Below are 57,155 nucleotides of genomic sequence, written 5' to 3'. Positions count from 1 at the left end.
TGGCCTGTCGGTGGTGAGCGATTCGAGCGGAACGGCGTTCCCCGATAGCGGCGCTACTTGCCGTGACGAAACCCTTGCCCACGAACTGGGCCATAACATGGGCCTTGCCCATGATCGCCAGATGGCGGCGGGCAACGACGACACCAATGGCGATGGCAATCTGCTCGATCCTGAAGAGTACGGTCACTTCGCGAATTCATTCGGTTACAGCACGGGGGTGGGGGCTGGCAACTTCTACACGATCATGTCCGTGCCGGCGAGCGGCCAGACCGGCTATCGCCTCTTCTCCAACCCCAGGATCACGTCTTGCGGGGGCGCTGCGTGTGGTGTCGCCGGCCAAGCCGACAACGCCGGTTCGCTGGGACAGACGATGCCGATCGTGGCGGCCTTCCGCTCTGCGATGACTCCCTCCGCCACTTGGTTTCGCGGAGACTTCAATGGAGACGGCAAGTCCGACATCCTGTGGCATAACGCCAGCACAAGTGCCAATTCCATCTGGCGGTCAGCAAGTTTGTCGACGGTGCAGGCCGTCGCCACCGTGACCGATCGCTCGTGGGCGATCATGGGTGCTGCCGATTTCGACGGTGATGGAAAGTCGGACATCCTGTGGCGGAATATCGCGTCGGGGGCCAATTCCATATGGAAGTCGGCCAACGCCTCGACTCTTCAGGTGCTCAAGCCCATCACAGACCAGGCGTGGGCAGTGGCAGGCGCGGGGGATTTCAACGGTGACGGCAAGGCGGACATCCTGTGGCGGAACGCACAGACTGGAGCCAATTCAATCTGGCGTTCGGCGGACGGGAATACACCGCAATCGCTGACGAGGATCGGCGATCTCTCCTGGACGATCGCGGGCGTTGGCGACTTCGATGGCGACCACAAGGCTGACATCCTATGGCGCAATACGCGGACCGGAGCAAATTCCATCTGGAAGGCCGGCAGTTCGACAAATGTCCAGGTGCTGACGGCCGTCACCAATCAATCCTGGGTCATTGTCGGCGTCGGCGACTTCAATGGAGATGGCCAGGCCGACATCCTGTGGCGCAACAGCAGCACCGGGGCCAATTCGATCTGGAAGTCCGGCAATCTTGCGACGGTTCAATCCGTCCAATCCGTGCCGAGCCAGGCGTGGGTCGTCGTGGGCATCGGCGACTTCGATGGTGATGGCAAGTCGGACATCCTGTGGCGCAACAGCAGCACAGGTGCCAACTCGATCTGGAAGTCTGGAAATCTGTCCACGCCGCAATCGGTCACCACCGTGTCGAGCCAATCTTGGGTGGTCGCCGGTTAAGAAGTGCCAACTCGCTCGCGGCCCCCTTGGGGGGCCGCGAATCGATCGCATTTGTAGGCGGGCCTGGTCGACTGTCTCTTCGTCGCAGACGATCTCGCCATGCCGGCGGCGATACGCAGCACGTTGCTGTACGTGATGGGCTAACGAGCACGTTCTGGTCTTCGTAGGTCGCGATCAAAGGGGGCGGTCGGAACGACCTTGACCCTTGGGTTCACTCGCTCAAGGGCCGTCAGAAACGCTCCGAGTCGTCGATGCCGTCCTGGATTCGTGGTTGACGAACGCATGCAGTGCCGGGTCCATGTGACCACCGGACACGCCGGTGCCAACGGCGTAAAGGTCGGCACCGTCCACACGGCGGGGCAACGTTCGCCAGCCCGATCACCTGGCGCTATGGCCGAGCTGCCAGCGCTGCCGAGCCGCCGGCCCCACGTGTGCAGGCATTCGCGATTGCATCTCGGTCGACTCGTCAGAGGTTGAGGTAATTCGGCCCCGATCCGCCTTCAGGCGTGACCCAGGTGATGATCTCGTAGGGATCCTTGATGTCGCAGGTCTTGCAGTGCACGCAGTTGGCGGCATTGATCTGCAGGCGTTTGCCGGCATGGCCGTCTGCTGAAGGAGCATCGACGATTTCGTAGACGTTTGCGGGGCAGAAGCGGGTGCAGGGGTTGCCGTATTCCACCGTGCATCGATCGATGCAGATGCTGGTGTCGTGGACGACCAGGTGCACCGGCTGGTCCTCGTCGTGTTCGGTCGCGGCGAAGTACACGCCCTGCAAGCGATCGCGCGGCGGCAGCGAACGCTGCACGTACTCGCGCTTGGGCAGTTCATGCTCGCCGAGCTTGTCGAGCGCGCTCCAGTCGGGCTTGTTGCGCAGCGTCCATGGGGACAGTCCGCCAGTGAGCGTTTCCCACGCGGCGTTGAACATTCCGAACCACAGCCCGCGCTTGAAGCCGGGCTTGATGTTGCGGACCTTGCGCAACTCGTCCATGGCCGCGGATGCGCGCAGCTTCGCGTCAAACCCGCTGGGATCCAGCGATTGCGCCAGGTGTTCGGCGGCGAGCATGCCGCTGCGGATCGCCTGGTGGGTGCCCTTGATCTTGGGGACGTTGAGCAGGCCGGCGCCATCGCCGATCAGCAGCGCGCCGGGCATTTCAACCTTGGGCAGCGACTGCCAGCCGCCGGTGACGATGGCGCGCGCGCCTGCGGACAGGATGCTGCCGCCTTCGAGGAACGGTGCGACGGTGGGATGATTCTTCCATTGCTGGAAGGCTTCCCACGGCTGGTACTGCGGATCGCTGTAATCCAGGCCGCTGACATAACCCAGCGCGACGCGGTCCTTGTCCAGGTGGTAGAGGAAGCTGCCACCGTAGATGCGGTTGTCCGCGGGCCAGCCGAGCGTGTGCACGATCCTGCCCGGCGTCACCCGACCGGCCGGCAACTGCCACAGCTCCTTGATGCCGATCGAGTACGCCTGCGGATCGCTGTCGGCATCCAGCGCAAAGCGCTTCACCAGCTGCTTGGTGAGGCTGCCGCGCGCGCCTTCGGCCAGCACCGTGACCTTGGCCCGGATGTCGATGCCGGCGGTGAAGCCAGCCTTGTGCGTGCCGTCCTTCGCCACGCCCATGTCGCCGATGCGCACGCCGACGACACGGCCGTCGTCATCGTGCAACGCGGCTGCCGCGGCGAAGCCCGGATAGATCTCCACGCCCAGCGCCTCGGCCTGCGGTGCCAGCCAGGCGCATAGCGCACCGAGGCTGACGATGAAATTGCCGTGGTTCTTCATGCCCGGCGGCACCGGCAGCTTGCGGCCGCCGGTCCTGCTGAGCAGCCAGAATTCGTCGTCGCCGGCCGGCACGCAGATCGGCGGTGGGTTGTCGCGCCAGGTCGGCAGCAACGCATCCAGCGGTCCGGGCTCGATGACGGCGCCCGACAGGATGTGCGCGCCGACGGTCGCGCCTTTCTCGATGACGCAGACCGACAGGTCCGGTTTGAGCTGCTTCAAGCGGATGGCGAACGACAATCCGGCCGGCCCCGCGCCCACGGTGACCACGTCGTATTCCATGACGTCGCGTTCGACTTCGCTCATGCCTGGGTTCATCCGCGCTGCAGCAGGACGTTCAATTCTCGGGGTTTGCGCCGGGGGCGGCAAATCGGCAGCATCCGGCGCATGGCGCTTGTCCCGATCGCGTTGCCCGGAGCCGAGGTGGCCATGGACCCGGCGTGGCTGTCGGTCAGCGCAGCCGATGCGCTGCTGGCGGCCCTGGAAGCACGGGTGCCATGGGAGGTGCATCGCATCCGGCTGTTCGGCCGGCTCGTCGATTCACCGCGCCTGAGTTGCTGGATCGGCGATCCCGGCGCGGCCTACACCTATTCGGGCGCGCGCTTCCAGCCGCATCCATGGCCGGCGGCGTTGCTGCCGGTGCGCGAACGCCTGCGGGATGAGACCGGTGTCGACTTCAACAGCGTGCTCGCCAACCGTTATCGCGACGGACGCGATTACATGGGCTGGCACAGCGACAACGAACGCGCACTCGGACCGCAACCGGCGATTGCCTCGCTGAGCCTGGGTGGATCGCGGCGATTCGTGTTCCGAAACAGGCAGGACGCATCGCGCAGGCATGCACTGGCGCTGCCGCACGGAAGCCTGTTGCTGATGGCAGGCGATACGCAATCGCTTTACCAGCATTCGCTGCCGGCGACGGCCAGACCCGTTGCGGCACGCATCAACCTGACATTCCGCAGGATCGTGGCGTAACGGCGCTGGCGGATCGTGCTGCGTCCGGCGTGCCGTCCCCCACGTGGATGGCTACTTCGTCTTGTGTGCGACGCGGGCGCGCTGGCCGGTGGTCAGCGTCCATCCAACGATGTCGTGGGCGATGGCGCCAAGCGCCGTGTCGAATGCCTGCGCCACGGCCGCGGTGCCGGTGCTGCTGGCGGGCACGACCTGCAGGAAGGTGTGCGAGGCGACGACGTCCTGGTCGGTTGCCTGCAGCAACTTCACGTTGACCTCGATCGTCGCCGACGGCAGCGCCGCGCCGGCGTAGTCGGCTTCGAAGCGGCGGACTTCGCTGAGCAGGGTGAAGTCGGCGGCGATGCCGCTGCCCTGGCGCGCAACGGCCGGGATCCTGCCGGAGTCCTCCAGTGCCTGCAGCACCGTGTCCTGCAGTTGTTCGCTCGGCGACTTCGCCCAGCTCGCGCCCTTGTAGACCTCGAGTTCACCTGGCGTCGGACGCACGGCGATACGCAGGGTGTCGACCATGCGCGGCGCTTCCGGATGGCTGATCGCCAGTTGCCAGTCGACGTTGGGCCAAGCGGGATCGATCGTCACCACGGGCTGCGGCGCGTAGATCGTCGAGGGTGTCTTGTTGCCGCCCAGCACCGAGCATCCGGCCAGCAGCGACACCAGCACCAGGCTGGCGCAGGCGCCTGCGTTTGAACGACGTGCGTTTGAACGACGGGCGTTTGAACGACGGGCGTTGGAAATGATCATTTCGGTTCGAATTCCTTCGGGGCGTCGCGACCGAGCAGGTAGCGCGCCGGGTTGCCTTCGAGGCGGTCACTGAGATGCCGCAGGTCGCGCACCAGTCCGCGCAATTCGCCCAGCGTCGGTCCGAGTTGCGACAGGCCGTCATTGGCGAAGCTGTGGATGGCGGCGCGGTTTTCGCTGAGGATGGTATCGGCGCCACCGGCGGCCGAATCGAGCCTGGTCAGCGTGCCGTCCAGTTTCGCCACCAACCCCGGGAGTTTCTGCACCAGGTCGCGGTCGATGTCATTGACCGCGTGGTCGGTGGTTTTCAGCGTGATCGCCAACTGCTCGCTCGACTGGCGTGCACTGATGATGAGCTGACGCAGGTCCTCGCGCTGGTCGGCAACGGCGCCGGTCATGACCTGCAGGTTGTCGAGCGTCTTCGCGATCCGCTTGACGTTCTCCTCGCTGAGCACCTCGTCCATGCGCGCGACCAGTCGATTGGCGGTGTCGGCGATGTTCTGCAGTGCCGACGCCTCGGTCTGGATGACGGGGATTTCGCGATGGTCGACCGACACCAGCGTCGGTGCGTTCGGCGAGCCGCCGGTGAGCTGGATGAAGGGACTGCCGGTGAGGCCGGTGATCGACATCTTGGCCTTGGTATCGACCTTGATCGGCGTATCGGCCTGCAGCTTCAGCCGCGCCAGCACCTGGCGTGGGTCGTTGGGGGCGAGCTTGAGCGATTCGACCGTGCCCACCGAGATGCCGTTGTACTGGACCGAGCTGCCTTCGGTGAGGCCGGTCACCGGCTCGTTGAAGATGACCGAATACTCCTGCCAACCCTGCTCGGACGAATACTTGGCCGCCCACAGGCCGAATGCCAGCAACAGCACCGCCGTGAGGATGGTGAAGGCGCCGATCAGGACGTAATTGGCCTTGGTTTCCATCGTCACGCTTCCTCGCGGGTCGAACCGGGATTGACGGCGGACATCCGCCGATCGGATGCGCCGCTGCGGGCGGCACGGCCGCGCGGACCATTGAAATACTCCTGCACCCAGGGGTGGTCGAGCTGTTCGAGCTCGGCCAGCGTCGCCACCGCGATCACTTTCCTGTCCGCGATGACGGCGACGCGGTCGCAGATAGCGTACAGGGTGTCGAGGTCATGGGTGATCAGGAACACGGTCAGTCCGAGCGCCTGCTGCAGGGTGCGCGTCAGTTTGTCGAACGCCGCCGCGCCGATCGGATCCAGTCCGGCGGTGGGTTCATCCAGGAACAGCAGCGGCGGGTCCAGCGCCAGCGCCCGCGCAAGCCCCGCGCGCTTGCGCATGCCGCCGGAGAGTTGCGATGGCAACTTGTTCAGGGCATCGGCTTCGAGGCCAGCGAGCTTGACCTTCAGCAGCGCCAGCTCATAGCGCAGCGAGTCGGGCAGGTCGGGATGGTGTTCGCGCAACGGCACCTGCACGTTTTCGCCGACGGTGAGCGAAGAGAACAACGCGCCGTCCTGGAACAGCACGCCGGTGTTGCGTTCGATGTGCAGGCGATCGTCCGGCGCCTGGCTGCGCGCGTCGACGCCGAGCACCTCGATCTCACCGGCATCGGGTGTGCGCAGTCCGATGATCGAGCGCATCAGCACAGATTTACCGGTGCCCGAGCCACCGACCACGCCGAGGATCTCGCCGGGAAGCACGTCGAGGTCCAGGCCATCGTGCACGACCTGCTCGCCGAATCGATTGACCAGCCCGCGCACCCGGATGATGGGCTGCACGGATCCGGATTCGCTGTCCTGCGACTGCGCGGGAGTGGCGAAAGCCGGTGTCGATGCCGCCGTCATCACCAGCCCACCTGCATGAACCAGATCGCGGCGATGGCGTCGAGAACGATCACCAACGAGATGGCCTGCACCACGCTGGACGTCGTGCGCTCGCCGACCGATTGCGCGGTGCCCTTCACCTGCAGTCCTTCCAGGCAACCGATGAGGCCGATCACCAGGGCGAAGACCGGCGCCTTCGACAGCCCCACCAGGAAGTGGCGCAGGTGCATGGTTTCCTGCATGCGCGCGAGATACGCCTGCGGCGGGATGCCCAGGCTGAAGGCGCCAACCGACATGCCGCCAAGCAGGCCCGCGATGTCGGCAATGAAACTGAGCAGCGGCAAGGTGACGACCAGCGCAAGCAGGCGCGGGATCACCAGCACGTCGACCGGGTCCAGTCCCAGCGTGCGCATCGCGTCGACTTCCTCGCGGCTGACCATCGCGCCGATCTGCGCGGTGAACGCGCTGGCGGTGCGGCCGGCAAGCAGGATCGCCGTCAGCAGCACGCCGAATTCGCGCAGGAACGCGACATTGACCAGTTCGACGACATAGATGGTGGCGCCGAAGTCCTGCAGGATGTTGGCGCCGAGGAACGCGATCACCGCGCCCACCAGGTAGGACAGCAGGAACACCAGCGGGACCGCATCCAGCCCGACCTGCTCCATGTGGCTGACGGTCGCGGTCAGCCGGAAGCGCCGGGGTTGCTTGACCATCCGCAGCATCTTGGCGAGGTTTTCGCCCAGGAAACTGATCAGCGCGACGATCTCGATCCAGTTGTCGTGGACCGCGAATCCCAGGCGTCCCAGCGCGGCGGCGAAGCCGTATTCGTGTCTCTTCTTCGGCCGATCGTCGGCCACGTCCTCGATCGCCGCCACCAATGCGTGGTGGTCGGCGCGGAACTCGAACGTATCGAAGTCCAGGTCGTGGCGATGGGCGAATCGCAGCAGTTGCAGCACGCCCGCGGAATCCAGCCGGTCGACTGCCGTGGCATCGACGATGCCAGCCTTCGCGGGCGCGGCGGCAAGCGCGGCGCCGACGCCGCTGGCGTGTTGCAGGGTCCAGCGACCGCGCAGGCGCAGGCGTGGAGCGCCGCCTGCAGGACCCTCCTGGTCGATATCGATGCTCGGTGCGGTGTCGCGGGCACCCATGACGTCATCCGGGAAAAGGGTTGCCGGGGCGAGGATACAGACTCGCCCCGGCAGCGCCACTTCACGCCAATGCATCACCGCCTGGCCTGCCCATGCGATGCTGGCGCGATGGCAGCATCGACTCCGCTACCGCCTTCCAGCTACGCCGCGCGCCTGGCCTTCGTGGTGGAGCTGGCCGAGCACCTGCATGCATACGGCACCACCGCGCAACGCCTGGAAGGCGCGCTGGATTCGGTTGCGACCAGCCTGCAGATGGAATGCGAGCCCTGGTCCAATCCCACCGGGATGATCCTGACGTTCAGCGATCCGGCCCGGCCGCCAGGCGAAAGCGATTCGACCCGCGTCATCCGGCTGCCGCCGGGCGACACCGACCTGGCGAAGTTGTGCGAAGCCGACCGCATCGCCGATGACGTCGTGGCCGGCCGCCTGGATCTCGCTGCCGGCCACGCCGCGTTGCGCGCCCTGTCGCAACCGCCCAGTACCCGCGCCAGGTGGATGCTCGTGTTCGCCTTCGGACTGGCCGCCGGCGCGGTGGCCGGCTTGTTGCGACTGCCGTGGCTGGACATCGCGACGGCTGGCGGTACCGGCCTGCTGATCGGGCTGCTGGATCTCGCCACCCGGCGCCGGCCGCAACTCAAGGAAGCCGGCGATGCGCTGGCGGCGCTGCTTGCTGGATTCATCGCGATCGCGGTCGCCAGCTTCATCGCGCCACTCAACCTCAACACCGTGATCGTCGCCTCGCTGATCGTGCTCGTGCCCGGCATGAGCCTGACCAATGCCGTGAACGAACTGACCAGCCAGCACCTGGTGTCCGGCACGGCGCGCTTTGCCGGCGCGCTGACCACGGTGATGAAGCTGTCGGTCGGTACCGTGATCGCGTTGACGCTCGCCAACCTTGTCGGCATCACGCCGCAGGTCAGGGCATGGCGGCCGCAGCCCGACTGGGTCGAATGGCTCGCGCTGGCGCTGGCGGCTTATGCCTTCGCGCTGCTGTTCCGCACCGCGCGTCGCGACTATCCAATCGTGATGCTGTCGGCGGTGGCGGGTTACCTGATCTCGCGGCTGGCCGGGGAGGCCTGGGGCAGCCCGGCAGGGATCTTCCTGTCGGCAATGCTGCTGACCGCGGCCGGCAACGGCTATGCGCGCTGGATGCAGCGGCCCGGCGCGCTGGTGCGCGTGCCCGGCATCCTGATGCTGGTGCCGGGAAGCGCCAGCCTGCGCGGGATGTTGAACCTGGTGCAGCAGCAGGACGTCGCCGCCGGCCAGGCCGCGGCGCTGACGGTGCTGAATGTCCTGCTGGCACTGATCGCGGGATTGCTGTTCGGCAACCTGTTGCTGCCGACACGGCGCAACCTCTAGCTGATCCCGCCGCGCCGCCGCGCCGCCAGGGAACTCGTACGGCGACACATTCCAACGCGCCGCCGCGCGCCTCGTTACCCGCCTGCGTGCGGCGGCAGACGCATCATCCGGGTGTGGCTGGCTCGGTCATGCCGCGCCGCCAGGGAATTCGCACGGCGACACATTCCGACGCGCCGCCGCGCGCCGATTACCCGCCTGCGTTGTTCGGCAGGCGCAGCATCCTCGTATCACTGAAACGATCATGCCAAGTCAACCCATCCCGATCCCACCACACCCACCAGAAACCCAGTCCGCCCGCCAGCACCGAGAGCGTACCGACGGCATATCGCCGCATCAGTGCCCGTGTCGTCGCCGGTGAGCCGTCCGCCGCAACCACGCGCAGTCGCCATGGCCGCATGCCCAGGGTGCGGCCGCCGCGTCGCCAGCTCACCACCGCATAGGCGCCGGTCAGCAGCCAGCAGGCCAGCCACAGCAGCAACTGCAGCGGACTGAAGGGCGCGATGTTCTGGCGCGGGGGATGACCGCTCAGGTAATAGCCCAGCGTGAACAGCGCGGACGCCAGCATCCACAGCGCCAGCGCCGGGAAGAAGTCATACAGCAACGCCAGCAGGCGCCAGCCGATCAGCGCCGGGTTGCGGTTCGGTGGATTCATCGCGCCAGCATAGCGGGCCATTGCCGGCGCCGCTAAGCTGCCGGTGATGGCATCGATGACACCCGCCGAACGTCGCACGCGCGCCTGCGCATTGCCGCCGCTGCAGGACGACGACGCGCAGGCGATCGACGACTTCCTCGATGCGCTGTGGGCCGAGGCCGGCGTGGCGCGGCAGACGCTGTCCGCATACCGTCGCGACCTGGGCGGCCTGGCGCGCTGGCGCAATGGCAGTGGCGGCGGATTGGCCACGGCCGATCGCGCCACGCTGTTCGATTACCTGGCCCTGCGCACGCGCGACGACTACTCGCCGCGCAGCAACGCGCGGCTGCTGTCGGCATTGCGCGCGTTCTATGCGCACCGGGTGCGCAAGGGCGCACGCGCCGACGATCCGACCGCGCTGCTGGAGCCGCCGCGGCTGCCGCGCCTGTTGCCCAAGGCGCTGGCCGAAACCGAGATCGAGGCCCTGCTGTCCGCGCCGGATGCGACAACGGCGCTGGGCCTGCGCGATCGCGCCATGATGGAACTGATGTATGCGGCCGGATTGCGCGTGAGCGAGTTGACGACGCTGCCGACCGCCGCGATCAACCTGCGCCAGGGCGTGTTGCGCGTCGTGGGAAAGGGCGGCAAGGAGCGGCTGGTGCCGCTGGGCGAGGAAGCCCAGCACTGGCTGGAAACCTACCTCGCCAAGTCGCGTCCCGCGCTGGCCGGCAACCGGGTGTTGTCGTCGCTGTTCCTCGACACGCATGGCGAGGCGCCTTCACGCCAGCAGTTCTGGACGCTGGTCAAGCGGTATGCCGCGATTGCCGGCATCGATCCGCGGCGCATCAGTCCACATGGTTTGCGTCACAGTTTCGCCACCCACCTGCTGAACCATGGCGCCGACCTGCGCGCCCTGCAGATGCTGCTGGGGCACAGTTCCCTGTCGACGACGCAGATCTACACGCTGGTGGCGCGTGAACAGCTCAAGCGGCTGCACCAGCGGCACCATCCGCGGGGTTGACGACGGTCCGGCAGCGGGCTGCGTGCGACAATCGGCTGAACCCCTCGCGCCGCCGCCGGTCTCAACGACCGCGCGCCACGACAACGGCGCCTCCCGGAGATCCATCCTCGATGAAACGCCTGCTCCTGACCCTGCTCAGTGCCATCAGCCTGTCCGCCTGCGCGCAGACCAGCCCGCCGACGACGGCCGCCAAGCCGACGCAGCCAGCCAAGGCCGAATTGCCCGCCGCCATCGCTGCCGCCGGTACCCCGGAAGCGCGGGCACGGGCAGCCATCCTTGCGGTGAACCCACAGGTCCAGATCGACCAGGTGTCCGCGTCGCCGCTGCCGGGTTTCCAGCAGGTCATCGTCAATGGGGAAGTGATCTACGTCAGCGACGACGGGAAGTACCTGATGCAGGGCTCGCTGTACGACGTCGCTGCGAAGAAGAATCTCGGCGAGGCAGTCATGGCCCAGCTTCGCACCAAGCTGCTGACGAGCATCCCGGCCAGCGACCGCATCGTCTTCGCGCCGGCGCACCCGAAATACACGGTGACGGTCTTCACCGACGTCGAATGCGCGTACTGCCGCAAGTTGCACAGCGAGATCGCCGACTACAACCAGCAGGGCATCGCGGTGGAATACGTCGCCTTCCCGCGCATGGGCCTGGGCAGCGAGGACTTCAGGAAAATGGTCGCCGTCTGGTGCTCGCCCGACAGGAAGGCCGCACTCACCGACGCCAAGAACGATCGCCCGGTGCCTTATCGCAACTGCAACAACCCGGTCACCATGCAATACAAGCTCGGCCAGCGCATGGGCTTGACCGGGACGCCGATGATCCTCACCAGCGACGGCATCCAGGTCGGCGGCTACGTGCCGCCGGCGCAGTTGCGCCAGGTGCTCGACAAGATGGCCGCCGATGGCGCCACGCCGGTAGCCAGCACCGCCACCGGCTCGCGCTGAGTTCCGTCGCCAAGGGCGCCGTCGCCAGGCCCGGAGCCGGCCCAGCGCCGGCTTCGCTACAATGAGCGGCCGTTTTCCTCGGTTCCGCCGGACATGATCGTCCTCGAGGGCCTTCCGGCCCTGTCGCCATTCCGCCGCGCGCGGCTCGAAGCCCGCCTGCAGGCCATCCATCCCGACGTTCGCATCGCAGGCGCGTGGTCCAGTTACTGGATCCAGCCGGCAGACGCAGGCGTGGACGTCGCCTCGCCAGACCTGGATGCGCTGTGCAGGATCCTGCAGGCGCGTACCAGCCTGCAGCCGCAGGACGCCGGCGCCGTCAGCCGCTTTGTCGTGCCGCGACTGGGGACCATCTCGCCCTGGTCCAGCAAGGCGACCGAATTGCTGCACGGGGCCCGCCAGCCGATCCGGCGCGTGGAGCACGGCACCCGCATCGACCTGCTGCATTGGCCGGCCGATGCCGGCCGGCAGGCCGCGCTGTCGGCATTGCTGCACGATCCGATGACCCAGTCGATCCTGCCCGACCGCGATGCGGCGGCAGGCCTGTTCGTCCAGCCCGCGCGCGGTGCGCTGCAGCGCGTGGCGCTGGAGGACCTGGCGGCCGCCAACGTGCGCCTCGGGCTGGCGCTGGCCGATGACGAGATCGATTACCTGCGCACGCGCTTCGGTGCGCTGGGCCGCGATCCGGCCGACGTCGAGCTGATGATGTTCGCCCAGGCGAACTCCGAGCACTGCCGGCACAAGATCTTCAATGCGTCGTGGACGATCGACGGGCGCGAGCAGCCGACCTCGCTGTTCAAGATGATCCAGTACACGCACGCGCAGACGCCGGAGCACACGTTGTCGGCGTACAGCGACAACGCCGCGGTGGTCGAGGGTTATCCGACGCGTCGCTTCCGCCCGGAGCCTGCGACGCAGGAATATCGCGCGGGTGACGAACTTCCCGGCGCGTTCTGCATCAAGGTCGAGACCCACAACCATCCCACCGCCATCGCGCCGTTCCCGGGCGCATCGACCGGGGCCGGCGGCGAGATCCGCGACGAGGGCGCGACCGGTCGCGGTGGCCGCCCCAAGGCGGGACTCGCCGGATTCAGCGTGTCCCACCTGCGCGTTCCGGGCTTGCCGCAACCCTGGGAAAGCCCGCGCGCGCTCAATCCGCGCATGGCGCCGGCACTGGACATCATGCTCGACGGCCCATTGGGCGCGGCGGCGTTCAACAACGAATTCGGGCGGCCGAATCTTGCGGGTTACTTCCGCAGTTTCGAACTCGCCGAAGGCGACGGACTGACGCGCGCCTACGACAAGCCGATCATGCTGGCCGGTGGCCTGGGCGCGATGGATCGCGCGATGGTCGCCAAGCAGATGCTGCAGCCCGGCCATGCGGTCATCGTTCTGGGTGGTCCGGCGATGCTGATCGGCCTGGGTGGTGGCGCGGCGAGTTCGGTGGCGTCCGGCGACAGCAGCGCGGACCTGGATTTCGCCTCCGTGCAGCGCGACAACCCCGAGATGGAGCGTCGCTGCCAGGAAGTCATCGACCGCTGCGTCGCGCTCGGCGACGACAATCCCGTCGCATCGCTGCATGACGTCGGTGCCGGCGGCCTGTCCAACGCGATTCCGGAACTGCTGCACGACTCCGGGGTCGGTGGCGTCATCGACCTGGACCGCGTGCCCAGCGACGATCCCTCGCTGTCGCCGTTGCAGTTGTGGTGCAACGAGGCGCAGGAGCGTTACGTGCTCGGCCTGGCGCAGGACCGCGTCGCCGAATTCGCCGCCATCTGCCTGCGCGAGCGTTGCCCGTTCGCGGTCGTCGGTACCGCGACGCGCGAAGAGCGCCTGGTCGTCGGCCATGGCGCCACGGTCGACAGCGTGGGCGATGCGGCGGCCGACTGGCCGATCGACCTGCCCATGGACCTGCTGTTCGGCAAGCCGCCGAAGATGCACCGCGACACGGCGCATCCGCCCGCGCCCCGCTGGCCCGAACTCGCCACCGCGGCGCTCGACCTGCACCAGGCTGGACTGCGGGTGCTTGCGCATCCGACAGTGGCGTCGAAATCGTTCCTGATCACCATCGGCGACCGCACCGTCGGTGGCCTGACCGCGCGTGACCAGATGATCGGCCCGTGGCAACTGCCCGTCGCCGATTGCGCGATCACCCTGTCGGGCTTCGACGGCGTCGCCGGCGAGGCGATGGCGATCGGCGAGCGCGCACCGCTGGCATTGCTCGACGCCGCCGCCGCCGCACGCATGGCGGTGGGCGAGGCGATCACCAACATCTGCGCCGCGCCGATCGAGTCGCTGGACCGCATCAAGCTGTCGGCCAACTGGATGGCCGCGGCTGGGCATCCCGGTGAGGACGCGCGCCTGTTCGACGCGGTCAAGGCAGTGGGCATGGAGTTGTGCCCGCAACTGGACCTCAGCATCCCGGTCGGCAAGGATTCGCTGTCGATGCAGGCGCAGTGGCCGGCCGATGACGGCAGTGCGGCCACTCGCAAGTCGGTGTCGCCGGTGTCGCTGATCGTCACGGCCTTCGCGCCGGTGACCGACACCCGCGCGCAACTCACGCCGCTGTTGTCGCGCGAGCCCGAGTCTGAGTTGTGGCTGATCGGCCTGGGCGCCGGCAAGCAGCGCCTCGGCGGCTCCATCCTGGCGCAATGCCATCCGCAGGCTGGCGGCATCGGCGCGCTGCCGGCGTTTGCCGGCGAAGGCGTCGGGTCGGGCGTTCCCGATCTCGACGACCCGCAGCGCCTGCGCGCGTTTTTCGAGCTGATCCGCGACGCGCGCGAAGATGGCCTGCTGCTCGCCTATCACGACCGTTCCGATGGCGGCGCCTTCGCGACCTTGTGCGAGATGGCGTTCTGTTCGCACCTGGGATTGGACATCCAGCTCGACGGATGGGGCGAACATCCGTTCCGCACCCTGTTCAACGAAGAGCTGGGCGCGGTGGTGCAGATCGCCTGCGCCGATCGCGCCGAATTCGCCGATTTGGTGGCCCGCCATGGGCTGATCGACTGCGCCCAGCGCATCGCACGACCGACCACGGCGCCGTCGATCCGGATCCGCTCGGATGGCGATGCGCTCGTCGAATGGCGTTGGGAAGAATTGTTCGACGCCTGGTGGTCGGTCACCCACGCGATGCAGGCGCTGCGCGACAACCCGGATTGCGCCGACGAGGAGCGCGCGCTGGCGCGACGGTTCGATGCGCCCGGGCTGAATCCGGTGCTGAGCTTCGATCCGGTCGAGGACGTCGCCGCGCCCTACATCGCGACCGGCGCACGGCCGAAGGTCGCGATCCTGCGCGAGCAGGGCGTCAACAGCCAGATCGAGACCGCAGTGGCATTCGACCGCGCCGGCTTCAGCGCGCACGACGTGCACATGAGCGACCTGATCTCCGGCCGCGCGCGGCTGCAGGACTTTGCCGGCTTCGTCGCCTGCGGCGGTTTCAGTTACGGCGACGTGCTGGGCGCGGGACGCGGCTGGGCGACGTCGATCCTGGAGCGCCCGGAACTGCGCGACGCTTTCGAGCAGTTCTTCGTGCGCGGGGACAGCTTCGCGCTGGGCATCTGCAACGGTTGCCAGATGCTGTCGCAACTCAAGCCGATCATCCCCGGCGCCACGCACTGGCCGCAGTTCCTGCGCAACCGCAGCGAGCAGTACGAGGCGCGCCTGGGACTGCTGCAGGTGCTCGAATCGCCATCGTTGTTCCTGCGCGGGATGGCCGGATCGCGGTTGCCCGTCGCCGTCGCCCATGGCGAGGGTCGCGCGCAGTTCGACGGACCGGATGCGGCGACGTCGGCGCGGGTCGCCTTGCGTTATGTCGACGCCGCCGGCGGCAACGCCGTCGCCCATCCCGCCAATCCCAATGGCTCGCAGGACGCGGTTGCCGGACTGACCTCCGACGACGGACGGGTCACCATCCTCATGCCGCACCCCGAGCGCACCTTGCGCGCCGCCAACTACAGCTGGGCGCCGCGCGAATGGTCCGGCGATTCGCCGTGGCTGCGGATGTTCCGCAATGCCCGGGCGTTCGTGGGATGACGCCCGCAGCCTGGTGACCGCCGGGTTCGCGACCAACGCGCGGCGCTGATCGCCGCGCCGACCCGTGGCGCCGGACATCCACCGGCCCTTACCGCGCCGCCTGCGATGTATCGTTGGGTTTAACCGCGGGTTATTCCCGCTGCTGGTACAGTCCGGGACCCCACCGGGTGACCTCGTGAACGCAATCCTGAACAACCCGCCCACCGCCGAGGACATCGACACCAGCGTCGATGAGCGTGTCGTTGCGGCGCTGCTGGAAAAGGGTCGGCTGAAGGACACGGACCTGGTGCGCGCCCGGCGCCTGCAGGAGGAAACCGGCGGCAGCCTGCTGACGTTGCTGGCCCGCCTGGGCCTGGTGTCGGAGCGCGATCACGCCGAGACCGCCGCCGCGGTGCTCGACCTGCCGCTGGTCAGCGTCAAGGACGCACCGGAATTGCCACCCGAGTCGGTGGTGCTGTCGTCGAAGTTCATGAAGCAGTTCCACGTCGTGCCGATCGCCGAGGACGCCACCCACCTGGATGTGCTGGTCGCCGATCCGCAGGACGTCTACGCGCTGGATGCCGTGCGGCTGGCGACGCAGCGCGAGGTGCGTGCGCACGTTGGCCTGCGTTCGGAGATCGACGACCTGATCGAGCGCTGGCATGGCCAGGGCCGCAGTGCGATGGGCGCGATCGTGGAGACCGCCGAGGGCGAGAGCGGCGACATGGACGATGTCGAGCACCTGCGCGACCTCGCTTCCGAAGCGCCCGTGATCCGGCTGGTCAACCTGGTCATCCAGCGTGCCGTCGAACTGCGCGCGTCGGACATCCACATCGAGCCGTTCGAAAACCGGCTGAAGGTGCGCTATCGCATCGATGGCGTGCTCGAGGAGGGCGAGAGCCCGCCGCAGAACCTGACCGCCGCCGTGATCAGCCGCATCAAGATCATGGCCAAGCTCAACATCGCCGAGCGTCGGTTGCCGCAGGACGGCCGCATCATGCTGCGCGTGCAGGGCAAGGAACTCGACCTGCGCGTGTCGTCGGTGCCGACCGCGCACGGCGAATCGGTGGTGATGCGCCTGCTCGATCGCGAGACCGTCGTGTTCGACTTCGAACGCCTGGGATTCACCGATCACTTCCTGCCGCAGTTCCAGCGCGTGCTGGAGCAGCCGCACGGCATCCTGCTGGTGACCGGCCCGACCGGCTCGGGCAAGACCACGACGCTGTATACCGCGCTGAGCAAGCTCAACACGCCCGACGTCAAGATCATCACCGTCGAGGATCCGGTCGAATACCAGATCGAGGGCATCAACCAGATCCAGGCCAAGCCGCAGATCGGACTGGATTTCGCGCATGCGCTGCGCAGCATCGTGCGCCAGGATCCCGACATCATCATGATCGGCGAAATGCGCGACCTGGAAACCGCGCGCATCGCGATCCAGTCGGCGCTCACCGGACACCTCGTGCTGTCGACGCTGCACACCAACAATGCCGCCGGCGGCATCACCCGCATGCTCGACATGGGCGTCGAGGATTACCTGCTGACGTCCACCATCAACGGCATCCTCGCCCAGCGCCTGGTGCGACGCCTGGAGCCGACGCACGCGGAGAAATACCTCGCCTCGCCGGAGGAGATCCAGAAGTTCGACCTGCGCCGTTACCAGCCCGAAGGCGATGTGTACCTGTACCGCCCGCGTGGCTCGGCGATCGCGCCGACTGGATACCACGGCCGCACCACCATCATGGAATTCATGGTGATGAACGACGAGCTGCGCCGCGCCGTCATGCGCCATGCCGGCATGGGCGAGCTCGAACAGCTCGCACGCAACGCCGGCATGCGCACGATGTACGAGGACGGCATCGTCAAGGCGATGGCGGGAGTGACGACGATCGAGGAAGTGCTTCGCGTCACCGAAGACGCCTGACGGCATGCCCCTCTTCCGCTACAAGGCGCTCAATGCGCGCGGTGAGATGCTGGACGGCCAGATGGAAGCCGTCAGCGACGCCGAGGTCGTGCTGCGGCTGCAGGAACAGGGCCACCTGCCGGTCGAGGCGCGACTGGCCAGCGAGGGCGGTGGTGAATCAGCCTGGCGCGCGCTGCTCAAGCCCAAGCCGTTCGCCGGCGAACGACTGGTGCAGTTCACCCAGCAGCTGGCGACCTTGCTCGGTGCCGGACAGCCGCTGGACCGCGCGCTGACGATCCTGCTGGAACTGCCCGAGGACGAGGCGGCGCGTCGGACCATCACCGACGTGCGCGACGCGGTGCGTGGCGGCACCGCATTGTCGACCGCGCTGGAACGCCAGCACGGTACGTTCTCGCGGCTGTACATCAACATGGTGCGTGCCGGCGAAGCCGGCGGCAGCATGCACGAGACCCTGCTGCGACTGGCCGATTACCTCGAACGCAGCCGTGCCATGCGCGGGCGTGTCATCAACGCGATGATCTATCCGGCGATCCTGCTGGTGATGGTGAGCCTGTCGCTGCTGTTCCTGCTCGGGTTCGTGGTGCCGCAGTTTTCGGCGATGTACGAGAGCCTGGACGCACCGCTGCCGTGGTTCACGAAAATCGTGCTCGGCGTGGGCCTGCTGGTCCGCAACTGGTGGTTCGTGCTGCTGGCCGTTCCCGCGCTGCTGCTGTGGTGGCTGGACCGCAAGCGCCGTGATCCCGTGTTCCGCGCGCGCTTTGACGAATGGATCCTGCGGCAGAAGTTCGCCGGCCCGCTCATCGCCAAGCTGGAGACCGCGCGCCTGGCCCGCACGCTTGGCACCTTGCTGAAGAACGGCGTCCCCTTGCTGACGGCGCTGGGCATCGGCCGCAACGTGCTGGGGAACCGCGCGCTCGCCGACTCGGTCGAAGCCGCTGCGGACGACGTCAAGAATGGCATCGGCCTGTCGGCGGCGCTGGCCAAGGGCAAGCGCTTCCCACGGCTGGCGCTGCAGATGATCCAGGTCGGCGAGGAATCCGGCGCACTGGATGCGATGCTGTTGCGGACCGCGGACACCTTCGAGCAGGAGACGTCGCTCGCGATGGATCGCATGCTGGCCGCGCTGGTCCCGGTGGTGACGTTGTTGCTGGCGAGCATCGTCGGCATCGTCATCCTGGCCGTGCTGACCCCCATATACGACCTCACCAACGTCATAGGCTGATCATGAAAGCATCCCGTTCGATAACCCGTGCCCCCGGTCGCGCCGCGCAGCGCGGTTTCAGCCTGATCGAGATCATCCTGGTGGTGGTGCTGATCGGCGGCATCGTGGCGTTTGCCGCGACGCGCATCCTCGGCGGTGGCGATCGCGCCAAGGTCAACCTGGCCAAGGCGCAGGTGCAGACGCTGGCGGAAAAGGTCCAGCAGTTCGAGAACGACACCGGCAACCTGCCCAATTCGCTGGATGAGCTGGTGTCGGCGCCGGGAAGCGCGACCGGCTGGCTCGGTCCTTACTCCAAGACGGCCGAACTCAAGGATCCCTGGAACCATCCGTTCCAGTACACGATGCCGGGCGACGGCCAGCCATTCGACCTGGTGAGCCTGGGCAAGGACGGCAAACCCGGCGGGACCAGCGTCGACGCCGACATCAAGTACCAGTAAGGCGATGCCGGACTGGTGGCCGACAACAGCACTCGGCAGGCGAATGATCCAGGCCGTGCCGACGGCGCGAGCCATGCGGTGAGGCGAAGACCAGCGCAGCGGGGCTTCACCCTGCTCGAGATCATCCTGGTCATGGCCATCATCGCGCTGGCGAGCGTGCTCGCCGCGGCCGCGATGGGCGGCGGGTTCCGGGGCATGCAGCTGCGCGCCAATGCGCAGAAGATCGCGTCGAACCTGCGTTTCACCCGCGCGCAGGCGATTTCCACCGGACAGCCGCAGCGCTTCGTCATCGATCCGCGCGCCCATGAGTGGCACGCGCCCAAGGCGCATCACGGGGAGATCCCGGCCAAGCTCGGCATCGCCTTCATCGGCGCGCGCGAAGTGCAAGCGCATCCGGGCGAGGGCGCCATCGCGTTCTTTCCCGACGGCGCGTCGACCGGCGGACGCATCCAGCTGACATCGGGCAAGGCGATCTGGACGGTCGACGTCGCCTGGCTGACCGGCCAGGTGCAGGTCACGCATGGAGCGGTTGATCAGTGATGGGTAAAGCGCCTTGTCGGAACTCCTCAGGCCGTGGCGACGGCTCGTGCAAGGTCGCGGGCCTGGTCTCCTCGAGGCGCGGCCGTGGCGACGGCTTGTGTAAGGTCGCGGGCCGGGTCTCCTCGAGGCGCGGCCGTGGCGACGGCTTCGGGAGGGTCGCGGGACGGCGTTCCTCGATGCGCGGCTATACGTTGATCGAGGTCATCGTCGCCTTCGCTCTGCTGGCAATGGCCTTGACCTTGCTGCTGGGCAGCCTGGCCAACGCATCGAAGCAGGTGCACTGGGCCGACGGCGCCGGACGCGCGACGCTGTATGCGCAATCCCTGCTTGCCCAGACCGGTGTCGCCGAGCCCCTGCAGGGCGGCACGCGCCAAGGTGCCTTCGAGGACGACCGCTACCACTGGACGCTGGTCACCCGCCCCTACACCGAGGCGGGTGCCACCACGGCGGCGGTGACCGCCGATGGCGCGCAGCTGTACGAGATCGTGCTGGACATGGACTGGGGCAAGTCGCCCGCGCAACGCCTGCACCTGCAGACGCTGCGGCTCAGTCGCCCCGCGATCGTGACGGCGCCGCAGGAATGACCGCGTCCGATCGGGCCAGCGTGTCGCCGGGTCGCGCCACGATGCGCGGTTTCACCCTGATCGAGGTCCTGCTCGCGACCTCGCTGCTGGCTGCCGCACTCGCACTGGGCTTCGCGGTGCTCAGCGCAGCCACGGCGACAGTCAATCGCGGCGAGGTGCTGTCGCAGCGGAACACGCTGATGCGCGCGGTGTCGGGTTTCCTGCGCACCCGGATCGGGTCGGCCCGTGCGATCGCGTTTGCGCTGGACCCCCAAGGCGGCACCCCGATCCTGTTCGTCGGCGAGCGCGGCCGCATGCGTTTCGTGGCGGACCTGCCCGATTACCTCGGGCGCGGCGGTCCCTACCTGCACGACATTTCCGTATCCGGCGACACGCCCGGCCAGCTCGGGCTCACTGTCGCCTTCAGCCAGGTGCAGAACTCCACCCAGATCGCCGAGGACGCGCCACGCAAGCCCGAGCCATTGGCCGGCAAGCTGAAGGATGTGCAGTTCCGCTATCGCGCGATCGACGCGACCGGCGCGCTGGGCGGGTGGCAGGAGCAATGGACGCAGGTCGACCGGCTGCCATTGCAGGTGTCGATCCGGGTCACGCCGGCCGATGGTCCCGCGTGGCCGGAGATCATCATCGCGTTGCCGGTGGCCAGTGGCGCCGGCGGTGGGGAGCAGGCGCAATGAAGGCGCGCGCACGACAGGATGGCGCTGCGCTGCTGCTGGTCATGTGGCTGATCGCCCTGCTGGCGTCGCTGATCGGCGCATTCGCGCTGGGCGCGCGGGTCGAGCGCCTGCAGGAACGCGTGCTCAGCCGTGGCGTCATCGCCGGCGAGGCGGCCCGGGCGGGACTGGAGATGGCGCTCGTCCGCGTCGGCGATCCGGACCAGCGTCGGCGCTGGGTGCCGGATGGCCGCACCTACCATTGGCAGTACGACGGCATCCCCGTCGACGTGCAGGTCACCGACGAGCAGGGCAAGGTCGACATCAATGCGGCCGATCCGGCCTTGCTGGCCGCGCTGTTCAAGGCGGTCGAAGTACCTGGCAACCAGGCTGACCGGCTCGCCGCCGCGATGGTCGACTGGCGCGACGCCGATTCGCTGACGCAGGCCGAAGGCGGCGCCGAGGATCCCCAGTACGAGGAGGCCGGCCTGCCATACGGCGCCAAGGATGCGCCGTTCGAAACCATTGCCGAGGCCGAGCAGGTACTCGGCATGACGCCGGCGATCTACGCCCGCGTGCGGGATTACCTGACCGTGTACACGGGGCAGGGCACGCCGGACCAGGCGTTCGCGGCCGCCCCGGTGCTGACCGCGATGGGACTGGATGGCGATGCGTTGGTGAAGGCGCGCCAGGCGCAGCGGTCCGCCACGGGCGCTGCGCTGGACCCGGCGGCAATGGGCGGTGGTGGCAGCGGCACGTATAGTATCCAGAGCGTGGCGCGACTGCGGGAAGGCCGCACCGCAGGCATCAGGGGTGTCGTTCGCTCGGGCGGCAATGGTGCCCCTGGCTCGGCATATACGGCGCTGGACTGGGAAGAAGGGACGACAGCGCGATGATCCTGCGCGACAGCCTCGGCGCGTACGGGGCCAAAATCGGACTGGGTGCCGGAGGATTTTTCGCCTGGTGGCGGACGTCGCTGGCTGCCTGGTTGCCGTTGCGCTGGCAGTCCCTGTTCGGCTGGGCGCGCGACCGCCTGCTGCTGTCCTGCGACGGTGAAGCGGTCGAGCTGCGGCTGGATCGCATCGGCGAAATACTCGACCTCGGCCGGCTGCCGCTGGCGGAACCCGGGTCCGCCGCCGATCCATTGGCCACGGTGCTCGGACCGCGCATCGTCGACCTGCCGCGATGGCTGGTCCTGCCAGCCAATCGCGGCCTGCGTCGCCGCATGCTCATGCCCGCCGCGGCGGTCGACCGCCTGCGCGACGTGCTGCGCTTCGAGGTCGAACGCCAGACTCCGTTCGAGGCTGGCGATGTCCTCTTCGATGCACTGCTGCTCGGTCGGCGGCCGGACGGCCAGGCCGACATCGAACTGGTCGTCGTGCCCAAGGCGAGTTTCGACGCGGCCCTCGCCGAACTGGGCCCCCTGGCCGGTTCACTGGCCGGCGTGGACATTGCCGGACCCGGTGGCGCGCCGCTGGGCGTGAACCTCCTGCCGGCCGAGCGCCGCGTGCGGATTTCCGATCCCTGGCGCGCGTGGAACTGGGCGCTGGTCGCGGGTGCCGCGCTGGCCCTGGCGGCCGGGATGTGGCAGATGCTGGACAACCGGCGCATCGCCGCCGACCTGCTCGAAAAACAGGTCGCCAGCCGCAGCGAAGCGGCGCGCCAGGTGGCGATGCAACGCCAGCAACTGGTCGATGCGGTGCAGGGCGCGGCCTTCCTGGATCGGGCGCGCAGTGGGCGCCCGACCATGGTGGAACTCATGGATGAGCTGAGCCGGCGCCTGCCCGACAGCACCTACCTGGAGAAGCTCGCGGTCGAGGATGACCACCTGCTGCTGATCGGCTTGAGTCCGGAAGCATCGGGACTGATCGCCAGGCTGGAAGGCTCGCCGCTGTGGACATCCCCGGCGCTGACTGGTGCGCTGCAACCCGACCCGCGCACGCATCGCGACCGGTTCACCCTGACCGCCGACCTGGCCATCCGGCCCGGTGCCGGCAAGGAGCCCGCGAATGACGCGCGCAGTCGTTGATCGCGACCGCTGGCTCGCACTGGGGCTGCTGCTGCTGGTGCTGCTGCTGGCCTACCTGCTGCTGGTGCACCCGTGGTGGACCGTGCCCATGCGTGACACCCAGGATCGCATCGCGGACCTGCAGCAGCGCGAATTGCGCCAGCGCATGCAGCTGCGCCAAGGCCCGGAGGTCGCGCGCCGACTGCAGGAGGTCAGGGTTGCGGAAGCGCGGCGCCCGGGTTTCCTCGCCGAAAGCACCACCGAGCTCGCCACCGCGACCCTCGTGCAGCGGCTGGAGTCCGTGGTGGCCCAGGCCAGCCCCGGCAATCGCAGCTGCGCGATCACCAACCGCTCGCCATTGGCCGATGACACCGCGGTCAAGGAGCGGTTCCGCAAGGTCACCGTGCAGGTGCGCCTGCGCTGCGGAACCCCGGAGCTGGCGGCTGTGCTGCACGCGCTGGAAGCCGGCACCCCGCGGCTGTTCGTCGACAACCTCAACGTGCTGGCGCAGCGGTATTTCTTTGCGCCCGGGCAGGGCTCGCAGGCCGGCGGCCTGGACGTGAGCTTCGACCTGTACGGCTACCTTCGTCCATCGCCGGTGGTGCCGCGTGCGCGTTGAGGGCATCGCGGCGCGGACCTGGGTGCTGGCCACCGTTGCCGGCTGGGCGCTGCTGCTCTGGGTGCTTGCGCTGCTCGGCATGGGCGGGCAGGTGCGACTGCTGCCCGATGATGCCAGCCTGCAGGGGCGACTGCCGCAGCTCGCGCCGGCACCGCCCGAACGCCTCGGGCCGCTGACGCAATACGCCGAGATCGGCACGCGTCCGCTGTTCTCGGAAGATCGCCGCCCGCAGCCGTTCTCGCTGACGCCAGAGGGCGACGAGGCCGCCGCCCCGGCATTCGATTTCGTGCTGACCAGCGTCCTGCTGACGCCAGTGTTGCGGATGGCGATCGTGCAACCGTCCGCGGGCGGCGAGTCGATCCGCATCAAGCTTGGCGAGGCCGCCGAATCGCAGCCCTCCTGGCGGTTGACCGAGCTCAATCCGCGCAGCGCCGTCTTCGAGGGCCCCGACGGCCGCAAGAGCCTGGACCTGCGCGTGTTCGACGGCACCGGCGGCGAGCCACCCACCGCCGTGGGCAGCGCCGACCAGCCGGAAGCCGGATCGCGCGCACCGGCCTCGACCAAGCCAGCCGTGACCCGGCCGGCGTCGCCACCGACAGCGACGCCCTCGCCGCAGGCGCCCGAGACGCCTGAGGCGACTCCCGAGGCCACGCCCGATGCCGCCCCCAATGCCGATGCCCAGATGGAAAGCATCCGCAAGCGCATCGAGGAGCGGCGCGCGCAACTGCGCCAGGAAGCCCAACCGCCCGCAGCACCGGCCAAGAACCCGTAGAGTGCCTTCGCAATGACACGACGCCTCCCCTTCCGCAGCCTGATTGCCGCCCTCCTGGCGACCATGGTCGCGGCGTGCGCGAGCATGCCGCCCCCGACCATCCAGCGGCAGGGTGCACTTGCCCACGCGCCGCAAGCCGGTACATCCAGTGCCGCCGGCACCGAGGGGCCGGTGGCCATCGTCAACGGCGTGCGCACCCAGGCGCTGTCCAATGACAACGAGGCCGCGCCACAGGCGATCATCCGGCGCGGCACCGGGCGGGTGATCAATCGCAGCGCCGCCAGTGCGCCGCCGCCCAACCTCGGCGCCAGCAGTGGCGCGGCGACCTTCAATTTCGAAGGCGAGTCGTTGCAGGCGGTGGTGAAGGCGATCCTGGGCGACATGCTCGGGCAGAACTACGTCATCGCGCCGGGCGTGCAGGGCACGGTGACGCTCGCGACGCCCAAGCCGGTCAGCCCGGCATCGGCGATGTCGCTGCTGGAGATGGTGCTGGGCTGGAACAACGCCCGCATGGTCTACAGCGATGGCCGCTACAACATCGTGCCCGCCGACCAGGCCCTGGCCGGCACCGTCGCGCCGCGCACCGGATCGGCGGCGACCGCGCGCGGCTTCGAGGTCCGCGCGGTGCCCTTGCGCTACATCTCGGCAACCGAGATGGAGAAGATCCTCAAGCCGTATGCGCGACCCAATGCCATCGTCAACGTCGACAATGGCCGCAACCTGATCACCTTGTCCGGCACGCGCGCGGAGCTGGAAAACTACCTGCGCACGGTCGAGATCTTCGACGTCGACTGGATGTCGAGCATGTCGGTGGGCGTGTATCCGCTGCAGACGGGCAAGGCGACGCAGGTGGTCGCCGACCTGGAAAAGGTGTTCGGCGAACAGAGCAAGTCGCCGGTCGCGGGCATGTTCCGCTTCCTGCCGCTGGAAGGCGCCAATGCGGTGATGGTGATCACCTCGCAGGCCGATTACCTGGATGACATCCAGCAATGGCTCGAGCGCGTGGACAGCGCCGGCGCCGGCGTGCAGCTGTTCTCCTACGAATTGAAATACATCAAGGCCAAGGACCTCGCCGATCGGCTGGCGGAAGCCTTCGGCGGGCGATCCGGCGGCGGCTCGCAGGGCGGCGGCCAGGGCGGAACCTCGCTGATGCCGGGCACCAACCCGACCGAGATCAAGGATTCGGGTGTCGACGACATGAGTGGCACCAGTTCGGCCGGGATCGGCGGCAGCAACGGCGGCTCCGACACCGGTTCGGACAGCGGTGGCCTGGGCGGTGGACAGCTGTCGCTGAACCAGGCCGCGCAGGGCAACGGCGCCGTCACCCTCGAGGTTGGCGGTGACAAGGTCGGCGTGTCGGCGGTGGACGAGACCAACACGCTGTTGGTGCGATCCACGGGCGCGGCCTGGCGATCCATCAAGGAAGTCATCGAACGCCTCGACGTGATGCCGCTGCAGGTGCATATCGAAGCGCAGGTTGCCGAAGTCAACCTGACCGGCGATCTCAAGTACGGCGTCAACTGGTATTTCGAGAACGCCATCCCGGCCCTGGCCGGCAGCACGGCGGCCGACCTGCACACCCGCGCGGTGAACCGGACGATCTGGGGCGACATCGCCGGCAGCATCACGCCGGCGGACGTGGCTGCGGGAACCGGCGGCCTGGCGTGGACGTTCCTGGGCCGCAACGCCGCGGCGGTGATCACCGCGCTGGACCAGGTCACCGACGTACAGTTGCTGCAGACGCCGTCGGTCATCGTGCGCAACAACGCCGAAGCGACGTTCAATGTCGGCAGCCGCATTCCGATTTCCTCGGTGACGGTCAATCCCGGGACCGGCAACGGCACCACGACCTACAGCCAGGTGCAGTACCTGGATACCGGCACCATCCTCAAGGTGCGGCCGCGCATCACCAAGGACGGCATGGTGTTCCTGGATATCGTCCAGGAGGTCAGCACGCCCGGTAGCGTTGCCGATCGCAACGGCAACGTGCGCATCAATACCCGCCGCCTGAAGACCGAGGCCGCCATCCAGAGCGGCGAGACGGTCATGCTCGCCGGCCTGATCCAGGACGGGGTGAACCGGTCCTCGTCGGGAATCCCGGGGCTCAACCGGATCCCGATCATCGGTTCGCTGTTCGGCACGCAGGGATCGGGCACCAGCCGCAGCGAAGTCATCGTGCTGCTGACCCCGACGGTGATCCGCAACCCGCAGGATGCGCGTGACCTGACCGACGAATACGGCCGTCGTTTCCGCGCGCTCGAACCGCTCAACCGGGCGGCGCCCAAGCGCCGGTGATCGACCGCAGCGCGGCCGCGAACGGTGGCGACGCGCCGGTCGTGCTCGTCCCCGTGGGCGTCGACGACAACGCGCTCGATGTCTGCCTGGCGGCCCTGGATGCCGGAATCGAGTCCGGCGGCCGCGTGTGGTTGGCCGACGATGCGCAGGCGGGTCCTCGCGGGCGCGCGATCATCGAGCGCTGGCTGCGGCAGACCCCGCTCGCCGCGCATTACAGCCGTCGCCAGCATCCCATCGGACCGGTCGCGCACCTGGATGAATTGCTGGCGGCATGCGGCGATGCGGATGTCGTGGTGCTCGCGCCTGGCGCCTTGCCCGCGCCCGGCTGCATCGCGCAACTGGCGGCCTGCTGCGCACGCGATGCCTCCATCGCCACGGCGACCCCATGGTCCAACGCCGGCGAGACGGCTTCCTGGCCGCGCTGCGGAGAAATCGCAGCGCTGCCCGAGGATCGCGAACGCCTCGCGCGTGCCTGCGCCTCGCTTGCGCCGCTGCATCCCGAATTGCCGGCAGCCGTCCCGCATGCGGTCGCCTTGCGCGGCAGCGCGCGCCGCCGTGCCGGTGGGCTCGACAGCGCCAGTTATGGTTCCTGGTATGCGGCGCTGGTGGATCTGTCCCTGCGCCTGTCCGGCCTGGGCTGGCGAAATGCACTGTGCGAGACCGCCTTCGTCGGCTGCCTGGACGAATGCGCGCCCGCCGATGGCGACCTCGACGCATTGGCCGCGCGCTGGCCGGGCTGGAACGAGCGCCTCGCCCAGTTCCTGATGAACGACCCGCTGCATGCGATGCGCGCGCAGCTCACACAGGCATATGCGGCAACGGCGCCGGCGACGCCACAGCGCGAGTTGTTCGCATGAGCGGCACCGATGAGGATGCGCGCCCGCTGGCGATGGATGCAGACATCGGCGTGGTCGTGGTCACCCATCGCAGTGCATCGACCATCGAGGCATGCCTGGAGCGGTTGCGCGCTGCCGATGGGGTCGCCGCAATCCGCGTGGTCGACAACCGCTCCGACGACGGCACGCTGGCGATCGTCCAGCGCCATGCGGCCGCCGATCCGCGCCTGCGTTTCATCGCCAATCCGGACAACCCGGGTTTCGCCGTTGCCTGCAACCAGGGCGTGGCCGCGCTGGCTGACGACGCGGGCGTGACCTGGCTGGCGTTCGTGAACCCCGACTGCTTCGTCGAAGCCGACTCGCTGTCGCACATCCGCACCCATGCCAGGCAGTTCGATGGCAATGGATTGATCGGTGCGGACCTGGTCGACGAGGACGGCGTGCGCGATGCGGCGGCGCGGCGGCGCGATCCCGACTTCGGCGCCATGCTGCGGTCGCCGGCCGCGACGCGGCTCGGGGTGCCGATGGATCCGACGCGCTCGCTGCAGCAGGTCGCGGCCGTTTCCGGCGCGCTGATGTTGCTGCCGCTCATCCTGTTCCGGCGCATCAGCGGATTCGACGACGGCTACCGCCTGCATGCCGAGGACCTGGACCTGTGCCGCCGCGTGCGCGAGGCCGGCGCGGTGGTCGCGGTGGCCAACGACGTGCGCGTGGTCCACGCGCGCGGAGTGTCCTCGCGCTCGCGCCCGCTGTTCGTGGAATGGCACAAGCATCGCGGGCTGTGGCGCTACTTCCGCAAGTTCGAGGCGTCGCGACGCGGGCCAGCGATGTGCGCGGCCGTATTCGCGATGATCTGGGGTCGGTTTCCGTTCGCCGCGCTGCGCGCGGTGCTGCGCTGAAGCTCTTGCAGGAGCGGTTGATGGCCGCGAGCTTCTTGGTCCTTGTCGAGATGCAGGCGAGAGCTCGCCATCAGCCGCTCCTGCGAAGAGCAGGTCAGCGGTGGCGATTGATCTCGTCGCGCAGGGCTTTCGCGGCAGCGCCGGCGGCCTTCGCGAAATCACGGCCATCGGACGCGTACAAAATGGCGCGCGAGGAGCTGACGATCAGCCCGGTGCCGTCGGCGGTCTTCGCATTGCGCACGACTGCCTCGACATCGCCGCCCTGCGCACCGACGCCGGGCACCAGGAACGGCATGTCGCCGACGATCGCGCGGACCTCGCGCAGCTGCGCCGGCCAGGTCGCGCCAACCACGACCGCGCAGTTGCCATTGGCGTTCCAGCGCGAGGCGATGGTTTCGGCCACGCGCTGGTAGAGCGGTCGCCCGTCGACCAGCAGGTCCTGCAGGTCCTGGGCTCCCGCATTGGATGTGCGACACAGGATGACGACGCCCTTGTCCGCCCGGTCGAGGAAGGGCTGCAGCGCATCGCCGCCGAGATACGGATTGGCGGTGACCGCATCGGCCGCAAAACGGTCGAAGGCTTCCGTCGCGTAATGCTGCGCGGTGCTGCCGATATCGCCGCGCTTGGCGTCCAGGATCACCGGGACGCCGGGGTGCGCCGCATGCACATGCGCGATCAGGCGCTGCAGCGCGTCTTCGGCCCCGAGGGCGGCGAAGTGCGCGATCTGCGGCTTGAAGCAGCAGGCGAACGCGGCGGTCGCATCGACGATGTCGCGACAGAAGGCGAACACCGCATCGGGGTCGTCGCGGACATGCGCCGGGAACCGTGCCGGCTCCGGATCCAGTCCGACGCACACCAGCGAGTCGGACGTGTTCCAGCGATCGCGCAACGCCTGCATGAAGTTCAAGGTTCGCTCCCTTATGGCGACAGGCTGTCGTGCCGGGCCGCTTACTTCAACGCCTTGAACCGCAGGCGATGCGGCTGCGCGCCTTCCTCGCCGAGGCGACGCTTCTTGTCTTCCTCGTATTCGCGGTAGTTGCCCTGGAAGAACTCGACGTGGCTGTCGCCTTCGAACGCGAGGATGTGCGTCGCGATGCGGTCCAGGAACCAGCGGTCATGCGAGATCACGAAGACGTTGCCCGGGAATTCCAGGATGGCGTCTTCCAGCGCGCGCAGCGTCTCGATGTCCAGGTCGTTCGACGGCTCATCGAGCAGCAGCACGTTGCCGCCCTGCAGCAGCGTCTTGGCCAGGTGCAGGCGGCCGCGTTCACCACCCGACAGCGTGCCGACCAGTTTCTGCTGGTCCTGGCCCTTGAAGTTGAAGCGGCCGATGTAGGCGCGCGACTGGATCTCGACGCCGTTGATGTTGAGGATGTCGGCGCCGCCGGAGACTTCCTGGAAGACGTTGTGGTTGCCTTCGAGCTTCTCGCGGCTCTGGTCGACGTACGCGAGCTTCACCGTCGGGCCCATCACGATCTCGCCCTTGTCGGGCTTTTCCAGGCCGGTGATCATCTTGAACAGGGTCGACTTGCCGGCGCCATTCGGACCGATGATCCCGACGATCGCGCCCGACGGCACGATCAGGCTCAGGTCGTCGATCAGCAGGCGATCGCCGAACGACTTCGACACGTTCCTGAACTCGACCACGGACTGGCCGAGGCGCTCGCCCGGCGGAATGAAGATCTCATTGGTCTCGTTGCGCTTCTGGTAATCGACGGCCTGCAGTTCCTCGATGCGCGCCAGGCGGGCCTTGCCCTTGCTGCGGCCGCCGCGTGCGTTGCTGCGCGCCCACTCGAGCTCGCGCTGGATCGCCTTCTGCCGCGCCTTTTCGCCGGATTCTTCCTGCTTCAGGCGCGCGTCCTTCTGCGTCAGCCAGTCGGTGTAGTTGCCCTTCCACGGGATGCCCTTGCCGCGGTCCAGTTCGAGGATCCATTCGGCGGCGTTGTCGAGGAAGTAGCGGTCATGCGTGACCGCGACGACGGTGCCGGTGTAGCGCGCGAGGAACTGTTCCAGCCATTCGACGGACTCGGCGTCCAGGTGGTTGGTCGGCTCGTCGAGCAGCAGCATGTCGGGTTTCTGCAGCAGCAGCTGGCACAACGCGACACGACGCTTCTCGCCGCCGGACAGCTTGCCGATGACGGCGTCCCACGGTGGCAGGCGCAGCGCATCGGCGGCGACCTCCAGCTGGTGCTCGAGCGTGTGGGCGTCGCCACTGGCGAGGATCGCCTCGAGGCGCTGCTGCTTCGCGGCGAGTTTGTCGAAGTCGGCGCCGTCCTCGGCGTAGGCTTCGTACACCTTGTCCAGTTCGGCCTGCGCGCTGAGGACTTCGCCGACGCCCATTTCCACCGCCTGGCGGACGGTGTGATCCGGATTCAGTTGCGGCTCCTGTGGCAGGTAGCCGACCTTGATGCCGGGGGCGGCGCGCGCTTCGCCGTTGAAGTCGGCATCCACGCCGGCCATGATCCGCAGGACCGTGGACTTGCCGGAGCCGTTGATGCCGAGCAGGCCGATCTTCGCGCCGGGATAGAAGGACAGCGAGATGTCCTTGATGATCTGGCGCTTCGGCGGCACGGTCTTGCTGACGCCGTTCATGGTGTAGATGTATTGCATGGATGCTCCGCAGGGGGCAGCGGCAGGCCTGCGCTGGGCAGGGCCGCGGATGTGTTCGCTGGATGGCTGTGGATTATCCCGGAACGGCGGGTTCCATGCCAGTTGAATGGCCGTAAACCCGCGCTGCGGCTACAATTTGCGTCTTTCCGCACTGCCCGGAGCGCCTGATGTTCCCCCGCGATGCCCGCATCGAAGGCTACGACCCCGAACTCGCCCAGGCCATCGCCGACGAGCGCCAGCGCCAGGAAGACCATGTCGAGCTGATCGCCAGCGAAAACTACGCCAGCCCGCGGGTGCTGGAGGCCCAGGGCAGCGTGCTGACCAACAAGTACGCCGAGGGTTATCCGGGCAAGCGCTATTACGGTGGTTGCGAGTACGTGGACATCGCCGAGCGGCTGGCGATCGATCGGGCCAAACAGTTGTTCGGCGCCGATTACGCCAACGTCCAGCCGCATTCGGGATCGCAGGCCAACCAGGCCGTCTACCTGGCGCTGCTGCAGCCGGGCGACACCATCCTGGGCATGTCGCTGGCGCACGGCGGACACCTCACCCACGGCGCGAAGGTCAACATCAGCGGCAAGCTGTTCCACGCCGTGCAGTACGGCGTCAACGAGCACGGCCTGATCGATTACGACGAAGTCGAGCGCCTCGCCCTGGAGCACAAGCCGAAGATGGTGGTCGCGGGCTTCTCCGCGTATTCGCAGGTGGTCGACTGGGCGCGATTCCGCGCGATCGCCGACAAGGTCGACGCCTACCTGTTCGTCGACATGGCGCACGTCGCCGGACTGGTCGCCGCCGGCGTGTATCCCAATCCGGTGCCGCACGCGCACGTCGTCACCTCGACCACACACAAGACGCTGCGCGGTCCGCGCGGCGGCATCATCGTCGCCAAGGCCGACGCGGAACTCGAGAAGAAGCTGCAGTCGATCGTCTTCCCCGGTATCCAGGGCGGCCCGTTGATGCACGTGATCGCCGCCAAGGCGGTCGCCTTCAAGGAGGCGCTGGAGCCCGAGTTCACCACCTACCAGCAGCAGGTGGTGAAGAATGCCCAGGCCATGGCGAATGCGATCACCGCGCGCGGCTACAAGATCGTGTCGGGCGGGACCCGGAACCACTTGATGCTGGTCGACATGATCGGCAAGGGCATCACCGGCAAGGACGCGGAAGCCGCGCTGGGCAAGGCCCACATCACGGTCAACAAGAACGCGGTGCCGAACGATCCGCAGAAGCCCTTCGTCACCTCCGGGCTGCGCCTGGGCACGCCGGCTGTCACCACGCGCGGCTACAAGGAGCCCGACTGCGTCGCGCTGGCGAACTGGATCTGCGACGTGCTCGACAACCCGGCCGACGAGAACGTCATCGCCGGCGTGCGCGGGAATGTCACGCAGCAGTGCCGGCAATTCCCCGTCTACGGATAAGCCACGTTGCATTGCCCCTTCTGCCAGCATGTCGACACCCGCGTGATCGATTCGCGCGTGTCCGACGATGGCGTGACCATCCGTCGCCGCCGCGAATGCGAGGCCTGCGGGGAGCGCTTCTCGACGCTGGAAACGATCGAGCTGAAGTTGCCGGTGATCATCAAGGGTGACGGCCGCCGCGAGCAGTTCGATGCGCGCAAGTTGCGCGTGAGCTTCGATCGCGCGCTGCAGAAGCGCCCGGTGTCCGAGGAGCAGATCGAAGCCGCCGTGCGCGCCGTGGTCCACCAGTTGCGGATGACCACCGAGCGCGAAATCGCCTCGCTGCGCGTGGGCGAATTCGTGATGGCCGAGTTGCGTCGACTGGACCACGTCGGCTATGTGCGCTTCGCGTCGGTCTATCGTTCGTTCGAGGACGTCGCTGATTTCCGCGACGAGCTCGACCGGCTGGAGCGTGAACTGCCCGACGAGGGCCAGTTGTCGCTGCTGCAGGACCGGAAGCATCCCGAGCCGTTGCCGGCGCGGACCTCCCAGCGTGCGACGGGGAGCAAGGATAAATGACGACCGACGCCTTTGCCTTCAGCGCCAGCGACCACGCAATGATGGCGCGCGCATTGCGGTTGGCTGAGCGCGGCGCGTTCACCACCAAGCCCAACCCGATGGTCGGCTGCGTGCTGGCCAGGGATGGCGTCGTGGTGGGCGAGGGTTGGCATCGCAGCGCTGGTGGGCCGCATGCCGAAGTCTTCGCGCTGGAGGCAGCCGGCGAGAAGGCGCGCGGCGCCACTGCCTACGTCACCCTGGAGCCGTGCTCGCACATCGGCCGCACCGGCCCCTGCGCCGATGCATTGATCGCGGCGGGCGTGGTCCGCGTCGTGGCGGCGATGCGCGACCCGAATCCGCTGATCCACGGGGCCGGGTTCGATCGCCTGCTGGCGGCCGGCATCACGGTCGAGATCGGATTGATGGAGGCGTTGGCGCGACAGCTCAACCGCGCGTTCCTGTCGCGGATCGAACGTGGGCGCCCGTGGCTGCGGATCAAGCTGGCCGTCAGCCTGGACGGGCGCAGCGCGCTGAAGTCCGGCGATTCCAAATGGATCAGCGGCGAACCATCGCGCCAGGACGTGCAGCGCTGGCGCGCGCGCAGCGGCGCGATCCTGACCGGCGCCGGGACCGTGCTCATCGACGACCCGTTGCTCACCGTGCGGCTGCCAGCCGATGCGCCCGAGTACGAGCGCGACTTCGTGCCGCCGGTACGGGTCGTGCTGGACCCAGGCCTGGCCACGGTGGCGCGCGGTCGCGTCCGTGAAGGCAATGCGCCCACGCTGTACATCCATGCGCCTGACGCGCGCATGCCGCGCGGGATCGACGCCGCGCACGCGCCGGTTCCGGTGCAGGCCGGGCGATTCGACCTGCACGCCGTGCTGTCGCTGCTGGCGGCCCGCGACATCAACGAGGTCCAGGTCGAGACGGGGGCCACGCTGGCCGGGGCGTTCCTGGCTGCCGGACTGGTCGACGAGTTGTTGCTCTATGTCGCGCCCGTGGTGCTCGGCGAACATGCACGGCCGATGTTCGAGGGCCTGCCGATCGACACGATGGCCGAGCGGCTGAGCATGTCCATCGTCGAGACACGCCGCATTGGCGAGGACGTGCGCCTGCTGCTGCAGCCGCGGTCGACATTGGCATGAACCTGCCGTTCGCCGATCACTTTTCCGACGTCGCATCGGCATACGCGGATGCGCGGCCCGAGTATCCCGATGCCTTGTTCGCATGGATCGCGGCGACGGCGCCGTCGCGCACTGCCGCGTGGGAGGCGGGCTGCGGCAGCGGGCAGGCCAGCCGCGGCCTGGCGGCGTACTTCGAGCGCGTATTCGCAACCGATCCCGCCGCGGCACAGATCGCGCACGCGACGGGTCCGACCAACGTGACGTTCGCCATCGAGGGCGGCGAGGACTGCAGTCTCGGCGATGCCAGCGTCGATGCCGTGTGCGTGGCGCAGGCGCTGCATTGGTTCGATCGCGATGCGTTCTTCGCACAATGCGCCCGCGTGCTCAAGCCGGGTGGACTGCTGGTCGCCTGGGGTTACCAGGACATCGAGTTGACCCCGGCCCTGGCAGCGGTCAACGACTCGCTGCAGCACGACATTGCCGCTTACTGGCCGCCCGAGCGCGCGCTGATCGATGCCGCATACGCTGGTTTCGCGTGGCCATTCGCCGCCGTTCCCGTCCCCGACTTCCAGCTCGAGGCGCAATGGCCACTACCGCGCCTGCTCGGTTATTTCTCCAGCTATTCGGCCAGCAAGCGCTATCGCGATGCGACCGGGCGGGATCCGGTCGCGCAACATGCCGACCGGTTCGCATCGGCATTGGGCAACGATCCGGACGCGATCGTGTCCGTGCGCTGGCCGTTGTTCGTCCACGCGCGGCGCAAGGATTCCTGATGTTCACTGGCCTGGTGCAGGGCGTGGGCCGCTTGGCCGCCCGCGACATGCGTGGCGGCGACGCGCGCCTGCGGGTGGACGTCGGCACGTTGCCCTTCGAGCGGGTCGAACCGGGTGAGAGCATCTCGGTCAACGGCGTGTGCCTCACCGTGGTCGCGTTCGACGCGCACGCGTTCGAGGCGGACGCCTCCAACGAGACGCTGGCGTTGACGACGCTGGGCAGCCTGCGGCCCGGTGCGCTGCTCAACCTCGAGCGTGCGCTGCGCGCGGACGAGCGCCTGGGCGGACACCTGGTCAGCGGCCATGTCGATGGCGTCGGACACGTCCGGCGCATCGTCGTCGACGCCCGCGCGCAACGCTGGACGTTCGCCGCGCCGTCGCCTTTGCTGCGTTACATCGCGCAGAAGGGTTCGATCTGCGTGGACGGCGTCAGCCTCACCGTCAACGCGGTCGATGCCGGCGGGTTCGACGTGGCGCTGATCCCGCATACGCTCGCGCACACCGCGTTCGCCGGCACCGGCGAAGGCGATGGCGTGAACCTGGAAGTGGACCTGGTCGCGCGCTATGTCGAGCGACTGCTGACGACACGAGACACCGCATGAGCTTCGCGACGATTCCCGAACTGCTGGACGAATTGCGCGCCGGGCGCATGGTCGTGATCGTCGACGACGAGGATCGCGAGAACGAAGGCGACCTGATCATGGCCGCCGAGATGGTGCGCCCGCAGGACATCAACTTCATGGTCACGCATGCGCGCGGGCTGGTGTGCCTGTCGCTGACGCGCGAGCGCTGCCGGCAGCTCGGCCTGCCACCGATGGTGCGCGACAACACCTCGTCGCACGGCACCAACTTCACCGTGTCGATCGAGGCCGCCGAAGGCGTCACCACCGGCATCTCCGCCTATGACCGCGCGCATACGATCCGCACGGCCGTGCGGCCCGATGCCAGTGCGCGCGACCTGTCCCAGCCCGGGCACATCTTTCCCTTGCAGGCGCAGCCTGGCGGCGTACTCAATCGCGCGGGGCACACCGAGGCCGCCAGCGACCTGGCGTTGCTGGCGGGCCTGGAGCCGGCGGGCGTGCTGGTCGAAATCCTCAATCCCGATGGCTCGATGGCGCGCCGCCCGGAGCTCGAAGTCTTCGCCCGCGAGCAGGGCTTGAAGATCGGATCGATCGAAGACCTGATCCGCCACCGGCTGGCCACCGAACACACCATCGAGCGGGTCGACGCACGCGCGATCGACACCGAGCATGGTCCGTTCATGCTGCACACCTATCGCGACCGCCTGAGCCACGCGCTGCATTTCGCGCTGCTGCGTGGCGACGCCGATGCCGCGACGCCGACACTGGTCCGCGTGCACATGCAGAATCCGCTCGCCGACGCCCTGCATTGGCGCCGCGCGGATTTCGGCCCGGCGGTCGGCGACGTCCTGGCGCGGATCGCGGCGGAAGGCCGTGGCGCGCTGGTGCTGCTGGGGGAGTCGCAGGGCGCCGATGCACTACTGGCCCGGATCCGCGAACAGCCCGAAGAGCCGCGCCGCGGTGGTGCTTTCGCCGAATGGCGGCGCAATGGTGCCGGCGCGCAGATCCTGGCCGACCTGGGCCTGGGCAAGCTGCGGGTGCTGGGCACGCCGCGACGACAGGTCGGCCTGGCCGGCTACGGGCTGGAAGTCGTCGAGTACCTCGAGCCGTCGTCGCTGCCATGACCGCCACCGGAGCGGGCAGGCGCTAAACTGGCGTTCCCTGCCGATCGACCCGACCATGCCGCATTACGAAGGCGACCTGCGTGCCGCCGAAGGCGCCCGCTTCGCCATTGTCGCCAGCCGCTGGAATCCCCGCATCACCGATGCGCTGGTGGCCGGCGCGCGCAAGGCCTTCGTCGACAACGGCGTCGCCGACGCGTCGATCGACGTGATCCGCGTACCGGGCGCCTGGGACATTCCCGTGGCGGCTGCCCGCGTCGCCGCCGCCAGCGCGCATGTGGCGGTGGTCGCGCTGGGCTGCGTCATCCGTGGCCAGACCCGGCATTACGAACACGTGGCTGACGGTTGCGCCGATGGCCTGATGCGCGTGTCTCTGGATTACGGCCTGCCGGTCTGCAATGGCGTGCTGGCCGTCGAGGCGCACGATGACGCGCAACAGCGCGCCGGCGGCAAGCATGGCAACAAGGGCGAGGAAGTCGCGCTGGTGGCGATCGAGATGGCGCATCTGCTGGAGCAGCTGCCATGAAGCACGCCCCGCGTCGCGATGGCATCGATCCGGTCCGGCGCTCGCGCGCGCGCCGGCGTGGCCTGCAGGCGATCTACGCCTGGCAGGTGTCCGGTGGCGACGCCAACAGCCTGATCGCCCAGTTCGCGCACGAACAGGCGCACGAAGTCGCCGACCTGGAATATTTCGAGGACCTGGTGCGCGGCGTGTTGCGCCACCATCGCGAGCTGGACGCGGCGCTGTCGGGCTTTCTCGACCGCACCGTCGAGGAAGTCGACCAGATCGAGCGCGCCGCCCTGCGGATTGCCGCCTATGAGTTGCTGCATCGCCCGGACGTGCCGTATCGCGTCGTCATCAATGAGGCGATCGACACCACCAAGCGCTTCGGGTCGGAGCACGGGCACACCTACGTCAATGGCGTGCTCGACCAGGCGGCCGCGACATGGCGCGCGGTTGAGTTCCAATCGTCGAAGAAATCCTGAAAGGATTGGCAACCAGGGTCCATTGCGCGCGGCGGCGCGCTGGAGAGTCTCGTGACTGAAGATTTCCACGGCGCGGCGTGCGGTGGAGTTCAGCTCCGCGCGACCACGGTGAGCGCGCGCGGTGAATTCGACCTGATCGCGCGCATCGCATCGCGCGCACGCCATGTCGACGTCGTCCGCGATGGCGTGGTCCTGGGCATCGGCGACGACGCCGCGCTGCTGCGCATGCCGCCAGGCAAGTTGCTGGTCGTTGCAACCGATACGCTCAACGATGGCGTGCATTTCCCGCCCGGGACCGCGGCCGCGGACATCGGCTGGAAGGCCTTGGCGGTCAACCTGTCCGACCTCGCGGCGATGGGCGCACAGCCGGCGTGGTGCACGCTGTCGCTGTCCCTGCACGATGCCGATCCGGCGTGGGTGGACGGCTTCCTCGATGGATTCCTGGCGCTCGCGGCGCTGCATGGCGTCGCGCTGGTCGGCGGGGACACCACCCGCGGACCCTTGTCGGTCTGCGTCACGGTGCATGGCGTCGTCGACCCGGCGCAGGTGTTGCGCCGGGACGGCGCGCGCGCCGGTGATGATGTCTGGGTCACCGGCACGCTCGGCGATGCCAGTGCCGCGCTGGCGCAATGGCGCGCGGGCGGTGCCGCCGAGCCCGCGCTGCGCGAGCGCCTCGACCACCCGGAACCCCGCGTCCAGGCCGGCCTCGCGCTCGCGCCGATCGCGCATGCCTGCATCGACGTCTCCGATGGTCTGCTGGCGGACCTGGGGCATATCTGCGACGCGAGTGGCGTCGCGGCGCGCGTCGACATCGATGGACTGCCGGCATCACCGACGCTGCGGTCGATGTTCACCGCCGAAACCCGGCGCGTGCTGCAGGCCTCTGGCGGCGACGACTACGAACTGTGCTTCACCGCCGCGCCATCGCAGCGCGACGCCATCGCCGCGATCGCGGCACGGCTCGGCATCGCGATGACCCGCATCGGCGCGGTGGTCGACGGCAGCGGCGTCGCGGCCGTCGATGCGGCCGGACAGGCGTGGCAGTCGCCGCAAACCGGCTTCGATCACTTCAACCGCGGATGACGTCCAGGCGCGCGAGCGCGTGCTTCGTAGTCAGGCCGGATCGTCGGCGCGGAAGGCGTCACGCAGCCAGGTGATGTTCGGCGCCGATGCGTCGCCATCGGCGACCACCACGTCGAACCGGCACGCGCTGAGCGCGAACTGTCGATGCGATGCCAGGAACAACTGTGCGGCGTGCACGAGCTTGCGCCGCTTGCGTGCGTCGATCGACATCAGCCCGCCGCCGAATGCGGCGGCGCTGCGGTAGCGGACTTCGATGAAGACCAGGCAGCTGCCAGCGCGTCCATCGCGATCGAGCATCACCAAGTCGATTTCACCGCCGCGATAGCTGGCGTTGCTGGCGACATCCGTCAGCCCCGCCGCCAGCAGGTGGCGTCGCGCGGCTGCCTCGACCATGGCCCCGCGCGAGCGCCGATCCACGCTCGCGATGGTCAATTACGGATTGCCGCCAAGTGGCACGACCGTGCCACCGCTGAAGGTGGACCAGGCCGGCGTGCGCATCACGTTGCCGAAGCCATCCAGCCGCAGCGTGCCGGTGGCGCCCTGGACGTTGCCGTCGGCGCGCGTTGCCAGGCGCTCCATATAGGCCGTGAGCAACCACGCGTCATGGCCGAAGGCGAACAACCTGGCGCCACCCCCCCGCGTACTGGGCAGCATCTTTGCCGCCATTTCCGGGGAGGGCAGGCCGGCGACGCTTTGTACGCCCCAGGATTCGGAGGGGAATGCGATGCCATCCAGTCCGGCGCCTTCGGCCGATACCGACGACGTGGTCATGACACGCGGCCTGGATGCCAGGCCGGCCGCGGCCAGTTGTGGCGCGATCGCACGCGCCTGGGCGGGGTTGAGCGCCAGGAACACGCCATCGACGCCACCGGGCTTCTGCATCGCCGCCTGTAGCGCGGTGCCCATGTCGCCGGGTTTGTCGGCGACGACGAGCGTGTCGGTGATGACGCCGCCGCGACCTTTCAGCTGGTCGCGAAACGCCGAGACGACGCGTTGCAGTCCGCCATCGTTCAGCACCAGCACGCGCCTGGCGTTGCGCGACAGCAGGAACTCCGCTGCCGCGATGCCGTCATCTTCCGGCGCCAGCGAGAAACTGCTGCTCCCTGCCGGTGGCGCGACGTTGCCGCGATTGAGCGCGAGCACCGGCACCGTCAGGCGCTCGTGCAGCAGGGCGCTGACCTCGTCACGGCCCAATGGACCGACGACAGCGTCCGCGCCCTCGGTCACGGCGCGCCCGTAGGCGGCAATGGCACCGGCGGGCGTGCCGGTGGTGTCGTAGAACAGGATGTCGGGGCGACGTCGGTGTTCGCCGTAATAAGCGGCCAGCAGGCCGTCACGCACGGGCACCGCGGCCTTGGACAGATCGCCCGTCAGCGGCAGCAGCACCGCGAGCTTGACCGGCGGACGATATCCGTCGCTGTCCGCGGGCGGACGATTGCCGGCATCGAAGTGCAGGTCTTCGCGATCGAATGGGCGCGGCAGGGCCAGGCCCCGATTGAGCAGTGCCCGGCCGACGAAGTTGTACAGCGGGTCGCCAACCGGCAGCGCAGCCGCCTGGCGGGCGAGGCCGGCGTTGTCGATGCCGGCGAGCAGGCGATCGATCTGCGCGCGATTGTCCTGCCGGGCCTGGCCGGAAAGCGTGGCGTCGCGATGGGCGAGCTCCTCGGCGCTGGCGAACGCGGCAGCCACCGGTGCGCTGGCGCTGTCCGGCGTGGTTCGCGTGGTGACCGTCCCGCAGCTGGCCAGCAGCGACGTGGCAAGCAACAGCAGGATGCCTCTGGCGAACCGGGAATTGACGCGCTTGCTCATCAGGATTCAGCCGCGACGGCTTTTGCAGGGGACCGGTTAGGATTCTACCTGCCCCGTCCCCGCCAGCAGGATTCACGCAACATGACGACAGCCGGCACGACGTCCGTCGCGGCCCATGCAGCGCCGGGCACGAGGGCGACGCTGTACGTGGTGGCGACGCCCATCGGCAATCTCGGCGATCTGTCCCCGCGCGCGCTGGACGTGCTCAAGTCGGTCGCTGCCATCTGCGCGGAGGACACCCGGCATACGCGGCAGCTGCTGGCGCATTACGGCGTCGAGAAGCCGCTGGTTGCCCTGCATGAGCACAATGAGGACGCATTGGCCGAACGCCTGGTCGCGCGCCTGGTCGCGGGCGAATCGCTGGCCCTGGTCTCCGACGCGGGCACGCCGCTGGTCAGCGATCCCGGTTTCCGGCTGGTGCGGGCCGCCCGCATCGCTGGCATCCGCGTGAGCCCGCTGCCCGGGCCTTGCGCGTTCATCGCGGCGCTGAGTGCCGCAGGCTTGCCATCGGACCGGTTCGTGTTCGAAGGCTTCCTGCCGGCGAAGGCCGGCGCCCGTCGCGAGCGGCTGCGGCAGCTCGCGGCCGAAACCCGCACGCTGGCCTTCTACGAGTCCTCCCACCGCATCGCCGATGCACTGGCCGACATGGTCCTGGCCTTCGGCAGCGATCGGCCCGCAGTGATTGCGCGCGAGCTCACCAAGCTCTTCGAAACGGTGCTTGATGGCGGCCTGGGCGACCTGCACGCGACGATCGTTGCCGACCCCAACCAGCGCAAGGGCGAATTCGTGGTGCTGGTGCAGGGCGCCGCGGAGGATGCCGACGCCCGCATCGTGGAAGGCCGTCGCCTGTATGCGGTGCTCGGCCAGCACCTGCCGCCGTCCACCGCCGCCAAGCTGGCGGCCGAGCTCAGCGGCGCGCCGCGGAAGGCGCTGTATGGCGGTTGACGCAGTCCGATCGGATGGTCGCGCGGGCGGCGGGTCGAAGGTCGCCTGGTCCTGCCTGGTCGACGATACCCCGCAGATCTGGTCGAGCATCACGCCATGGCTGGCAACCGCCGTCGGCCTGGCGGGCATCGATCCTACGCGGATGTACGTGCACCATGTCTGTCCGCTGCGGCCGGAGGTCGCGTCGTTGTGCGCAGCCCTGGGCGTCAACGTCGTCGCGGTGCCGGCGTTCGATGCGCGCAGCCCGCATTCCAACAAGATCCGGCAATGCCAGGGCGACTATGGCGACGCCGATCGCGTGGCGCTGACCGATGTCGACATCGTGTTCGCGCGGGACGTTCCGCTGGCGACGATCACCGCGCCGGTTGCGGGCAAGCTGGTCGATGGTCCGAATCCACCTGTCGCCGTCCTTGAGCGCATCTTCGCCGAAGCTGGCATGGCCGTGCCTGCACGATTTGCATGCGGCTCCTGGAACGCGCAGTCGCAACGCATCGCGTTCGAAACCGTTGGCGGGAATTTCAATGGCGGCCTGTACGTCGTCGATGCGCCGCTCCTCGCCGCGCTCGGGGCGCGCTGGGCGCATTGGGCGCACTGGTTGCTGGATCGCGTCGAATTGCTGGACAAATGGCGCGTGCACGTCGACCAGGTGTCCTTCTGCCTGGCGTTGGCCGAAGCGGGGAAGGCGTTCCAGATACTCTCCGACGCGTGGAATTTCCCGACGCATCGTCCGGTGGACACCAGTGCCGATGAGCCGATCCTGCTGCACCACCATGGACGGCTCGATGCCCACATGCGCCTCCAGCAAGTCGACGCGCCGCAGGCCAGGCCCGCGATCGCACGGGTCAACCGCACGATCGAGCAATTCCAGCGCCGGTATTTCGACAACCGCGGTTTCTGGAACCACCGCTATGCGCACCACCCGGCGCTGGGCAGCGGCCAGGGGTCGCGCGGCGAGATCCTGGAACGCAAGCGCGCATTGTTGGCCGCACTGATTCCGCGGGAGTTGTCCGTCCTCGATTGGGGCTGCGGAGACCTGGAAACAACGCGCGACCTGCCATGCCGCGACTACGTCGGCGTGGATCTGTCGATCGAAGCCTTGCGGATCGCCGCGGCCAAGCAGCCTTCATGGACATTCGCCACTCCGGCGGACTTCGATGCGGGGGTCGACCATCGTCGCGACGTGGTGCTGTGCCTCGACGTCCTCATCCACCAGCCGGACCCCGCCGCCTATCGCGCGCTGGTCGGGCGATTGCTCGGGCGGGCCCGCCGCGGAGCGCTGGTCTCGGGCTTTGACCGGGATCCCGGCATCGGTTCGCACATCACCTATTTCCACGAACCCCTGTCACGCACCATCGCGGCGATGCCCGGGGTCGCGGCGATGGTGCCGCTGCTCGAGTACCGCGACACCACGTTGTATTTCGTCGCGGTGGGCGATGAGCCCATGACGCCGGCAGATGGAGAAGCGGCCCAGGCCTTCGCCAGGCGCGTCCTGTCCGGGACGCTGCCCGACCAGCAGGAAGGCCCTGCGTAGGGCAAGGCCTGCCGTGCCCACCATGCGACAATGCGCGTGGCGGAGTCGGCCAGGCAGTCGCGTCATCTTCCCTGTTCGCAGGGCGGATGCCGAGGAAAGTCCGGGCTCCACAGGGCACGGTGCCAGGTAACGCCTGGGCGGCGCGAGCCGACGGAAAGTGCAACAGAAAGATACCGCCGATGATCCGCAAGGACACAGGCAAGGGTGAAATGGTGCGGTAAGAGCGCACCGCGAGCCTGGCAACAGGCCGGCACGGCAAACCCCACCGGGAGCAAGGCCAAATAGGGACCCCACGACGCGGCCCGCGTCAGGTCCGGGTAGGCTGCTCGAGCGTATCGGCGACGATGCGCCTAGAGGAATGACTGTCCACGACAGAACCCGGCTTATCGGCCGGCTCCGCCACTTGCTTCGCAAGGGCGGCCCACGATTCAGGTCTTGCTGACGCAAGCCCCGAATCGCGGGTCCCTCTCTGTACACCCACATCCCCGCCGCTGTCGCGGCGCCCCCTTGACTCAAGGGGGCTGTCATCAGGCGCGTCTTCAGTCCGACTGTGGCTGCTTTCTGTTGCGGTGCAGCAGGCGCGGTTGGCTGAACGGAGGAGCGGGTCTGGCCGGACGGGTCCCGAGGCCAAATCTTAAAATTTGAGACGAAACAGCAGCTTGTGGATAAGGCTTGAACAAGTCTCTGAAGTTCGTCGCAAGTCCTTGACCTTCAAGGCGAAATTGCTTCCGAAACCTGTTGACAACCCTGTGGGCGGCTCCTAAGGTGGCGACTCGTGGGGAAACCGGGAAATTAGTGGTTTTCCATGGGTCGCAAGCCCGCAGAGACGGGTCACTCAGGGTAGCCGATGTTCCAGGGCGAGACCGCTATCACCATTGACGACAAGGGCCGGTTGGCGATCCCAACCAGCTACCGGGATCTTGTCGCCCGCGATTGCGGCAATCGCCTGGTGATCACCTACAACCCGTTCGAGGCCGGCAGCCTGTACCTGTACCCGCAGCCGGTCTGGGAGCGGGTCCGCGACCAGGTCAATGCGCTGCCGCGCACCCGCCAGACCAGCCGCATGTTCCAGCTAAAGCTGGTCGGCGCGGCGACCTTCGTGGAGCCCGACGGCAGCGGTCGCATCAGCATTCCCGCCAGCCATCGCAATGCGACCGGCATCGAGAAGAAGGCCGTGCTGCTGGGCATGGGCGACAAGTTCGAGTTATGGAGCGAGCAGGCGCACCACGCGCAGATCCGGCAGACCCTCACGGATGCCGACCTGGGCGATGGGCTGCTCGACCTGCAGTTATGACAGCCGGTGGCGCGGATGCGCGGTCCGCCCACCTTCCGGTTCTGTATGCGCAGGTGATCGAAGGGCTGCGCGTGATCCCGGACGGCGTCTACCTGGATGGCACGTTCGGCCGCGGCGGACACGCGCGTGGCGTGCTGGAGCGTCTGGGCCCGGATGGGCGGTTGCTGCTGATGGACAAGGATCCCGAGGCGATCGCGGTGGCCGAGCGTGACTTCGGCGGCGATGCGCGCGTATCGATCCGGCGGGGCAGCTTTGCCGAGCTCGCGCAGTGGGACGCGACGGACGCGGGCCTGGACGGCGTATTGCTGGATCTTGGCGTGTCCTCGCCGCAGCTGGACGTCGCCGAGCGCGGCTTCAGTTTCGGCAAGGACGGCCCGCTGGACATGCGCATGGACCCGGCCGCTGGCGAGAGCGCCGCGCAGTGGCTCGCGCGCGCCGACGAGCGCGAGATCGCCGATGTGCTGTGGACCTATGGCGAGGAGCGCCTGTCGCGCCGGATCGCACGCACGCTGGTGGCGCGCCGCGCCGAGCAGCCGATCACGCGCACCGCGCAGCTGGCGGACATCATCGCGTCGGCGGTGCCGCGCGGCGCATCGAAGATCCATCCCGCGACGCGCAGCTTCCAGGCGATCCGCATCCACATCAACCGTGAACTGGCGGACCTCGAAGTCGGGCTCGATGCCGCGTATGCGCGCATCAAGGTCGGCGGACGACTGGTGGTGGTCAGCTTCCATTCGCTGGAAGACCGCATCGTCAAGCGCTTCATCGCCGGACACGCCAAGGCGCCGCCCGGCAACCGGCGGATGCCGGTGCCACAGCCGTTCATCCCGACCCTGCGCGAGATCGACGGCGCGCAGCGCGCCGATGAAGCCGAGCTTGCCGCCAACCCGCGCGCGCGCAGCGCCGTGTTGCGGATCGCCGAACGGCTGGCCGGTGACGGCGTCGAGGTGTCGCCGTGAGCGCGCGCCTGCTGCTGGCCGCACTGATCGCCGCCAACGTGCTGTCGGCGATCGGTGTCGTCTTCGCGCGCCACGAACACCGCCAGCTGTTCATTGCGCTGACCAAGCTTGAGAAGGCGCGTGACGAGTTGAACATCGAATTCGGTCGCCTGCAGCTGGAGCAGGCCACCTGGGCCGAGAGCAACCGCATCGACCAGGTCGCCCGCACGCGGCTGGGGATGAAGTTCCCGGAAACCGGCGACATCGTGGTGGTGCGCCAATGAACGGACGGACGCCCTCGAAGGCGCCACGGTCGCGCAAGCGCACGCAGTTCAACCTGCGCGGACGGCTGCTGCTGGTCACCGGCGCGCTGGGCCTGTGTTCGCTGGCGCTGGTCGGACGCGCGGTCGACCTGCAGCTGATCGACAACGCCTTCTACCGCGCGCAGGGCAACGAGCGCTTCCTGCGCGAAATCGCGATCCCGACCTCGCGCGGCATGATCACCGACCGCAATGGCGAGCCGCTGGCGGTGTCGTCGCCGGTCGAGTCGGTCTGGGGCAACCCGCCCGAACTGCTGAAGAACCCGGATCGCCTGCCGGCACTGGCGCAGGCGCTGGGCGTCTCCGTGGATGAGCTGACGCTGAAGCTCGGCCAGCGCAGCGACAAGGAATTCGTCTACCTCAAGCGCCGGATCAACCCCGACCAGGCCCACGCGATCCTGGCGATGAAGATCCCCGGCGTGTTTTCCCAGCGCGAATTCCGCCGCTTCTATCCGCAGGGCGAAGCGCTGGCGCACGTGTTGGGCTTCACCAATATCGACGACCGCGGACAGGAAGGCGTCGAGCTGGCATTCGACGACTGGTTGCGCGGGACGCCGGGCGCCAAGAAGGTCATCCGCGACCGTCGCGGCCGCATCGTCGAGAACGTCGACCTGGTGCGTCCGGCGCAGCCCGGCAAGGACCTGACGCTCAGCATCGACCGGCGCATCCAGTACCTGACCTATCGCGAACTGAAGAATGCGCTGCAGGAAACCGGCGCCAGCAGCGCGTCGGCGGTGGTGCTGGATATCCACACCGGCGAAGTGCTGGCGATGGCCAACCTGCCTTCGTTCAATCCCAATGCCGTCGACGGCGGCATGCGCGATGCCCATCGCAACCGGGCTGTCACCGACGTGGTCGAGCCAGGCTCGACGATGAAGCCGATCACGATCGCGGCTGCGCTGGAGGCCGGCGTGGTGACGCCCAATACGCTGGTGGATACCAATCCCGGCTGGATCCCGAACGGGCATTACCGCACCACCGACACCACCAACCATGGCGTGCTGACGGTCACCGGCGTCATCACCAAGAGCTCCAACGTCGGCGCGGCGAAAGTGGCGATGAAGCTGCAGGGTCCGGCGTTCTACGAATTCATCCGCCGCTTCGGATATGGCAGCGCGCCACACAGCGGATTTCCCGGGGAGTCCGCCGGCGTCCTACCCGCTCCGTCGCGCTGGAGCGGCACCACCAAGCAGACGATTTCGTATGGCTATGGGCTGTCGACCACGCCGCTGCAGATCGCCGAGGCGTATGCAGCCTTCGCCAACGGCGGCCGGCTGATCGCGCCGACCTTCGTCAAGGGCCAGCGCAACGAAGCCAAACAGATGCTCGACCCGCACATCGCGCATGAAGTGATGAAGATGATGCAGACGGTGACCGAGCCTGGTGGCACCGCCACGGCGGCGGCCATCCTGGGTTACCACGTGGCCGGCAAGACCGGCACCGCGCGCAAGGCCAGCGGTGGCAGCTATGCGCGACGCTATATCTCGCTGTTCGCCGGCGTGGTGCCGGTCGACAACCCGCGCTTCTCGATGGTCGTGGTCATCAGCGAACCCGATCCGAGCCGGCACGGCTATTACGGCGGCTCGGTCTCCGGCCCGGTGTTCCACAACGTCATGGAAGGCGCGCTGCGACTGATGGACGTGCCGCCGGACGACATCGACACATGGCTGGCGGCGCAGGCCGCGGACGAGGCCAAGCGCGTCGGCAAGGCGCCCGCCAAGGCGGCCACGACAGCGCCGGCAACGACGCCAGCCACGACCACGCCGGAAGTGGCCGAATGAGCGCCGCCATGCTGCTGTCCGAACTGCTGCCGGATGTCGCCGGCGTGCCCGCCGACCTGGTGATCACCGGGCTGGTGCAGGACAGTCGCGCCGTGCAACCGGGCGACGCCTTCGTCGCGATCGGGCCGGTGGCCAACGACATGTCCGTGCACGGGCTGCGCTTTGCGCAGAGGGCGCAGGCAGCGGGTGCGGCGGCGATCCTGTTCGAGCCACCGGCGCCCGACGGCCTCCCCGCGCCGGCAGGCGCCATCGCCGTGCCACACCTGCAGGCGCGCATCGGCGCGATCGCCGATCGTTTCCATGGCCAGCCCTCGCGCGCAATGACGACCGTCGGTGTCACCGGAACCAATGGCAAGACGTCGACGGTGCAGTTGCTGACGCAGGCCTGGGCCCGGTGCGGCGTGCGCAGCGGCAGCATCGGCACGCTGGGTGCCGGCCTCTACGGTCACACCGTCCCCACCGGATTCACCACGCCGCTGGTCCTGCAGTTGCATGCGCTGCTCGCTTCGCTGCGCGACGACGGCGCACAGGCCGTGGCGATGGAAGTCAGCTCGCATGCACTGGACCAGGGCCGCGTCGATGGCGTGCATTTCGACGTGGCGGTCTTCACCAATCTCACGCGCGATCATCTCGATTACCACGGCGACATGGATGCCTACGGCAATGCCAAGGCGCGCCTGTTCGCGTGGCCGGGATTGCAGTCGGCGGTGGTCAACCTCGACGACGCCTTCGGCCGCGCCCTGTGCGCGAGCCTGCCGGCGAGCACGCATGCCATCGGCCTGAGTTCGCAGGGCGCGCAGGCCGACGTGCGCGCGGAGAACATCTCGCTGGACTCCGATGGCCTGGCCTTCGACCTGGTGATCGGCGATGCGCGGTTCGCGGTGCAGTCCGCGCTGCTGGGCCGCTTCAATGTCGACAACCTGCTTGCGGTCGCCGGAACGCTGCATGCGCTCGGCGAGGCGCCGGCAACGATCGCCCGGACGCTCACGCAATTGCAGCCGGTTGCCGGGCGCATGAACCGGCTCGGCGGGAACCTCGGCCAGCCGCTGGTGGTGATCGACTACGCGCACACGCCCGATGCGCTGGAGCAGGCGCTGACGTCGTTGCGCGCGCATGTCCGCGGTCGCCTCGTCTGCGTGTTCGGTTGTGGTGGCGAGCGCGATCGCGGCAAGCGCCCGCAGATGGCGGCGATCGCCGAACGGCTTGCCGACGTGGTGATCGTGACCGACGACAACCCGCGCTCGGAAAGCGGCGACACGATCGTGGCCGAGATCCTGTCCGGCTTCGAGCGCCCGGCGCAAGTGATCGTCGAGCGCGACCGGGCTGCTGCCATCGCCCGCGCGGTGCAGCACGCCGGTGAAACCGACAGCGTGCTGGTGGCCGGCAAGGGACACGAGCTCTACCAGGAAATCGATGGCGTGCGACACCCGTTCGACGACACGCAGGTGGCCGCCGCGGCGTTGGCGCGCGCGTGGCCGGAGCGACGCGCATGAAGCCGATCCTGCTCAGCCAGGTCGCGCAGTGGACGGGCGGGCGCCTGTTGGGCGAGGACCTGCTCGTCGACACGCTGGCTACCGACACGCGTACGCTGGCCGCCGATGCCGGCCCGGCGAGCCTGTTCGTCGCGCTGAAGGGCGAACGCTTCGACGGACATGCGCATGTGGCCGATGCCGCCGCGGCTGGCGTAAGCGCTGCGCTGGTCGCACGACAGATCGATGTCCGGCTGCCACAAGTCGTCGTCGCCGACACCGAGCGTGCACTGGCGGCATTCGCTGCGGCCGTGCAGGCCTCGCGCGCTGGCAAGGTCGTCGCGATCACCGGCAGCAATGGCAAGACCAGCGTCAAGACCCTGCTGCTCGGGATCCTCCAGCGCACTGGTTCGGCATATGCCAATCCCGGTAACCGCAACAACGAGATCGGGCTTCCGATGGCCGTGATCGACGCGCCGGACGATGCCGACTTCTTCATCTACGAGATGGGCGCCGGCAAGCCGGGCGACATCGCTTACCTCACCGCGATCGCGCGTCCCGACATCGCGCTGGTGAACAACGTGGCGCCGGCGCACCTGGAGCGCATGGGCAGCTTGCTGGGCATTGCCGACACCAAGGGTGCGATCTACGACGCGCTGTCCGCCGGTGGCGTGGCGGTGATCAATGCCGATGACGCCTTCGCGCCTTATTTTGCCGAGCGTGCGCATGGCCGCCGACTGATCCGTTTCGGGCTGGAGGCGACGGCCGACGTCAGCGCGCGCGACCTGGTCGCCGACAGCGACGGAACGCGGTTCAAGCTGGTCACGCCCGATGGCGACATCGACGTCGTGCTGTCCCTGCCCGGGCGTCACAACGTGCTCAATGCGCTGGCCGCCGCCGCCATGGCGCTCGGGGCCGGCGCGTCGCTGCAGGCGATCGGCGACGGCCTGGCGGCAGCGCGTGCCGTCGCGGGTCGGCTGGTCACGCACCACCTGCCCGGTGGCGCGATCCTGATCGACGACAGCTACAACGCGAATCCGGGCTCGCTCAACGCGGCGATCGATACGCTCGCCAGCGCCGGCGGCGAGAGCTGGCTGGTGCTCGGCGACATGCGCGAACTCGGCGACGACGCGCGCGCCCTGCATGCCGAAGCCGGTCGCCGCGCGCGCGCCGCCGGCATCGCGCGCCTGTTCACGCTGGGATCCCTGAGCGCGGCCGCGGCGGAGACCTTCGGCCCCGGCGCAACCCATTTCGACACACATGCGGCGCTCGCCAGCGCGCTTGCGGCCGAACTTCGCAGTGACGTCCGCGTGCTGGTGAAGGGTTCGCGCGGCAGTGCCATGGACAAGGTCGTGCAGGCACTGCTGCCTGCCGCAGGGGATACGACGCATGCTGCTTGAACTCACCCGCTGGTTGGAGCAGTTGCAGTCGCACTTCGGGCTGTTCGCTTACCTCACCTTCCGCGGCATCCTCAGCGCACTCACCGCGCTGGCGCTGTCGCTGTGGTGGGGTCCGGCCGTGATCCGCAAGCTCGCCATGTTCAAGGGCGGGCAGCCGATCCGCACCGACGGTCCGCAGACGCATTTCTCCAAGGCCGGCACGCCCACGATGGGCGGCGCGCTGATCCTGGTGACGGTGCTGGCGTCGGTCCTGCTGTGGGGCGACCTGCGCAACAAATACGTGTGGCTGGTGCTGGTGGTGATGGTCACGTTTGGTGCGATCGGCTGGTACGACGACTGGCTGAAGATCGTCAAGCGCGATCCCAACGGGATGAAGTCGCGCTGGAAATACCTGCTGCAGTCGCTGCTGGGACTGGGCGCCGGATTGTTCCTGTACTACACCGCCGACGTCCCGGCCGCGACCACGTTCTACATCCCGTTCTTCAAGGCCGTCGCGCTGCCGCTGGTGAGCGTGAGCTTCGTCGCCATCGTCTATTTGTGGATCGTCGGCTTCTCCAACGCGGTCAACCTCACCGACGGCCTCGACGGCCTGGCGATCATGCCGACGGTGCTGGTCGCCTGCGCGCTTGGCGTGTTCGCGTACGCGTCGGGCAACGCGGTGTTCTCGGCTTACCTGCAGATTCCGCAGGTGCCCGGCGCGGGCGAGCTGGTGATCATCTGCGCGGCGATCGCCGGTGCCGGACTCGGCTTCCTGTGGTTCAACACCTATCCGGCAATGGTGTTCATGGGCGACATCGGCGCGCTGGCGCTTGGCGCGGTGCTCGGCACCATCGCCGTCATCGTCCGCCAGGAGTTGGTCCTGGTCATCATGGGTGGCGTGTTCGTCATCGAGACGCTGTCGGTGATGATCCAGGTCGGCTCGTTCAAGCTCACCGGCAAGCGCGTGTTCCGGATGGCGCCGATCCACCATCATTTCGAATTGAAGGGATGGCCCGAGCCACGGGTGATCGTGCGCTTCTGGATCATCTCGGTGGTGCTGGTGCTCGTCGGCCTTGCCACGTTGAAGGTGCGCTGATGAACGCGCCCTTTGTCGGCACCACCCAGCAGGCCACCCGCCTGGATGCGTTGCGCGGCCGTTTCGACCCGTGGCTGCTCGGCGTGTCGATCGCGCTCGCCTGCTTCGGCCTGGTGATGGTGGCTTCCAGCTCCATCTCCATCGGCGAGGGATTGGGTGTCGGCCCGTTCTACTTCCTGACGCGCCACATCCTGTTCCTCGCAATCGGCGTCGGCCTGGCGCTGTGGCTGATGCGCACCGAACTCAAGTCGATCGAGCAGCAGGGCCAGTGGTTGCTGCTGGCGTGCTTCGTCCTGTTGCTGCTGGTGTTCGTGCCCGGCATCGGTCGCACGGTCAACGGTGCACGGCGCTGGGTGAACCTGGGCGTCGCCAACTTCCAGGTGGTCGAAGCGGTCAAGCTGCTCTACATCATCTGGCTGGCCAGCTACCTCAAGCGTTTCAGCGAAGAGGTGACCGCCACGTGGCGCGCGATGCTCAAGCCGCTCGGCGTCGCCGTGCTGCTGGTCGCCCTGCTGATCGCGCAGCCGGACTTCGGCTCGCTGTCGCTGATCCTGGCCATCACCGCCGGCATGCTCGTGCTCGGCGGCGTCAACATGCCGCGCATGTTCGGGCCGGTGCTGGTCGGGCTGCCCGTGCTGGCCGCCATCGCGATCGCCGAGCCCTACCGCGTGCGCCGCTTCACCTCGTTCATGGATCCCTGGGCCGATCCCTTCAACAGCGGCTACCAGCTGACCAATGCGCTGATGGCCGTCGGCCGCGGCGAATGGTTCGGTGTGGGCCTCGGTGCGTCCGTGCAGAAGCTGGCCTACCTGCCCGAGGCGCACACCGACTTCATCCTGGCGGTGATCGCCGAGGAGCTCGGCTTCGTCGGCGTGTGCCTGGTGATCGGCATGTACGCACTGTTGGCTGGCCGTGCGTTCTGGGTCGGGCTGCGCTGCGTCGAGATGCGGCGCCACTTCGCCGGCTATTGCGCATTCGGCATCGCCTTGTGGATGAGCCTGCAGAGTTTCGTCTCGATCGGCGTCAACCTCGGGCTGCTGCCGACCAAGGGACTGACCCTGCCCTTGATCTCGTCGGGCGGGTCCAGCGTGCTGATGACCTGTGCCGCGATGGGACTGTTGTTGCGGGTGTCCTATGAACTGGATCGCGCCGAGCGCCAGGTCGCCAGGTTGCGTGGTGAAGCGCCGGCGCCTGCTGCATCGACGGCGCCTCCGGCTGCCGCTCCGGTCGCGCAGCCCGTGAATCCTCCGCGCAACGCATCGCGGCCGCGCGCGCGCGCCGAGCCGGTGCTGGCGCAGGTCAGCGCGGCCATCGTGCCGTCTCTCGCCCTGAGGAAAGGCCGGTGAGCGCGAGCGACATCCACGCGGCCGGCGCTGCGCTCGAGGCGCCGGTGATGATCCTTGCCGGTGGCACGGGCGGACACATCTTTCCCGGACTGGCGGTGGCGGCGGCGCTGCAGGCCCGCGGCATCCCGGTGTTGTGGCTCGGCGCCGAGGGCGGCATGGAAACGCGGCTGGTGCCGCCGCGCGGCATCGCGCTGTACACGATCGCGATCAAGGGCCTGCGCGGCAAGGGCGTCGCCACGTTGTTGACGGCGCCAATGCGCGTGCTGGCCGCCGTCCGCGCCGCGGCGCGCGTGCTGGACAAGCGCAAGCCGCGCGCGGTGGTGAGCTTCGGCGGGTATGCCGCCGGGCCAGGTGGGATTGCCGCGCGCCTGCGTGGCACGCCGCTGATCGTGCACGAGCAGAATCGCGCGCCCGGCATGACCAACCGCGTGCTGGCGCGATTCGCGCGCAGCGTCCTGACCGGCTTTCCGCAGACCTTCCGCAACGTGCCCGAAGTGCTGGTCGGCAATCCGGTTCGCAGCGAGATCGCGTTGCTGCCCGATCCGGAACAACGCTTCTCGCAACGCGCCGGCGCGCTGCGCCTGCTGGTATTGGGTGGCAGCCAGGGCGCGCGCGCGCTCAACGACGCCGTGCCCAGGGCGCTCGCGGGCCTGGGTGGCACGGTCGAGGTGCGACACCAGTGCGGCGAAGCCCTGCGCGAGGAAGCCATCCGCGCCTATGCGGATGCCGGCATCGTTGCGTCCGTCGAGCCATTCATCGCCGACATGGCGGATGCGTACGCATGGGCAGACCTCGTCGTCTGCCGTGCCGGGGCATTGACGCTGGCGGAAATCTGCGCGGCCGGCATCGGCAGCGTGCTGGTGCCATTTCCGCTGGCGGTCGACGACCACCAGACGCGCAACGCCGAGTACCTGGTCGAACGCCAGGCGGCGGTCCTGCTGCCGCAAGGCGACGGTCTTGCCGACGACCTGCGCCTCACGCTGGCCACGCTCGTGGCCGATCCCGCGCGCCGGCTGGCGATGGCGATGGCCGCGCGACGCCTGGCCAAGCCCGACGCCGCCGAACGCGTTGCCGACATCGTGCTCGAAGTCAGCCAGCCGCGCCCGTCACGGCCTGGTCGAGCGGCGAACGCCGCAGCTGGCGGTGCGCCATGAGCCTGCGTCGCCTGTTCGCCATGCGTGACGTGGCCAAGGCCGATGTCGCCCGCTCCGGCGCCGATGGCGCGCCGACATGCGTGCACTTCGTCGGCATTGGCGGCGTCGGCATGAGCGGCATCGCCGAGGTGCTGTGCACGCTTGGCTACAAGGTGTCGGGTTCCGACAATGCCGACAGTGCGAGCACGCGTCGCCTGGCGGCGCTGGGCGCCAGCATCCACCGCGGCCATGCGGCCTCGAACGTGCAGGGCGCGGACTGCGTGGTCGCATCCAGCGCCATCAAGGCCGACAACGCCGAACTGATCGAAGCGCGCGCGCAGCGGATTCCGATCGTGCCGCGGGCGGAAATGCTCGCCGAGTTGATGCGATTCCGGCGCGGGATCGCGGTCGCCGGCACGCACGGCAAGACCACCACGACGTCCCTGCTGGCCAGCGTGCTGGCAGAAGGCGGACTGGATCCGACCTTCGTCATCGGCGGGCAATTGCTCGCCGCGGGCGCGAACGCACGCCTGGGCAGTGGCGAATGGCTGGTGGCCGAGGCCGACGAGAGTGACGGCAGTTTCCTGCGGCTCAACCCGCTGGTCGCCATCATCACCAACATCGATGCCGACCACCTGGAGAACTACGGCGGCGACTTCGCCCGCGTGCAGGCGGCCTTCGCCGAGTTCCTGCATCGCCTCCCGTTCTATGGGCTGGCGGTGTTGTGCATCGACGACGCCGAGGTCGCCACGCTGGCAGCCGAGACGCCACGACACCTGCTGCGTTACGGATTCGCAGCGCAGGCGGACGTGCGTGCCGAGGATGTGCGACAGGACGGCGCCTGCATGCGTTTCGCGCTATGCCTGCCCGACGGCTCGCGCACCGCGATCCAGCTGGCACTGCCTGGCCGGCACAACGTGCAGAACGCGCTTGCCGCGGCAGCGGTCGCCTGGGAGCTCGGCGTGGATCCGGCGGTGATCGCCGAAGCCCTGCGCAAGTTCGCCGGCATCGGCCGCCGCTTCAACCTGCTCGCGCAACTGCACACCGGCAAGGGCGCGACCGTGCAGCTGGTCGACGACTATGGACACCATCCCAAGGAGCTGGAGGCCGTGTTCGCCGCTGCCCGCGGTGGCTGGCCGGACAAGCGTCTCGTGGTGGCATTCCAGCCGCACCGCTACAGCCGCACGCGCGACCTGTTCGACGATTTCGCCAGCGTGCTGTCCAGCGTCGACGCGCTCGTGCTGACCGAGGTCTATCCCGCGGGCGAAGCGCCGATCGTTGGCGCCGACACCAAGGCACTGGCGCGCGCGATACGTGCACGCGGCCGCATCGATCCGGTGCTGGTCAATTCGCCAGCCGACCTGGCGGCGGTGCTGCCCGACGTGCTGCAGGACGGCGACCTGCTGTTGCTCATGGGCGCCGGCGACATCGGCCACGTCGCCCAGCAGCTGGCCGCCCATGGATTCGAAGGAGCACAGGCATGACCACGCAACGTGCTTCAAACAACGCATTCCCCGCGTTGAGAGTGACCAACCCCGCCGAATTCGGCAGGGTCGCGGTGCTGATGGGCGGCACCAGTGCCGAGCGCGAGGTGTCGTTGGATTCCGGGCGCAACGTGCTCGACGCATTGCGTTCGCGTGGCATTGCCGCCGATGCCGTCGACGGCATTCCGAGCATGATCCGCGAACTGCAGGGCAAGCATTTCAACCGTGTCTTCAACATCCTGCATGGCCACCACGGCGGTGGCGAGGACGGCGTCCTGCAGGGCCTGCTGGAGGCGATGGGCATGCCGTACACCGGATCGGGCGTGCTCGGATCGGCGTTGAGCATGGACAAGATCCGCAGCAAGCAGGTGTGGTTGTCGCTCGGGCTTCCCACGCCGCGCTACGTGCGCCTGGCGCCGCGCGGCCAGCGCGCCGCCGGCGACGTGCACGCGGCTGCCCGCGAACTCGGATTGCCGGTGATCGTCAAGCCGGCCTGCGAAGGTTCCAGCGTCGGCGTCAGCCGCGTGCTCACCGAGGCCGACCTGGACGACGCCGTCGCGCTGGCCGGGAAATATCCGGGCGAACTGCTCATGGAGCAGATGATCGAGGGGGACGAACTCACCGTCGCCATCCTCGGCGACACCGCGCTGCCGTCCATCCGGATCGTGCCGAAGGGGCAGTGGTACGACTACCACGCCAAGTACGTCGCTGAAGACACGCAGTACCTGTGTCCCGGTCTCGAGGCCGACGAGGAGGACGCGATCCGCGCGCTGGCATTGCGCGCCTTCGATGCGCTGGATTGCGCCGGATGGGGCCGCGTGGATGTCATGCGCGACCGCAGCGGCCGCCTGTTCCTGCTCGAGGTCAATACCGCGCCCGGGATGACCAGCCATTCGCTGGTGCCCAAGGCGGCGCGTCAGATGGGCATTGAATTCGACGAGCTGTGCTGGCGCATCCTGGAAATGACCATGCCCGGCGGTGCGCGCGCATGAACGCGATCCTTCGCATGCTGGCCTGGACACTGGCGCTCGCGCTGGTGGCCTTGCCGGTGGTCGCGGCGGTCAATGGCTGGATGGGTGCCGGCCACTGGCCGTTGCGCACGCTGCGCGTGCAGGGAGATTTGCGACGGGTCGATCCGGCGCTGCTGCGCGCGACGGTGTTGCCATTCGCCGCCAAGGGTTTCTTCGCGGTGCGCCTGGGTGATGCGCAGGCAGCAGTCGCGCGGTTGCCGTGGGTGGAGCGGGCCGAGGTGCGCAAGCGCTGGCCCGACGTGCTGGAGATCAGCATCGTCGAGCACCGCCCGTTCGCGCGCTGGGGCAAGGATCGGCTGTTGTCGCAGCACGGGCGCCTGTTCCCGACGCAGGGCGCGCCGGTGCCCAATGGCCTGCCACTGCTCGACGGGCCCGATTCGCGCGTCGCGGACGTCGTCGCGCTCTACAACCAGTCCAGCGAGTTGTTTTCGCCCAGCGGCATCGGCGTGCGCGCGGTGACGCTCGATCGACGTGGCAGCTGGTCGCTCTCCCTGTCCAGTGGCACCCAGGTCGTGATCGGCAGCAGCGAAGCGCGCCTGCGCCTGGCCCGGTTCGCGCGCCTGCTGCCACAACTGCTGTCGCAGAAGCAGCTGCCGCTGACACGCGCCGACCTGCGCTACACCAATGGGTTCGCCCTGAGCTGGCCGGATCCACGCATGACATCCAACGCGACGCCAACGCGCGGCGCGCCCCCACCACAGCCCTCCCCCGCAACCGGGGCAGGGCAGGAAACACAGGCAACGATATGAATCGGAAAGGCGACAAAGCGCTCATCGTCGGCCTGGACATCGGTACGTCCAAGGTCGTCGCGCTGGTCGGCGAATATTCGCCGGGCAACCCCATCGAGGTCATCGGCATCGGTTCGCACGAATCGCGCGGGCTCAAGCGCGGCGTCGTCGTG

The 57,155-nt window shown here is 68.3% G+C and carries 52 protein-coding genes, 1 other RNA gene and 1 pseudogene (2 of these 54 only partly in view); 44 read left to right on the top strand and 10 right to left on the bottom strand.

Annotated features, from left to right (window positions below; translation table 11 throughout):
- Positions 1 to 1,291, top strand: the 3' portion of a protein-coding gene (locus GST15_RS11170) for a reprolysin-like metallopeptidase (RefSeq protein WP_159017361.1). Its footprint begins 896 nt before the window's first position; the window shows 1,291 of its 2,187 coding nt (coding positions 897-2,187); its start codon lies off the left edge, out of view; the stop codon is at positions 1,289 to 1,291.
- A 466-nt stretch (positions 1,292 to 1,757) separates the two neighbouring features.
- On the opposite strand, the gene GST15_RS11165 is transcribed toward GST15_RS11170, so the two are convergent.
- The gene (locus GST15_RS11165; RefSeq protein ID WP_199268762.1) at positions 1,758 to 3,377 is read right to left on the bottom strand and encodes an electron transfer flavoprotein-ubiquinone oxidoreductase; all 1,620 of its coding nucleotides are present in this window, start codon (positions 3,375 to 3,377) and stop codon (positions 1,758 to 1,760) included.
- Positions 3,378 to 3,458: 81 nt separating this feature from the next.
- On the opposite strand from GST15_RS11165, the gene GST15_RS11160 reads away from it, so the two are divergent.
- Entirely contained in the window at positions 3,459 to 4,046 is a 588-nt protein-coding gene (locus GST15_RS11160) for an alpha-ketoglutarate-dependent dioxygenase AlkB family protein (RefSeq protein WP_159017359.1), read from the top strand.
- Between the two features lie 51 nt (positions 4,047 to 4,097).
- Here the strand turns inward: GST15_RS11160 and GST15_RS11155 are convergent, their stop codons facing one another.
- Genes GST15_RS11155 through GST15_RS11140 form a run of 4 tightly spaced genes read right to left on the bottom strand, consistent with a single transcriptional unit; the run spans position 4,098 to position 7,790 of the window.
- A complete protein-coding gene (locus GST15_RS11155) occupies positions 4,098 to 4,781 on the bottom strand; it encodes an ABC-type transport auxiliary lipoprotein family protein (protein WP_159017358.1) in 684 nt (227 codons plus the stop codon).
- The gene (locus tag GST15_RS11150) at positions 4,778 to 5,704 is read right to left on the bottom strand and encodes an MlaD family protein (protein WP_159017357.1); all 927 of its coding nucleotides are present in this window, start codon (positions 5,702 to 5,704) and stop codon (positions 4,778 to 4,780) included. Before GST15_RS11150 ends, GST15_RS11155 begins: the two co-directional genes overlap by 4 nt.
- Before the next feature lie 2 nt (positions 5,705 to 5,706).
- Entirely contained in the window at positions 5,707 to 6,588 is an 882-nt protein-coding gene (locus GST15_RS11145; RefSeq protein WP_159017356.1) for an ABC transporter ATP-binding protein, read from the bottom strand.
- On the bottom strand, positions 6,588 to 7,790 hold the full coding sequence (locus GST15_RS11140; RefSeq protein ID WP_199268761.1) for an MlaE family ABC transporter permease: 1,203 nt from the start codon (positions 7,788 to 7,790) through the stop codon (positions 6,588 to 6,590). The genes GST15_RS11145 and GST15_RS11140 overlap by 1 nt, the downstream gene beginning before the upstream one ends.
- 33 nt (positions 7,791 to 7,823) lie before the next feature.
- On the opposite strand from GST15_RS11140, the gene GST15_RS11135 reads away from it, so the two are divergent.
- Positions 7,824 to 9,074 (top strand): threonine/serine exporter family protein, encoded by a 1,251-nt coding sequence (locus GST15_RS11135; RefSeq protein WP_159017354.1) that lies wholly within the window; start codon positions 7,824 to 7,826, stop codon positions 9,072 to 9,074.
- Positions 9,075 to 9,261: 187 nt separating this feature from the next.
- On the opposite strand, the gene GST15_RS11130 is transcribed toward GST15_RS11135, so the two are convergent.
- Positions 9,262 to 9,726: an RDD family protein gene (locus GST15_RS11130; protein ID WP_159017353.1), complete on the bottom strand. Its 465-nt coding sequence runs from the start codon at positions 9,724 to 9,726 to the stop codon at positions 9,262 to 9,264.
- 46 nt (positions 9,727 to 9,772) lie between these two features.
- On the opposite strand from GST15_RS11130, the gene xerD reads away from it, so the two are divergent.
- The 16 genes from xerD to GST15_RS11050 all read left to right on the top strand — a co-directional run bounded on the left by xerD (position 9,773) and on the right by GST15_RS11050 (position 28,464).
- Positions 9,773 to 10,726 (top strand): site-specific tyrosine recombinase XerD, encoded by a 954-nt coding sequence (xerD, locus tag GST15_RS11125; RefSeq protein WP_159017352.1) that lies wholly within the window; start codon positions 9,773 to 9,775, stop codon positions 10,724 to 10,726.
- Positions 10,727 to 10,836: 110 nt separating this feature from the next.
- Entirely contained in the window at positions 10,837 to 11,667 is an 831-nt protein-coding gene (locus GST15_RS11120) for a DsbC family protein (RefSeq protein ID WP_159017351.1), read from the top strand.
- Positions 11,668 to 11,760: 93 nt separating this feature from the next.
- Positions 11,761 to 15,699 (top strand): phosphoribosylformylglycinamidine synthase, encoded by a 3,939-nt coding sequence (purL, locus tag GST15_RS11115; RefSeq protein WP_159017350.1) that lies wholly within the window; start codon positions 11,761 to 11,763, stop codon positions 15,697 to 15,699.
- Between the two features lie 175 nt (positions 15,700 to 15,874).
- A complete protein-coding gene (gene gspE, locus GST15_RS11110; RefSeq protein WP_159017349.1) occupies positions 15,875 to 17,602 on the top strand; it encodes a type II secretion system ATPase GspE in 1,728 nt (575 codons plus the stop codon).
- A gap of 4 nt (positions 17,603 to 17,606) precedes the next feature.
- Positions 17,607 to 18,824 carry a type II secretion system protein XpsF gene (gene xpsF, locus GST15_RS11105; protein WP_159017348.1) on the top strand — a complete coding sequence of 406 codons (1,218 nt, stop codon included), beginning with the start codon at positions 17,607 to 17,609 and terminating at the stop codon, positions 18,822 to 18,824.
- A 2-nt stretch (positions 18,825 to 18,826) separates the two neighbouring features.
- A complete protein-coding gene (gene gspG / locus GST15_RS11100) occupies positions 18,827 to 19,261 on the top strand; it encodes a type II secretion system major pseudopilin GspG (protein ID WP_159017347.1) in 435 nt (144 codons plus the stop codon).
- Positions 19,262 to 19,339: 78 nt separating this feature from the next.
- Positions 19,340 to 19,801: a type II secretion system protein XpsH gene (gene xpsH / locus GST15_RS11095; protein WP_199268759.1), complete on the top strand. Its 462-nt coding sequence runs from the start codon at positions 19,340 to 19,342 to the stop codon at positions 19,799 to 19,801.
- Positions 19,802 to 19,977: 176 nt separating this feature from the next.
- The gene (gene xpsI, locus GST15_RS11090; protein WP_159017346.1) at positions 19,978 to 20,385 is read left to right on the top strand and encodes a type II secretion system protein XpsI; all 408 of its coding nucleotides are present in this window, start codon (positions 19,978 to 19,980) and stop codon (positions 20,383 to 20,385) included.
- Positions 20,382 to 21,059, top strand: a complete 678-nt coding sequence (locus tag GST15_RS11085; RefSeq protein ID WP_159017345.1) for a prepilin-type N-terminal cleavage/methylation domain-containing protein — start codon at positions 20,382 to 20,384, stop codon at positions 21,057 to 21,059. Before xpsI ends, GST15_RS11085 begins: the two co-directional genes overlap by 4 nt.
- Positions 21,056 to 21,931 carry a type II secretion system minor pseudopilin gene (locus GST15_RS11080; protein ID WP_159017344.1) on the top strand — a complete coding sequence of 292 codons (876 nt, stop codon included), beginning with the start codon at positions 21,056 to 21,058 and terminating at the stop codon, positions 21,929 to 21,931. Before GST15_RS11085 ends, GST15_RS11080 begins: the two co-directional genes overlap by 4 nt.
- Complete coding sequence (locus GST15_RS11075; RefSeq protein ID WP_159017343.1) at positions 21,928 to 23,064, top strand: PilN domain-containing protein; 1,137 nt, start codon at positions 21,928 to 21,930, stop codon at positions 23,062 to 23,064. Before GST15_RS11080 ends, GST15_RS11075 begins: the two co-directional genes overlap by 4 nt.
- A complete protein-coding gene (gene gspM, locus GST15_RS11070) occupies positions 23,045 to 23,662 on the top strand; it encodes a type II secretion system protein GspM (protein ID WP_159017342.1) in 618 nt (205 codons plus the stop codon). Before GST15_RS11075 ends, gspM begins: the two co-directional genes overlap by 20 nt.
- A complete protein-coding gene (locus GST15_RS11065) occupies positions 23,652 to 24,434 on the top strand; it encodes a dihydrolipoyllysine-residue succinyltransferase component of 2-oxoglutarate dehydrogenase complex (RefSeq protein ID WP_159017341.1) in 783 nt (260 codons plus the stop codon). The genes gspM and GST15_RS11065 overlap by 11 nt, the downstream gene beginning before the upstream one ends.
- Before the next feature lie 12 nt (positions 24,435 to 24,446).
- Positions 24,447 to 26,729, top strand: a complete 2,283-nt coding sequence (gene gspD / locus GST15_RS11060; protein ID WP_159017340.1) for a type II secretion system secretin GspD — start codon at positions 24,447 to 24,449, stop codon at positions 26,727 to 26,729.
- A complete protein-coding gene (locus tag GST15_RS11055) occupies positions 26,726 to 27,586 on the top strand; it encodes a glycosyltransferase (protein ID WP_425482239.1) in 861 nt (286 codons plus the stop codon). The genes gspD and GST15_RS11055 overlap by 4 nt, the downstream gene beginning before the upstream one ends.
- A gap of 32 nt (positions 27,587 to 27,618) precedes the next feature.
- Entirely contained in the window at positions 27,619 to 28,464 is an 846-nt protein-coding gene (locus GST15_RS11050; protein ID WP_159017534.1) for a glycosyltransferase family 2 protein, read from the top strand.
- Positions 28,465 to 28,558: 94 nt separating this feature from the next.
- On the opposite strand, the gene pyrF is transcribed toward GST15_RS11050, so the two are convergent.
- Together pyrF and ettA are read right to left on the bottom strand one after the other, a co-directional pair.
- Positions 28,559 to 29,371 (bottom strand): orotidine-5'-phosphate decarboxylase, encoded by an 813-nt coding sequence (gene pyrF / locus GST15_RS11045; RefSeq protein ID WP_159017339.1) that lies wholly within the window; start codon positions 29,369 to 29,371, stop codon positions 28,559 to 28,561.
- Between the two features lie 41 nt (positions 29,372 to 29,412).
- The gene (gene ettA, locus GST15_RS11040) at positions 29,413 to 31,074 is read right to left on the bottom strand and encodes an energy-dependent translational throttle protein EttA (RefSeq protein WP_159017338.1); all 1,662 of its coding nucleotides are present in this window, start codon (positions 31,072 to 31,074) and stop codon (positions 29,413 to 29,415) included.
- A gap of 167 nt (positions 31,075 to 31,241) precedes the next feature.
- Between ettA and glyA the strand changes: the two genes are divergently transcribed.
- From glyA to thiL, 9 genes are all read left to right on the top strand, one after another.
- Complete coding sequence (glyA, locus tag GST15_RS11035) at positions 31,242 to 32,492, top strand: serine hydroxymethyltransferase (protein ID WP_159017337.1); 1,251 nt, start codon at positions 31,242 to 31,244, stop codon at positions 32,490 to 32,492.
- Positions 32,493 to 32,498: 6 nt separating this feature from the next.
- Positions 32,499 to 33,050, top strand: a complete 552-nt coding sequence (gene nrdR / locus GST15_RS11030; RefSeq protein WP_159017336.1) for a transcriptional regulator NrdR — start codon at positions 32,499 to 32,501, stop codon at positions 33,048 to 33,050.
- Positions 33,047 to 34,174, top strand: a complete 1,128-nt coding sequence (gene ribD / locus GST15_RS11025) for a bifunctional diaminohydroxyphosphoribosylaminopyrimidine deaminase/5-amino-6-(5-phosphoribosylamino)uracil reductase RibD (RefSeq protein WP_159017335.1) — start codon at positions 33,047 to 33,049, stop codon at positions 34,172 to 34,174. The genes nrdR and ribD overlap by 4 nt, the downstream gene beginning before the upstream one ends.
- Complete coding sequence (locus tag GST15_RS11020; protein WP_159017334.1) at positions 34,171 to 34,926, top strand: class I SAM-dependent methyltransferase; 756 nt, start codon at positions 34,171 to 34,173, stop codon at positions 34,924 to 34,926. The genes ribD and GST15_RS11020 overlap by 4 nt, the downstream gene beginning before the upstream one ends.
- Complete coding sequence (locus tag GST15_RS11015; RefSeq protein ID WP_159017333.1) at positions 34,926 to 35,528, top strand: riboflavin synthase; 603 nt, start codon at positions 34,926 to 34,928, stop codon at positions 35,526 to 35,528. Before GST15_RS11020 ends, GST15_RS11015 begins: the two co-directional genes overlap by 1 nt.
- Positions 35,525 to 36,631: a 3,4-dihydroxy-2-butanone-4-phosphate synthase gene (gene ribB / locus GST15_RS11010; protein ID WP_159017332.1), complete on the top strand. Its 1,107-nt coding sequence runs from the start codon at positions 35,525 to 35,527 to the stop codon at positions 36,629 to 36,631. The genes GST15_RS11015 and ribB overlap by 4 nt, the downstream gene beginning before the upstream one ends.
- Positions 36,632 to 36,686: 55 nt before the next feature.
- A complete protein-coding gene (ribH, locus tag GST15_RS11005; protein ID WP_159017331.1) occupies positions 36,687 to 37,154 on the top strand; it encodes a 6,7-dimethyl-8-ribityllumazine synthase in 468 nt (155 codons plus the stop codon).
- Complete coding sequence (nusB, locus tag GST15_RS11000; RefSeq protein ID WP_159017330.1) at positions 37,151 to 37,615, top strand: transcription antitermination factor NusB; 465 nt, start codon at positions 37,151 to 37,153, stop codon at positions 37,613 to 37,615. The genes ribH and nusB overlap by 4 nt, the downstream gene beginning before the upstream one ends.
- 108 nt (positions 37,616 to 37,723) lie before the next feature.
- Positions 37,724 to 38,698, top strand: coding sequence for a thiamine-phosphate kinase (thiL, locus tag GST15_RS10995; protein WP_159017533.1), 975 nt, complete (start codon positions 37,724 to 37,726; stop codon positions 38,696 to 38,698).
- Between the two features lie 30 nt (positions 38,699 to 38,728).
- Here thiL and GST15_RS10990 read toward each other — a convergent pair whose 3' ends face one another.
- Positions 38,729 to 39,124 carry a YraN family protein gene (locus tag GST15_RS10990; RefSeq protein WP_267902561.1) on the bottom strand — a complete coding sequence of 132 codons (396 nt, stop codon included), beginning with the start codon at positions 39,122 to 39,124 and terminating at the stop codon, positions 38,729 to 38,731.
- 6 nt (positions 39,125 to 39,130) lie between these two features.
- A pseudogene (locus GST15_RS10985) lies at positions 39,131 to 40,375 on the bottom strand (penicillin-binding protein activator); the annotation flags it as partial.
- 213 nt (positions 40,376 to 40,588) lie between these two features.
- Here GST15_RS10985 and rsmI point away from each other — a divergent pair.
- The 16 genes from rsmI to ftsA form a co-directional block, all read left to right on the top strand.
- A complete protein-coding gene (rsmI, locus tag GST15_RS10980) occupies positions 40,589 to 41,452 on the top strand; it encodes a 16S rRNA (cytidine(1402)-2'-O)-methyltransferase (protein ID WP_159017328.1) in 864 nt (287 codons plus the stop codon).
- A complete protein-coding gene (locus GST15_RS10975) occupies positions 41,442 to 42,983 on the top strand; it encodes a class I SAM-dependent methyltransferase (protein WP_159017327.1) in 1,542 nt (513 codons plus the stop codon). The genes rsmI and GST15_RS10975 overlap by 11 nt, the downstream gene beginning before the upstream one ends.
- A 41-nt stretch (positions 42,984 to 43,024) precedes the next feature.
- Positions 43,025 to 43,385, top strand: an RNA gene (gene rnpB / locus GST15_RS10970) — RNase P RNA component class A.
- A 445-nt stretch (positions 43,386 to 43,830) separates the two neighbouring features.
- Positions 43,831 to 44,277, top strand: coding sequence for a division/cell wall cluster transcriptional repressor MraZ (gene mraZ / locus GST15_RS10965; protein WP_159017326.1), 447 nt, complete (start codon positions 43,831 to 43,833; stop codon positions 44,275 to 44,277).
- Complete coding sequence (gene rsmH, locus GST15_RS10960; protein WP_159017325.1) at positions 44,274 to 45,236, top strand: 16S rRNA (cytosine(1402)-N(4))-methyltransferase RsmH; 963 nt, start codon at positions 44,274 to 44,276, stop codon at positions 45,234 to 45,236. Before mraZ ends, rsmH begins: the two co-directional genes overlap by 4 nt.
- A complete protein-coding gene (gene ftsL, locus GST15_RS10955; protein ID WP_159017324.1) occupies positions 45,233 to 45,499 on the top strand; it encodes a cell division protein FtsL in 267 nt (88 codons plus the stop codon). Before rsmH ends, ftsL begins: the two co-directional genes overlap by 4 nt.
- Positions 45,496 to 47,316, top strand: a complete 1,821-nt coding sequence (locus GST15_RS10950) for a peptidoglycan D,D-transpeptidase FtsI family protein (RefSeq protein ID WP_159017323.1) — start codon at positions 45,496 to 45,498, stop codon at positions 47,314 to 47,316. Before ftsL ends, GST15_RS10950 begins: the two co-directional genes overlap by 4 nt.
- Positions 47,313 to 48,809 carry a UDP-N-acetylmuramoyl-L-alanyl-D-glutamate--2,6-diaminopimelate ligase gene (locus GST15_RS10945; protein ID WP_159017322.1) on the top strand — a complete coding sequence of 499 codons (1,497 nt, stop codon included), beginning with the start codon at positions 47,313 to 47,315 and terminating at the stop codon, positions 48,807 to 48,809. Before GST15_RS10950 ends, GST15_RS10945 begins: the two co-directional genes overlap by 4 nt.
- Complete coding sequence (locus GST15_RS10940) at positions 48,806 to 50,185, top strand: UDP-N-acetylmuramoyl-tripeptide--D-alanyl-D-alanine ligase (RefSeq protein WP_159017321.1); 1,380 nt, start codon at positions 48,806 to 48,808, stop codon at positions 50,183 to 50,185. The genes GST15_RS10945 and GST15_RS10940 overlap by 4 nt, the downstream gene beginning before the upstream one ends.
- Positions 50,175 to 51,260, top strand: coding sequence for a phospho-N-acetylmuramoyl-pentapeptide-transferase (gene mraY, locus GST15_RS10935; protein ID WP_159017320.1), 1,086 nt, complete (start codon positions 50,175 to 50,177; stop codon positions 51,258 to 51,260). The genes GST15_RS10940 and mraY overlap by 11 nt, the downstream gene beginning before the upstream one ends.
- Positions 51,260 to 52,606 (top strand): putative lipid II flippase FtsW, encoded by a 1,347-nt coding sequence (gene ftsW, locus GST15_RS10930; protein WP_233263162.1) that lies wholly within the window; start codon positions 51,260 to 51,262, stop codon positions 52,604 to 52,606. Before mraY ends, ftsW begins: the two co-directional genes overlap by 1 nt.
- Before the next feature lie 47 nt (positions 52,607 to 52,653).
- On the top strand, positions 52,654 to 53,760 hold the full coding sequence (murG, locus tag GST15_RS10925; protein ID WP_159017531.1) for an undecaprenyldiphospho-muramoylpentapeptide beta-N-acetylglucosaminyltransferase: 1,107 nt from the start codon (positions 52,654 to 52,656) through the stop codon (positions 53,758 to 53,760).
- A 20-nt stretch (positions 53,761 to 53,780) separates the two neighbouring features.
- A complete protein-coding gene (gene murC / locus GST15_RS10920) occupies positions 53,781 to 55,223 on the top strand; it encodes a UDP-N-acetylmuramate--L-alanine ligase (RefSeq protein WP_159017530.1) in 1,443 nt (480 codons plus the stop codon).
- Entirely contained in the window at positions 55,220 to 56,215 is a 996-nt protein-coding gene (locus tag GST15_RS10915; protein WP_159017318.1) for a D-alanine--D-alanine ligase, read from the top strand. Before murC ends, GST15_RS10915 begins: the two co-directional genes overlap by 4 nt.
- On the top strand, positions 56,212 to 57,003 hold the full coding sequence (locus tag GST15_RS10910) for a cell division protein FtsQ/DivIB (RefSeq protein ID WP_159017317.1): 792 nt from the start codon (positions 56,212 to 56,214) through the stop codon (positions 57,001 to 57,003). The genes GST15_RS10915 and GST15_RS10910 overlap by 4 nt, the downstream gene beginning before the upstream one ends.
- Positions 57,000 to 57,155, top strand: the 5' portion of a protein-coding gene (ftsA, locus tag GST15_RS10905) for a cell division protein FtsA (protein ID WP_159017316.1). The gene runs 1,080 nt beyond the window's last position; the window shows 156 of its 1,236 coding nt (coding positions 1-156); it begins with the start codon at positions 57,000 to 57,002; the stop codon falls past the right edge of the window. The genes GST15_RS10910 and ftsA overlap by 4 nt, the downstream gene beginning before the upstream one ends.

This window comes from Cognatiluteimonas profundi (assembly GCF_009792795.1).
Classification (GTDB): domain Bacteria; phylum Pseudomonadota; class Gammaproteobacteria; order Xanthomonadales; family Xanthomonadaceae; genus Cognatiluteimonas; species Cognatiluteimonas profundi.
This window is presented reverse-complemented; position numbering and strand designations above follow the sequence as displayed.

Bases quoted from the DNA above. Each gene is read 5' to 3' on its own strand.
- GST15_RS11165 (WP_199268762.1), bottom strand. From the start codon at position 3,377: ATGAGCGAAGTCGAACGCGACGTCATGGAATACGACGTGGTCACCGTG.
- GST15_RS11160 (WP_159017359.1), top strand. From the start codon at position 3,459: ATGGCGCTTGTCCCGATCGCGTTGCCCGGAGCCGAGGTGGCCATGGAC.
- GST15_RS11155 (WP_159017358.1), bottom strand. From the start codon at position 4,781: ATGATCATTTCCAACGCCCGTCGTTCAAACGCCCGTCGTTCAAACGCA.
- GST15_RS11150 (WP_159017357.1), bottom strand. From the start codon at position 5,704: ATGGAAACCAAGGCCAATTACGTCCTGATCGGCGCCTTCACCATCCTC.
- GST15_RS11145 (WP_159017356.1), bottom strand. From the start codon at position 6,588: ATGACGGCGGCATCGACACCGGCTTTCGCCACTCCCGCGCAGTCGCAG.
- GST15_RS11140 (WP_199268761.1), bottom strand. From the start codon at position 7,790: ATGCATTGGCGTGAAGTGGCGCTGCCGGGGCGAGTCTGTATCCTCGCC.
- GST15_RS11135 (WP_159017354.1), top strand. From the start codon at position 7,824: ATGGCAGCATCGACTCCGCTACCGCCTTCCAGCTACGCCGCGCGCCTG.
- GST15_RS11130 (WP_159017353.1), bottom strand. From the start codon at position 9,726: ATGAATCCACCGAACCGCAACCCGGCGCTGATCGGCTGGCGCCTGCTG.
- xerD (WP_159017352.1), top strand. From the start codon at position 9,773: ATGGCATCGATGACACCCGCCGAACGTCGCACGCGCGCCTGCGCATTG.
- GST15_RS11120 (WP_159017351.1), top strand. From the start codon at position 10,837: ATGAAACGCCTGCTCCTGACCCTGCTCAGTGCCATCAGCCTGTCCGCC.
- purL (WP_159017350.1), top strand. From the start codon at position 11,761: ATGATCGTCCTCGAGGGCCTTCCGGCCCTGTCGCCATTCCGCCGCGCG.
- xpsF (WP_159017348.1), top strand. From the start codon at position 17,607: ATGCCCCTCTTCCGCTACAAGGCGCTCAATGCGCGCGGTGAGATGCTG.
- gspG (WP_159017347.1), top strand. From the start codon at position 18,827: ATGAAAGCATCCCGTTCGATAACCCGTGCCCCCGGTCGCGCCGCGCAG.
- xpsI (WP_159017346.1), top strand. From the start codon at position 19,978: ATGCGCGGCTATACGTTGATCGAGGTCATCGTCGCCTTCGCTCTGCTG.
- GST15_RS11085 (WP_159017345.1), top strand. From the start codon at position 20,382: ATGACCGCGTCCGATCGGGCCAGCGTGTCGCCGGGTCGCGCCACGATG.
- GST15_RS11080 (WP_159017344.1), top strand. From the start codon at position 21,056: ATGAAGGCGCGCGCACGACAGGATGGCGCTGCGCTGCTGCTGGTCATG.
- GST15_RS11075 (WP_159017343.1), top strand. From the start codon at position 21,928: ATGATCCTGCGCGACAGCCTCGGCGCGTACGGGGCCAAAATCGGACTG.
- gspM (WP_159017342.1), top strand. From the start codon at position 23,045: ATGACGCGCGCAGTCGTTGATCGCGACCGCTGGCTCGCACTGGGGCTG.
- gspD (WP_159017340.1), top strand. From the start codon at position 24,447: ATGACACGACGCCTCCCCTTCCGCAGCCTGATTGCCGCCCTCCTGGCG.
- GST15_RS11050 (WP_159017534.1), top strand. From the start codon at position 27,619: ATGGATGCAGACATCGGCGTGGTCGTGGTCACCCATCGCAGTGCATCG.
- ettA (WP_159017338.1), bottom strand. From the start codon at position 31,074: ATGCAATACATCTACACCATGAACGGCGTCAGCAAGACCGTGCCGCCG.
- glyA (WP_159017337.1), top strand. From the start codon at position 31,242: ATGTTCCCCCGCGATGCCCGCATCGAAGGCTACGACCCCGAACTCGCC.
- ribD (WP_159017335.1), top strand. From the start codon at position 33,047: ATGACGACCGACGCCTTTGCCTTCAGCGCCAGCGACCACGCAATGATG.
- GST15_RS11020 (WP_159017334.1), top strand. From the start codon at position 34,171: ATGAACCTGCCGTTCGCCGATCACTTTTCCGACGTCGCATCGGCATAC.
- GST15_RS11015 (WP_159017333.1), top strand. From the start codon at position 34,926: ATGTTCACTGGCCTGGTGCAGGGCGTGGGCCGCTTGGCCGCCCGCGAC.
- ribB (WP_159017332.1), top strand. From the start codon at position 35,525: ATGAGCTTCGCGACGATTCCCGAACTGCTGGACGAATTGCGCGCCGGG.
- ribH (WP_159017331.1), top strand. From the start codon at position 36,687: ATGCCGCATTACGAAGGCGACCTGCGTGCCGCCGAAGGCGCCCGCTTC.
- nusB (WP_159017330.1), top strand. From the start codon at position 37,151: ATGAAGCACGCCCCGCGTCGCGATGGCATCGATCCGGTCCGGCGCTCG.
- rsmI (WP_159017328.1), top strand. From the start codon at position 40,589: ATGACGACAGCCGGCACGACGTCCGTCGCGGCCCATGCAGCGCCGGGC.
- GST15_RS10975 (WP_159017327.1), top strand. From the start codon at position 41,442: ATGGCGGTTGACGCAGTCCGATCGGATGGTCGCGCGGGCGGCGGGTCG.
- mraZ (WP_159017326.1), top strand. From the start codon at position 43,831: ATGTTCCAGGGCGAGACCGCTATCACCATTGACGACAAGGGCCGGTTG.
- rsmH (WP_159017325.1), top strand. From the start codon at position 44,274: ATGACAGCCGGTGGCGCGGATGCGCGGTCCGCCCACCTTCCGGTTCTG.
- GST15_RS10950 (WP_159017323.1), top strand. From the start codon at position 45,496: ATGAACGGACGGACGCCCTCGAAGGCGCCACGGTCGCGCAAGCGCACG.
- GST15_RS10945 (WP_159017322.1), top strand. From the start codon at position 47,313: ATGAGCGCCGCCATGCTGCTGTCCGAACTGCTGCCGGATGTCGCCGGC.
- GST15_RS10940 (WP_159017321.1), top strand. From the start codon at position 48,806: ATGAAGCCGATCCTGCTCAGCCAGGTCGCGCAGTGGACGGGCGGGCGC.
- mraY (WP_159017320.1), top strand. From the start codon at position 50,175: ATGCTGCTTGAACTCACCCGCTGGTTGGAGCAGTTGCAGTCGCACTTC.
- ftsW (WP_233263162.1), top strand. From the start codon at position 51,260: ATGAACGCGCCCTTTGTCGGCACCACCCAGCAGGCCACCCGCCTGGAT.
- murG (WP_159017531.1), top strand. From the start codon at position 52,654: ATGATCCTTGCCGGTGGCACGGGCGGACACATCTTTCCCGGACTGGCG.
- murC (WP_159017530.1), top strand. From the start codon at position 53,781: ATGCGTGACGTGGCCAAGGCCGATGTCGCCCGCTCCGGCGCCGATGGC.
- GST15_RS10915 (WP_159017318.1), top strand. From the start codon at position 55,220: ATGACCACGCAACGTGCTTCAAACAACGCATTCCCCGCGTTGAGAGTG.
- GST15_RS10910 (WP_159017317.1), top strand. From the start codon at position 56,212: ATGAACGCGATCCTTCGCATGCTGGCCTGGACACTGGCGCTCGCGCTG.